Raw genomic sequence first — 40,508 nt, 5'->3', positions numbered from 1 at the left:
GGGGGGGGCGGCGGCGGGCCCCGCCCCCCCCCCCCCCCCCCCCTTCCCCCTTGTGCAGCCGCTAAGCACCGTCCGGCGGCGGCTGCGGCGCCCCCGGGAGGCTGATCACCGCCTCCGTGCCGCCACCCCGGGCGGGCGCGAGGGCGATGTCGCCGCCCGACTGCTGGACCGTACGGGCCACGATCGACAGGCCCAGGCCCGAGCCCGGGAGCTGGCGGGCGGACGGGGAGCGCCAGAAGCGTTCGAAGACGTGCGGGAGTTCGTCGGCGGGGATGCCGGGGCCGTGGTCGCGCACCGTGAGCCGGCCCCGGTGCAGCACCACGTCGACCGTGCCGCGCGACGGGCTGAACTTCACCGCGTTGTCCAGGACGTTGACGATCGCCCGCTCAAGGGCCGCCGGCTCGGCGCGTACGTACCAGGGGGCCAGGTCCTCCGTGATCGTCAGCTCGGGACCGCGCAGCCGGGCGCGGCGGAGGGCGGCGCGCGTGATGTCGTGCAGGGCCACCACCTGGAGCGGGCCCGGCTGGGCGGCGTCCGGGCGGGCCAGCTCCTGGAGGTCGCCGATGAGCGCGGCCAGCTCCGTCATCTGCGCCTTGACCGAGGACATCAGGGCCCTGCGGTCGTCCGGCGGGATGGCCCGGCCGGTCTCGTCGCTGCGGGCCAGCAGCTCCACGTTGGTCCGGAGCGAGGTGAGCGGGGTGCGCAGCTCGTGGCCCGCGTCCGCGATGAGCTGGGCCTGCCGGTCGCGGGAGGTCGCCAGGGACGCGGTCATCGAGTTGAACGACCGGGACAGGCGCGCGATCTCGTCCTCGCCCTCGACGGGGATGCGGACGGTGAGGTCCTCGGTCCGGGCCACGTGCTCGACGGCCTCGGTGAGTTCGTCGACGGGGCGCAGGCCGGAACGGGCGACCCAGAGGCCGGCGGCGCCGGCGCCCACCACGCCGATGCCGGAGACGAGGAGGAGGACCCAGGCCAGGGTGGAGAGCGGCTTGGTGATCTCGCTCAGGGGGCGGGCGATGGAGACGCCGAGATCGATCTCGGCGCGCGGCTGGCCCGGCCCGCGGGACACCGTCACGGTCACCGGGTAGGTGAAGACCCGCATGTCCACCCCGTCGGCGTCGGTCTCGGAATGAAGCGCACCGCTCTGCTCGCCACGGACGACCGCGAGGTCGGCCCCGGTCACCGGCAGCGCGGACGCGTCCGGGGCGGTGCAGGCGGTCCCCTGGGCGTCGATGAGCTGGACGGTCATGGCCGTGTAGGGCTGGGGCGGCAACTTGCTGGCGCTGGTGCAGTAGCCGTACAGCTCGGCCAGGTAGTCCTTGTCGACCTTGGCGGACCGCAACGTCTCGTCCCGCTGGTTCCCCAGCTGCTCCCGCGCCACGAACCAGCAGGCCACCGCCACCGCCGCCACCGCCACCGCCACCGCCGTGGCGACCAGCAGCGCCAGCCGGGAGCGCAGCGGCAGCGCGCGGACGCGTCGCAGCGGACCCGTCACCCCTCGCTCCCGCCCGCGCGCAGCGCGTACCCCACGCCGCGCACGGTGTGGACGAGGCGCGGTTCGCCGCCGGCCTCCGTCTTGCGGCGGAGGTACATCACGTACACGTCCAGGGAGTTGGAGCTCGGCTCGAAGTCGAAGCCCCACACCGCCTTCAGGATCTGTTCGCGGGTCAGCACCTGGCGCGGGTGGGCGAGGAACATCTCCAGGAGGGTGAATTCCGTACGGGTCAGCTCCACGCGCCGGGTGCCGCGCATGACCTCCCGGGTCGACAGGTCCATGCGCAGATCGGCGAAGGACAGCACGTCGTCGTCGGGGACGGGACCGCCCGAGGCCGTCGCGTACGAGCTGCGGCGCAGCAGGGCGCGGATGCGGGCGAACAGTTCGTCCAGCTCGAACGGTTTGACCAGGTAGTCGTCGGCGCCCGCGTCGAGTCCGGTGACGCGGTCGCCGACGGTGTCCCGGGCCGTGAGCATCAGGATGGGCGTGGTGGCGCCCGTGGAGCGGATGCGGCGGGCGGCGGTCAGGCCGTCCATGCGGGGCATCTGGATGTCCAGGACGATGAGGTCGGGGGCGTACGACTCCGCCTTGGCGAGGGCGTCGAGGCCGTCGACGGCGACCTCGGTGTCGTATCCCTCGAAGGCGAGGCTGCGTTGCAGGGCCTCGCGCACGGCGGGCTCGTCGTCGACGATCAGGATGCGCTGCGGATCGTCTTCGGCGGGGCTCATCGCTGTCTCGTCCTCTTCTCGGTCGTACGGGCCGGAGCGCGGGGCGGTCCCAGTTTCTCAGCCCCGTACGGTCAGGAGCCGTTCCCGGCCCGCAGGGTGTCGAGGTCGGCCTTCAGGGTGTTCACCGGGATGGCGAAGCCGAGCCCCACGCTGCCCGCGGCGGAGCTGCCCTGGCCGGCCGCGGAACTTGCCGAGTACATCGCCGAGTTGATGCCGATGATCTCGCCGTTCATGTTGATCAGCGCACCGCCGGAGTTGCCCGGGTTGAGCGAGGCGTCGGTCTGGATGGCCTTGTACGTGGTGGTGGACTCGCCGGTGTCGCCGTTGAACTGCTGTCCGCCGAACTCGAAGGGCCACTGCCGCCCGCCGCCCTGCTGCTCCTGGCCCTGGCTCTGGCCGTTGTCGCCCTCCTTGGCGACCGTGACGTCGCGGTCGAGGGCGGAGACGATGCCGCTGGTGACGGTGCCGGTCAGGCCCTCGGGGGAGCCGATCGCGACGACCTGGTCGCCGACGGCGACCTGGGAGGAGTCGCCGAGCGTGGCCGTCTTCAGACCGCTCGCGCCCTGCAGCTTGATCAGCGCGAGGTCCTTGTCGGGGTCGGTGCCGACGACGTCGGCGGTGTACGTCCTGCCGGTGCTGAGGGTGACCTTGATCTGCGAGGCGTCCGCGATGACGTGGTTGTTGGTGACGATCTCGCCGTCCGAGGTGATGACCACGCCCGAGCCGGTGGACTGGCCGGCCGTCGAGGTCGCGCCGATCTCCACGATGGTGGGGGAGAGCGCCTTCGCCACGCCGGCCACCGTGCCCTTGTCGCTCTGCGAGACGGTGGTGCCCGGCACGACACCGCTCCCGGCGGCCGTGGGGGCGGGGGAGTCGGTGAGCCTGCCGAGCACCGTCGCGGTGCCGCCGCCGACGATGGCCGCCGCGAGGGCCACCGCGGCGACGAGCGCGACCGGCTTGCGGACCCGGCGCCGGGCGGCGGGCGGCTCGGCGGGGGCGGGGCCGAACGGGCCCGTCGGGGCCGGGGAGGCCGGGGGGACCGGCTGGTATGACGGCGGCGGCGGGTAGGCCGCTTCGCCGTTGCCGTACGAGGGGTACATCGGGTACTCGCCGCTCGGGCGCTGGCTCTCTGTCATGCCTTTGAGAGTGTCCGGCCAAGATGAGAGGAGTGTGAGTACGCCCTGAGAAGCCCGGCAGAACCGCGTATGCCCGATATAAAGCCCAGGGCTCAGGCGGACGCCGGCGGTTCTCCGCAGCCGCACGAGCGGCGCACCACCAGCGCCGAGGGGAACTGCTTCAGCCGCTCCCGCCGCGACCCCGACACCCGCAGCGAGTCGTCGAGGACCAGGTCCACCGCCGCCCGCGCCATCGCCGGGCGGTCCGAGGAGACCGTGGTGAGCGGCGGATCGGTCAGACCGGCTTCCTTGACGTCGTCGAACCCGGCGACGGCCAGCTCGCCCGGCACGTCGATGCGCAGCTCGCGGGCGGCCCGCAGCACACCGATCGCCTGGTCGTCCGTCGCGCAGAAGATGGCCGGCGGCCTGTCCGGTCCCGAGAGCAGCTCCAGGGCCACCTGGTAGGCGTCGTAGCGGTTGTACGGGGCCTGGAAGAGCCGGCCCTCCGTCGAGCGGCCCGACTCGTGCATCGCGCGCCGCCACCCCTCGACGTGGTCGGCGACCGGGTCGCCGACCGCCGGGGTCTCCTCCGTACCGCCGAGGCAGGCCACGTACGCGTTGCCGTGTTCCAGGAGGTGGCGGGTGGCGAGCTGGGCGCCGCCGACGTCGTCCGTGACGACCGCGACGTCGTCGATGGCCTCCGGCCGCTCGTGCAGCAGCACGACCCGGGCGTCCCACGCCTCTATCTCCGCCGCCGCGCGCTCACTGGGGCCCTGGCTGACCAGGATGAGACCGGAGACCCGCATGCCGAGGAAGGCCCGCAGGTAGTGGACCTCGCGCTCGTCGCGGTAGTCGGAGTTGCCGACGAGGACCATCTTCCCGCGTTCGGCGGCGGCCTGTTCGACCGCGTGCGCCATCTCCGCGAAGAACGGCTGCCGGGCGTCCGGCACGATCATCCCTATGAGATCGGTCCGCCGCGAGGCCATCGCCTGGGCGACCCGGTCGGGCCGGTAGCCCAGCTCCTTGATCGCGGCGAGCACCCGCTCGCGCGTGGCCGGGGCGACCGGCCGGGGTCCGTTGTTGATGACGTAACTGACCACCGCGGTCGACGTCCCCGCCAGTCTCGCCACATCGTCCCGCGTCACCTTGGCCACGCGCGGCAGTCTACGCGGATGGAACTACCTCTTGGCAGGCCGGACCGGGGCTTCTTCCGTGACCTCGGCAACGCGTGACTGCTCCGAACGGGCGACACCGCGCTTGGCCGCCTTGGCCTCCTCGGCCGCCCGCTCGACCTTCTCGGGGGCGACGAAGCGGTAGCCCACGTTCCGCACGGTCCCGATCAGCGACTCGTGCTCGGGGCCGAGCTTGGCGCGCAGCCGCCGTACGTGCACGTCCACCGTCCGCGTACCGCCGAAGTAGTCGTAGCCCCAGACCTCCTGGAGCAGCTGCGCGCGGGTGAAGACCCGGCCCGGGTGCTGCGCCAGGTATTTCAGCAGTTCGAATTCCTTGAACGTGAGGTCGAGGACCCGGCCCTTGAGCTTCGCGCTGTACGTCGCCTCGTCCACCGAGAGATCACCGTTGCGGATCTCCATCGGGGAGTCGTCCGCGGTGATCTGCTGCCGTCCGGTCGCGAGCCGGAGCCGCGCCTCGACCTCGGCGGGGCCCGCGGTGTCCAGCAGCACGTCGTCGATGCCCCAGTCGGCGGTGACGGCCGCGAGGCCGCCCTCCGTGACGACGAGGATCAGCGGACAGCCGGGCCCGGTGGACCGCAGCAGCTGGCAGAGGGAGCGGACCTGGGGGAGGTCGCGGCGCCCGTCCACGAGGATGACGTCGGCCCCCGGGGTGTCCACGAGTGCGGGGCCCTCGGCGGGTGCGACGCGCACGCTGTGCAGCAGGAGGCCGAGGGCGGGAAGCACCTCCGTCGACGGCTGGAGGGCATTGGTCAGGAGCAGCAGAGAGCTCATCGCCGTCCACCTGCCCGGTTCGTCGGTCCTTGATGGTGCACGGTCGGCTCGCCCATGACGTTCGGTCCTCCTCGTTCCCTGCGAGAGGGGCACTCCCGGACGGGGGCCCGGGGGAGTATGCGGCTCTGCTTCGTACGGTTCCGCTGAGCTTGTCGAAACGTCGTCGTAACAACGTCCGGAAAGCACAAAAGGACCCGGGGGCTGCTTTGCCCGGATCCTCTTCACAGGAGAATAACCCACATGAGTTCTGTGTCCGAGGGGAGAATTCCGGATTCCGCTGTTCGTCCGGTCACGCGCGTACCGCTGCGGGCCGCGTTGCGGGCGGATGACGGGATCTGGATCGAGGCGGTGTACGACCCGTGTACGGGGGATGACGGCGGGGAAACGGCGATCGTCGTCGCGCACGGATTCACCGGTTCGGTGGACCGCCCGGCGGTGCGGCGGGCGGTGCGCACGTTCTCCCGGTACGCGCCGGTGGTGACGTTCTCCTTCCGGGGTCACGGCAGGTCCGGCGGGTTCTCCACGGTCGGCGACCGCGAGGTGCTGGACCTGGCGGCGGCGGTCGCCTGGGCGCGCTCGCTGGGCCACCGGCGGGTGGTGACCGTCGGCTTCTCGATGGGCGGCTCGGTGGTGCTGCGGCACGGGGCGCTGTACGCCTCCCCGGCGGCTGACGACGGGGTCGGCGGCGCGTACGGCAGCGTTCCGGCGCACGGGGGGCGCGCAGGAGCGCGTACGGGGGCACATACGGACGCGGTGGTGTCCGTGAGCGCCCCCGCGCGCTGGTACTACCGGGGTACGGCTCCGATGCGCCGCCTGCACTGGATGGTGACCCGGCCCGCCGGACGGCTCGTCGGGCGCTACGGCTTCCGCACGCGCATCCACCGCGAGGCGTGGGACCCGGTCCCGCTCTCCCCGGTCGGGGCCGCGGCACTGATCGCCCCGGCCCCCCTGCTGATCGTGCACGGCGACCGGGACCCGTACTTCCCGCTCGACCACCCCCGCATGCTCGCCGCCGCCGCGGGCGACGCGGCCGAGCTGTGGCTGGAGCGCGGCATGGGGCACGCGGAGAACGCGGCCGACGAGACCTTGCTCACCCGCATCGCCGACTGGGTGGTGCAACGGTGAACCATGATGGGGGGCCGGTGTCCCCCGAACCGGCACCGGAGGAACGGAACGAAAGGAGCGCCGCCATGCCTGCGGGAACGATCCGCTACTGGGCAGCCGCCAAGGCCGCGGCCGGGACCGCGGAGGAGCCGTACGCCGCCGCGACCCTCAAGGAGGCGCTCGACGCGGTGCGCGAGCGGCACCCCGGCGAGCTGAGCCGCGTACTGCGAAGGTGCTCGTTCCTCATCGACGGCGACCCCGTCGGGACCCGGAGCCATGAGACCGTACGCCTTGCCGAGGGCGGCACGGTCGAGGTGCTCCCGCCGTTCGCAGGAGGGTGAACCCCAGCACATGAGCAACGATCAGCAGCACCCGTACCATCCGGGCGGCCAGGGCCCGGAGCACCAGCAGCCGCCGTACGGGTACGGGCAGCACCAGCAGCAGGACGCGTACGGGCAGCACCAGCAGCAGGACGCGTACGGGCAGGACCCGCAGCAGTACGGGTACGGGCAGGACCCGCAGCAGGCGTACGGCTATCCGCAGCCGGGACACCCGCAGCAGGGCTATCCGCAGCAGGGCTACCCGGACGCCTCGGCCGGGCAGCCCGACCAGGGCGCCGCCCAGACCTGGCAGGGGCAGACCTGGGACACCCAGTACCAGCCGACCGTGCAGCGCACGGACGAGCCCGCGCCGCAGGGGGAGTACGCCGCGCCCGCCGCCTCCGGCTCCTACCCGCTGCCGCCCGAGGTCCACGCCGAGCCCGCGCCGCCCGCGCCGCCCGCGCCCGCGCCCTCCCCGGGCCCCGCCGTCGCCGACGGGTACAGCGCGCCCACCACCCTGGGCAACGCCCGGATCACCGACGCGCAGCGCGCCCGGGCCGAAGGGCGTTCCCCGATCATCGCGCCGGGAATCCAGCCGGCCGCGATCACCGCGGTGCTCGGGCTGCTGCTGGCGCTCGGCGCGGCCATCGGCTCGTACGCCCTTCTCGTCCCGCTGGTGCTGCTCCAGGCGGTGACGGCGGCGGGCTGGTTCCGGCTCAACGGCATGTGGCCGGCCCGGCAGGGCATCGCGCTGGCGTTCGCCGGCGGGCTGGTCGCCGACGTGGCGCTCCTCGCGGCCGGCCGGGAGCACGGTCCGGCCGCGATCATCGGCACGCTGGGCGTCTGGGTGCTGCTCACCGTGGTCCTCCAGCTCCGCAGCCGGGCCGGTGCGGACGAGCGGATGCAGGGCCTCATGGCCACCGTCGCGTCGGCCGCGCTCGCGGTGCTGGCGGCCGGCCACCTCGCGGCCGTCCCGGACGCCGTGACGGTGGGCGCGGTCGCGGTCGCCGCCGCCGTGCTCGTCCGGGCGCTGCCGTTGCCCGCGCCGGTGTCCGTCGTGGCCGCGCTGGCCGTCGCGGCGGGGGCGGGGGCGGTGGCGGGCGCCGCTACGGACCTGGGCGCGAAGGGTGCCGTGCTGGGCCTCGCCGCCGGGCTCTGCGCGCTGGTCGGGCTGCGGGTCGCGAGCTATGACTACCCGTCACGCTTCGTGCACATGACGGCGGGCGTCGCCCTGCCGCTGACCGCGGCCGCGCCGGCCGTCTACGTGCTGGGCCGCGTGCTGGCGTAGTCCCGTACCGCTCGAATCCGTACCGCTCCATCCGCATGGCGAAGCCCTCCACGGGGAACCGTTGGGGGGCTTTCGCACGTCGATCACGCCGTACGGGCGGCAGGGTGTGGGGGGAAGGACAGGCATGCGTGCACTGCGGATATGGGTCATCGCCCTGGTGATCCTGGCGGCGTTGTTCGTGGCCGTGGACCGGGTGGCGGTGAACATCGCCGAGTCGCAGGCGGAGGACCGGGTGAAGGTCCCGGGTGCGGAGATCGGCTCCACCGACGTCTCCGTCAAGGGCTTCCCGTTCCTCACCCAGGTCGCCGGCTCGGAGCTGGACGAGGTCGACGTGCGGCTCACCGGCATCGAGACCCATGCCGCAGGCCGCACACTGCGGATCTCCACCATGAACGCCGAACTGCGCGACGTGCGGCTGACCGACGGCTTCTCCGGCGCCACCGCCGCCCACGCCACCGGGACCGCCGTCATCTCGTACGAGGACCTGACCGAGGCCGCCAGCGACGGCGTCAAGGTCGAGTACGGCGGCAAGGGCAAGGTGAAGGTCACCGGGACGGTCACCGTCCCCCTCCTGGGGCGCCCGATCTCGCGCAGCGTCCTGTCCACCGTCACCCTGGTCGACGGCCACACCGTCCGCGTCCACGCGGACAAGGTGCCGGGCGAGGGCATCCCCGGCCTGGAGAAGCTGGTCCGCGAGAAGACCGACTTCGAGCGCGAGGTCGGCGGGCTGCCGAACGGCCTGAAGCTGGAGAAGATCCAGCCCACCGCCGACGGCCTGGAGATCTCGGTGACCGGCACCGAGGTGCGCCTGGCGGGATGACCGGGCCCCCGGACGGCAGGGAGGGGTGACCCGGCCACATAGTGAGACGGGCGGGTCCGGTCCGCAGATGGCCGGTCGCTCCGGCGCCGCGCGCGGCGGCGCCGGGCCCCTGCCGCAGGGGCTCTCGTCCCGTATCGCGGACGATCCCGTCTCAAAATGCGACACGGCGGTGACATGTCCGGGCGTACGTCCCTACGATCGGTCCCATGCAGTGCTCTCTTGGCGGTCTCCCTCAGGGTGGCCAGGCGGATCTCACGAAGCGGCGGGCAGTGGACCTGTGCCGCGTCGCCGCCATGCTCTGTCGCACTGTCTGAGCGGGACGCCCGGTTTCCCGCATTCCCAGGCCCTTCGACCGCACGTCGGGGCCATCCCGCATGCCGCCCGTGGACACGGGCCGGCCCGCGCCCCGCACATCCGCATCACGCACGACCCGTGCACCATCTCGCCGCAGACTGCCCCGGAGGAGAAACACAATGAGCCGCAGTGACGTCCTGGTAGACGCCGACTGGGTCGAGGCCCACATCGACGACCCGCAGGTCGCCATCGTCGAGGTCGACGAGGACACCTCCGCGTACGAGAAGAACCACATCAAGAACGCGATCCGGATCGACTGGACGAAGGACCTCCAGGACCCGGTCCGCCGCGACTTCATCGACCAGGCCGGTTTCGAGGCGCTGCTGTCCGCGAAGGGCATCGCCAACGACACCACGGTCGTCCTCTACGGCGGCAACAACAACTGGTTCGCGTCCTACGCGTTCTGGTACTTCAAGCTCTACGGCCACCAGGACGTCCGCCTGCTCGACGGCGGCCGCAAGAAGTGGGAGCTCGACTCCCGCGACCTCGTGGACGGCGACCAGGTCCCGTCCCGCCCGGCCACGCACTACAAGGCCCAGCCGCAGGACGAGTCGATCCGCGCCTACCGCGACGACGTCGTGAAGGCCATCGGCACCCAGAACCTGGTCGACGTGCGGTCGCCCGACGAGTTCAGCGGCAAGCTGCTCGCCCCGGCCCACCTCCCGCAGGAGCAGTCGCAGCGCCCCGGCCACGTGCCGAGCGCCCGCAACATCCCGTGGTCGAAGAACGCCAACGACGACGGCACCTTCAAGTCGGACGACGAGCTGCGCGCCCTCTACGAGGCCGAGCAGGTCGACCTGTCGAAGGACACCATCGCCTACTGCCGGATCGGCGAGCGCTCCGCGCTCACCTGGTTCGTGCTGCACCAGCTGCTCGGCCAGGAGAACGTCAAGAACTACGACGGTTCGTGGACCGAGTACGGCTCCCTCGTCGGCGTGCCGATCGAGCTCGGCGCCAACAAGTAACCCGTACGACCTGGACCAGCACGATCCCCGACCCGAAGGACTGAACCATGTGTGGAGCAAAGGCCGGCGGCCCCGACGCTTCGACCATCAAGCCCGGTGAGACCACCATCCAGGGCAGCGTGACCCGCGACGGCGAGCCCGTCACCGGCTACGTCCGCCTGCTGGACTCGACCGGCGAGTTCACCGCCGAGGTCCCGACCTCGGCGACCGGCCAGTTCCGCTTCTACGCGGCCGAGGGCACCTGGACCGTCCGCGCCCTCGTCCCCGGCGGCACCGCCGACCGCACGGTCGTGGCGCAGACCGGTGGCCTGGCCGAGGTGGCCATCGCCGTCTAGGACGACGACCACCGGCGCAGCCGATGACCGGCCGAAGGGCCGTACCCCAGGGGGTTTGGACGCTTGCCTGGCGCGGGTACGGCCCTTCGTGCTGCCCGCGCCGGGAGCGGGTTTCCTCCGGACCGGCCGAGCGGGCCGATCGGGCCTACGCTGGACTCATGTACCGCCGACGCCGGCGCGCCTACTTCGTACTGATGGGCGTATGCCTCGTCCTCTTCGTCTCGGCCTGGGCCTTCGTGAGGCTCTGGTCGATGCCCGCCGCCATCGCGATGTGTGTGGTCGCGATGGTGATCCCGCCCGTCGCGGCGATGGTCGGCAACCGCAAGGGGCCGGAGGACCGCTGGTGGGACGAGCCCGGCGGGCAACAGCGACAGCAGCCCCCGCCCGGTGATGCCCGGCCGGGCAAGGGCGGCGGCGCCACCGGCGATCCGGAGTCGGACGCGTGGTGGGACGAGCTGGACGGCAGGAAACGGCGCGGCTGAGGCGCCCTTCGGCGCCGGTCGGCAAGGCTGTTCAGTAGACGAGCGCCTGAACCCCGTCGGCCATGATCTCGCTGACGAAGACCTGCGCCCCGGCGATCCGCACGCCCTCCAGGACGTCCTCCTCGGTGATGTCGCGCCGGGCCGCGCACTGCGTGCACAGCGTGATGGTGCCGCCCGCCTGGATCGACTCGATCAGGTCCGGCAGCGGTGCGGCGTGCGGCAGTTCGAACTCGGCGGCGCGGCCCGGCAGGGCGAACCACGCCGATTCCCCGGTCAGCCAGAGCGAAACCTCCACTCCGCTGGCGACGGCCACCGCCGCCACCGTGAACGCCTGAGAGCACCGCTCGGCGGAGTCGGCACCTGCGGTCACCTTGATCACGAGCTTCTTCGGCATATACGGAACTGTAATCCTCGGCCGTACAACCCCACTCCGAATCTGTGGGTCAGTTGTGTGCGCGGATAACGGAATCCGCGCTTCAAGGTCTCGTGGGGGGACCCATTTTGCATCCGAATGACAACGTTTCCGACGGGCAGCCCGAGCTGCCCGTCGAGGCGGCCGAGGCAGGGGAGCATCCGGAGGCGGCGGAGCCCGCCGTAGCCGTGAAGCGGCGCCCGCGCGGGCGTACGGCCCTGATCATCGCCGCCGCGGCCGTCCTCGGCATCGCCGGCGGCATCGCGACCGGTTACGGCGTCCAGGCCGGCCGGGCCCCGACGCCCCTGGCCGCGCTCTCGCAGCCGGGGCTGGCGTACCCGGCGAAGGCCCTGCCCGCCGGCGAGGTGCCCGACCCGCTGCCGGCCTCGCAGGACCGCCGGGTCCGCACCGACGGCGACCTGCGCAAGCTGATCGTGCCCCGGCCGAAGGGCTGGCAGGAGGACAAGCGCCTGGCCGCCCTCACCCAGAACGGGTGGCTGGGGGTGGAGAACTACGCCCTGGACTTCGAGAGCGAGGACTACATGTTCAGCGACCTCCTCGACCAGGGCATCCGCCGGGTCGCGGGGGCCGCCTGGAAGAAGGGCGAGTTCCGCTCGGGCACCGTCTGCCTGGTGCAGTTCCGCTCCGGCGCAGCCGCCGCCGCGCACGCGGAGGACCAGCGTTCGTACATGCCCAAGGAGCGGAGCGCCGGCAACGACGGCACCGCGATCAAGGGCAGCACCGAGGGCCGCTACTACCTCTTCCCGGCCCGGCACGAGGCCGGGTACCTGCCCTTCTACCAGGCCAGGGCGATCTTCAGCCGGGGTGACGTCATGGTCGACATCCACATCTACGACAGCGCACCGATCAGCAAGAGGGACATCCGGACGCTGGCCGAGCGACAGCTGGAGCGCCTGTGAGCGACGAGAACACACCCCTGCCCGCCGGGCCCGCGGACGCGGCCCCCGCCCCCGCCCCGGAGCCCGCCCCCGCCCCGGAGCCCGCCGCATCCCCGGAGTCGGCCACCGCCCCGGAGCCGGCTCCCGTACGGAAGGGCCGGGCGCGCCGGGTGGTCCTCGCGGCCCTCCCCGTCGTGCTGGTGCTCGCCGCGGTCGGCGGCGCGGCCGCGTACACGAAGGCCACCGTCGACGGCGCGGACCGCACGGTCCCGACCCGGCTGTGGCAGCAGCCCGCCCATGAACCGGCCCAGGACCCCGCCGGGGACCTGGCGCGGGGCAGGGCCTCCACCGAGCTGAGCAAGCTGCTGCTGCCCGTCCCGGCCGGCTACCGGCTCGGCCCGGACTCCGGCAGGTACGGAAACGACACCGAACTCAGCGGTGCCGCGGCCACCGCCGAGATGAAGGACGGCGGGCGCGGCCTGTCGGGCCGGCAGCGTCGGGAGTTCGAGAAGCGGATCGACAAGCTCCGCATTCAGGGCCTGGCCGTCCGCACCTACGCCTCGTACGAGAACGACCTGGTCATCGACACCCAGCTGGTGCGGATGAAGGACAAGAAGGCCGTCCGGAACCTCTACACCTTCCGGTCGGAACTCTTCGACAGCATCAGCGTCCTGCGCCACGGGCCCAAGATCGCCGGCCACCGGAAGAACGCCTCCTGCTTCCTCGACCCCAAGGACGACGAGCGACGGATCGAGGGGATGTTCTGCATGGCGTACGAGGGCGAGGTGATGGTCACCTTCTCGGCGTCGGGCATCGATCCGTTCCGCAAGTCGGCCGTCGCCGAACTGGTGAAGGACCAGCTGAACCACATCACGTCCCCGGGGGAGTACGTATGACCGAGCAGACGGCCGCGCCCGCGACCGAGCCGGAGCCCGAGGCGGCGGCGCCCGCCCCGCCCCCGGTGCTGCCGCCCATGCCGCTGGTGCTGCCGGCCCCTGTGCCGCAGGCGCCCCGCCCTCCGCGCCGGGTGCTGCGGGCCGTGGCGCGGTGGACCGCCGCCGTGCTGGTGTTCGGCGCCGCCGGGGCGGGTACGGCGTACGGCATCACCTCCATGGAGCGCACCGACGTACCCGGTCTCGCCACCGAGGACGACGGGCGCTGGGACTATCCGGCGCTCGCCCTTCCCGCGCTGCCGGCGGACAGACCGCGCCCCTACAGCGACGGCAACCCGTCCGAGATCCACTACGCGGACCTGCGCGAGCTGCTGCTGCCCGCCCCGGCCGGGGCCACGGTGGACAAGAAGCTCAAGGGCGGCTGGGTCAGCACCGAGCAGTTCGCCTCCGAGTTCGCCGAGGGCGGGCGGGCCGGTATCGGCGACACCCTGCGCGAGGGCACCCTGCGGCACATCGCGGCGCGCGGCTGGACCATGCCCGACGGCACGTCGAACCGGATCTACCTGCTCCAGTTCAGCTCGGCGGACGATGCCGACGCGTACCGCGACGACCGTTTCATCGGGGCGTCGGCCGGGGACGAGATGCGCGGCGCGAGCGAGATGGAGCTCGACGAGAGCTGGAACGGCGGCCAGAAGGTGGACTCCACGGCCTCGTACGTCTTCAGCGAGCCGAAGCCCTACGGCTCCGCGCAGGTGCGGGCGGGCTACGTCATCGCGGGGGACACCCTCGCCCTGGTCGTCCAGTCCCGCAAGGGCGGCGCCGGAACGCCACGCGTACCGTTCCACCAGACGCTGATCCTCCAGAACCAGCTCCTGGGCTGACCCGCCCCGGACGCCCCGGAACGGCAGGGCCGGGCCCCACCCATTAGGCTGGGGCCCGGTCCTGTACTGCCCTGTACTGCCGCCAAACCCGCTCGTTCGAGGAGCCACCGTGCTTGAGGCATTCTTCTCCGCTCTGCTGGTCCTGGTCTGCGTCGGCGTTCTCGCCTTCGCCGCTGTGACCGTGAAGAAGCTGTACCAGGGTCAGCGCTGACCACCTCCCCGTTCCCGGCCCTCCCGCCTCCCGCCTCACAGATCGACTGAGCCGCTCATGATCGAGATCCCGTCCGACCTCCACCCGGACCTCGTCCCGCTGGCCTTCCTCCTGGGCAACTGGGTGGGCGCGGGAGTCTCCGACTTCCCGGGTGCCGAGAAGTGCAACTTCGGGCAGGAGGTCACCTTCCGCCACGACGGCCGTGACTTCCTGGAGTACACCTCGCACGCCTGGGCCCTCGACGCCGACGGCAACAAGGTCCGCCCGCTGGAGACCGAGACCGGTTACTGGCGCATCGACAAGGACCGCAAGGTCGAGGTCGTCATGGCCCGCGACCAGGGCGTCATCGAGATCTGGTACGGCGAGCTGGCCGACAAGAAGCCGCAGATCGACCTGGTCACCGACGCGGTGGCCCGCACCGCGGCCTCCGGCCCGTACAGCGGTGGCAAGCGGCTCTACGGCTATGTGAACAGCGACCTGATGTGGGTCGGCGAGAAGGCGACGCCCGAGGTCGAGCTGCGCCCGTACATGTCGGCGCACCTGAAGAAGACCGTCACGCCCGAGGAGGTCGAGGCGATGGCCAAGAGCCTCGGTGACCTGCCGGACGACGGGATCGCCTTCTTCAAGTAGCCGCCGTTTCCGCCGAGTGGCCGTCCGCCCGGACCTACACTGGGGGCTGTGGTGAGCACCGACTGGAAGACCGATCTCCGCAAGCGCGGTTACCGGCTGACCCCGCAGCGCCAGCTGGTCCTGGAGGCCGTCGGCGCGCTCGAACACGCGACGCCCGACGACATCCTGTCCGAGGTGCGCCGGACCGCCTCGGGCGTGAACATCTCGACGGTCTACCGGACGCTGGAGCTCCTGGAGGAGCTGGAGCTGGTCAGCCACGCTCATCTGGGGCACGGCGCTCCGACGTACCACCTGGCCGACCGCCACCACCACATCCACCTGGTGTGCCGGGACTGCGCGGACGTGATCGAGGCCGATGTGAGCGTCGTCGCGGAGTTCACCGAGAAACTGCGCGGCGCCTTCGGGTTCGAGACGGACATGAAGCACTTCGCGATCTTCGGCCGCTGCGCCGACTGCACGGCGAAGGCGGCGAAGAGCGGTCCGGACGCCGCGGGCCCGGCACCGGCGGCCGGGGCCTGAGGACCAGTCGTACGCTGGTCGCATGAAGAGCCCCCTGCTGTCCCTGCCCGGCGCCGTCCCCGCCGAGGGCCGCGACGAAGGCGTCGCCGCGCACTACGGTGACCTGTTCCGTGAGCAGCGCGCCCTCGCCGCCGGTTCGGGCCTGGTCGACCTCTCGCACCGCGGCGTCGTCGCCGTCACCGGCAGCGACCGGCTGGCCTGGCTGCACCTGCTGATCACGCAGCACGTCACCGAGCTGGCCCCGGGTCAGGCCACCGAAGCGCTCATCCTCAGCGCGAACGGCCACATCGAGCACGCCCTGTATCTCGTGGACGACGGCGAGACGGTGTGGATGCACGTCGAACCGGGTACGCAGGGCGACCTCATCGCGTACCTGGAGTCGATGAAGTTCTTCTACCGGGTGGAGGTCGCCGACCGCACCGACGACTTCGCGGTGGTGTACCTCCCGGCCGGCTCGATCGCCGAGGCCCCGGACGGGGCCGTCGTACGCGAGACACCGCACGGCCGTGACGTGTTCCTGCCGCGTGCCGGGCTGGAGACGTACGCCGCGGAGCACGGCCCGCTCGCCGGGGTGCTCGCGTACGAGGCGCTGCGCGTGGAGGCGCACCGGCCGAGGCTCGGTTTCGAGACCGACCACCGCACCATCCCGCACGAGCTGGGCCTGATCGGTGTCGCCGTGCACCTCCAGAAGGGCTGCTACCGGGGCCAGGAGACCGTCGCCCGGGTGCACAACCTGGGCAAGCCGCCGCGCCGCCTGGTCTTCCTGCACCTGGACGGCAGCGAGGTCCACCTGCCGGGTCCCGGCACCCCGGTCCGTCTCGCGTCGGACGGGCCCGAGGGGCGCCAGCTGGGCTTCGTCACCACGTCCGCCCGCCACCACGAGCTGGGCCCGATCGCCCTGGCCCTGGTGAAGCGGAACGTGGCGGTCGACGCGCAGCTGCTGGCCGGGGACACGGCGGCGGCACAGGAGACGGTCGTCGAGCCGTAACGGCCCTCGGGGCCCCTGGGGGTCCCTCGGGGTCAGACCTCGATGATGACGGTGAACGGGCCGTGGTTGGTGAGCGAGACGCGCATGTCCGCCCCGAACCGGCCCGTCTCCACCGTCGCCCCGAGCGCCCGCAGCCGCGCCACCACCTCGTTCACCAGGGGCTCGGCGACCTCGCCGGGCGCGGCGGCGTTCCAGGTGGGGCGGCGGCCCTTCCGGGCGTCCCCGTAGAGAGTGAACTGCGAAATCACCAGAAGCGGCGCATTCACGTCGGAGCAGGACTTCTCGCCCTCCAGGATGCGGACCGACCAGAGCTTGCGGGCGAGCTGCGCCGCCTTCTCCGGGGTGTCCTCGTGTGTCACCCCCACCAGCACACACAGGCCCTCGCCGGTTATCTCCCCGACGACGCGGGAACCGCCGTCGCCGTCCGCGGCGTCCGCCACCGTGACGCTCGCACCATCCACCCTCTGTACCACTGCACGCATACAGACCAACCTATCTTGGGCCGAACGGGTACAGAGCAACCTCAGAAGGCCCCTCGGGGTGGCACGATGCTCGGGAGGCGGTGCGCCGACGCACCGGGTCGAGGGGATGGACACAAGCATGAGCACCCATGGAACCGGGCAGTCCCCGGGCGCAGTGCCGGTCGCGCGCCCCGGTGTCAGCAGCAGCACGGGCAGCGGTACGAACATCAGCACCATGCGCCCGCCCGTACAGCGGACCGGGCAGGGCGACGACACCGGCGACGGCGCGGCCCGGGCGGAACTGGCCGCCCTGCGCCTGCCGGAGCTGCGCGCCCTGCGCCGCGACGCCCAGCGCGACGAGGCCGACCTCAGCTATGTGCGGCGGCTCGTGCAGGGGCGGATCGACATCCTGAAGGCCGAGCTGGCCAGGCGCCGGGATCCGGAGTCGCCGGTGGTGGACCGGCTGTCGGAGATCCTCGCCGACGCCCCGTCCCTGCAGCGCTCGTCCGCCCGGCACGTCACGCTGTCCACGCCGCGCAGCGACGAGTACCGCAAGCTCGCCGCCGAGACGCTGGCCGAGGTCGAGCTGTCGGACCTGGACGCCCGGACGGACGAAGAGCTGCACACCGCGATGGGGCGCCTGGTCCGCTACGAGCAGCAGGTTTCCCGCCGCCGGCACCGGCTCCAGCGCATGGCGGATGGTTGCGGCGCGGAGATCGCCCGCAGGTACCGTGACGGGGAAGCACAAGTAGACGACCTGCTCGCCTGAGGCGATCCTTCCGGGGGCGGGTCCCTCTCCGTCCCCGGAAGGCCACCATGACCTCCAGCGCAGCCCGTACCCCCGCCATATCCGACCCGGCCCCCGGCCTGCCCGTACTGGCGGAGGTCGTGCGGTCCGGCTTCACCGAGGGCCACCACCGGGGTTCGCTGGTCCTGCTGGCCGCCGACGGCAGCGTGGAGCTGTCCCTGGGTGACCCGGGGGCGCCGGTCTTCCCGCGCTCCTCGAACAAGCCGATGCAGGCGGCGGCGGTGCTGCGGGCCGGGCTCGACCTGTCGGAGGAACGGCTGGCGCTGGCCGCCGCGAGCCATTCCGGCGAGGGCTTCCACCTCGATCTCGTACGCAAGATGCTCACCGAGCACGGACTGTCGCCCGAGGACCTGCAGACCCCGCCCGACCTGCCGCTGGACGCGGTCGAGGCCGAGACGTACCTCGCCGCCGGCCACGTCCGCGAGCGCATCACGATGAACTGCTCCGGCAAGCACGCGGCGATGCTCGCCGCCTGCGCGCACAACGGCTGGGACATGGCCGGCTACCTGGACCCCGCGCACCCCCTCCAGCGGCTGGTGCACCAGGTCGTGGAGGAGGCCGCGGGCGAAGAGGTCGCGGCCGTCGGCACGGACGGCTGCGGGGCGCCGCTGATGGCGGTCTCGCTGGTCGGCCTGGCGCGCGCGTTCCGCGGTTTCGTCCTGGCGGAGCCGGGTACGGCGGAGCGCCGGGTGGCGGACGCGATGCGGGCGCACCCGGAGTACGTGGCGGGCACCCGGCGCCCCGACACCTGGCTGATGCGCGAGGTGCCCGGCGCGCTGTCGAAGATGGGCGCGGAGGCCGTGCAGGCGGTGGCCCTGGCGGACGGCAGGGCGCTGGCCTTCAAGATCGACGACGGTTCGACCCGGGCGCTGGGCCCGGTCCTGGCCCGCGCGCTGGGACTGCTGGGGATCGACGCGCCGGTGGTCGGGCGGATCGGACGGGCGCCGCTGCTGGGCGGGGGGACCGAGGTGGGGGAGGTCCGGGCGGCGTTCTGAGGCCCCGGCTCTTCCCGCGCGTGCGGCCGCCAAAACCGGGCGACATCCTGTATCGGGCTGCCTAAGGGCTGTCCCGTCATCCCTGGTGGATCAGCGCGCGGCGTCAGATGCGGTGCCTCGCAAGGCGGAGGGGCGCCCGCATACTGGGTGTATGCGGGCGTTCCGACAACGCGGCGAGGCGCCGTAGCTGTCGTCGTGCGCCCGCCAGGGATGACGGGACAGCCCTTAGCGTGGGGCGCATGAATGCCCTCGATATCCGCCCCGTCACCCCGTCCGAGTTCGCCGACTGGCTCCGCGCCCTGAACACCGGCTTCCTGAGGCCGCCCACGCCGACGGACGAGGAGGTGTCGGGGCGCCTGGCGTACATGGACCTCTCGCGTACGCGGGGGGCGTTCGACGCGGGGCGGTGCGTGGCGACGTTCCGCTCGTTCGCGCAGGAGCTCACGGTCGTCGGCGGCGCCACCGTGCCGACCGACGCGGTCACCAACGTCAGCGTCTCGCCGACCCGCCGGCGGCGCGGGCTCCTGACGCGGCTGATGGCAGACGACCTGGCGGAGGCGAAGGAGCGCGGTGACGTGGCGGCGACGCTGATCGCCGCCGAGTACCCGATCTACGGCAGGTACGGCTTCGGCCCGGCGGCCTGGACCACCGTGTGGGAGGTAGACGTCCACCGCACGGGCCTCGATCCGCACCGCCCGGTGCCGTCGCCCGGGGACGGCGGCCGGATCGATCTGGTGGACGGCGCGGACGTCCGGAAGCTGGGCCCCGCGCTGCACGACCGGCTGCGGGCCCGGCAGCACGGGGCGGTGAGCCGTGACGCCCGCTGGTGGAGTCTGGCCACGGGGCAGCAGCTCTTCCCCGCCGATGAGTGGACCGAACCCTTCTACGCCGTGTACCGGGGCGCGGACGGCACGGTCGACGGCATGCTGATCTACCGCGCCGACAGCACGTGGGGCGACGCGAAGCAGCCGCTGAACGGGGCGAAGGTGCGCGACATGATCGCGGTGACCCCGGCGGCGGAGCGGGCACTGTGGCACTTCCTGTGCTCGGTGGACTGGATCTCCACCATCCGTACCGGCCTCCGCCCGGCCGACGACCTGCTCCCGCTGCTCCTGCCGGACCCGCGCGCGGCGCGTGTGGTGACGCAGGCGGACTTCCTGTGGGTGCGTGTCCTGGACGTCGTACGCGCCCTGGAGGCCCGTACGTACGCGGTGCCCGGGTCGCTGGTCCTGGAGATCCGGGACGCGGCGGGCCACGCGGCCGGCCGCTTCCACCTGGACGCCACGCCGGACGGCGCCACCTGCGCGCCGACGACGCGCTCGGCGGACCTGGCGATGGACGTACGGGAGCTGGGGACGCTCTGGCTCGGTGACGAATCGGTCCTGCGGCTGGCGGCGCTGGGCCGGGTGGAGGAGCTGACCCCGGGCGCTGCGGCAAGGGCGGACGGGGTGTTCCGGGCGGCGCGGCGGGCGTGGTGCCCGGACGTGTTCTGAGGGGCGGGCTACGGCGTTCGGGGGGCGGTGGTGACGTGGTTCCTCAGGGTGCGCCTCGATGTCGACCACGCCGCTGCCCCGGCCGGCGCCCAGGAGGATGTTTCCGGGGCGGAAGTCGCCGTGCACCGGGACCCCGGTGGCGCCACGGGGCCGTGCGCGGCAAGCCGGTGAGCGCAGACGTCCACGAGCTCCCGCCCGCCGCCTCTCTGGGGTGTTGATCGGGGAAGTCCACCCATGTGGCCTGGAGGCGCCATGCCCCTGCGGATGAAGCTGGTTGCGATGACGCTCGACTGCCCTGATCCGCCGGCTTTCGGCACGTCGGCCGGGGGCGACCGGTGGCGAGCCGGGGTCAGCGGAGACGCCCTCGACGAGCCAGGATCTGGATTCCCTTCGACTCGTGTCCGTTCATGGTGGCGACGGTGATTCGGCGGGTGTCGCGATCTCGAAGTCTGCGAGCAGTGAGGTGAACCAGTCGCTCGGGTGATTGCGGCAGACCGCACCGTCGCCGGTCTCGAAGTCTCCGTAGGTGCGGTAGGGCTCCGCGAACCTGGCATAGCGGTCACGGTTGCGCTCGTCGTCCTGCAGCAGCAGATCGCTCAGGTAGAGCATTCCGCCCGGCTTGAGAACGCGGCTCAGCTCGCCGACCAGCCGTCGCTGTGCGTCGTTGCCGGGAATGCAGGTCAGCACCGCGAAGAGGACCACGTCGAGGCTCGCGTCCGGACGGTCCGGCATCGACGGTTCGTCGAGCACGGTCAAGTGCATCGTGGATGCAGGGTGCGCGCCCGGGAGATCATCCCCGGTGAGATGTCGGCGCCCGTGAGGTTGGTGAAGCCCTGCTGTTCGAGGGCTCGCAAGGTCCGGCCGTAGCCGCAGCCGTAGTCCAGGATCGCGGCATGCCGGTCTGCGCCGTCCAGCCACGGCATGTGCAGTGAAGTTCCGCCATCTCGAAGCGGCTGGTCAGCGGGGTGGCGTGAACTCGTTTCGGGGTGCTCGTGCTGGTCGTGGGCGGCAGCCTGAGTTGCAGATCGTCCGGCGGGCTGGTTTTGCCGATGAGTTCACCGTCCTCCAACGGTCTACCTAGCGACACGACCGTTCTCGGCAGGAGTGCAATGTCCACCATCCAGCCAGTGATCGTGACTGCCGACCAGGGCGTTCTGCTCGGCTTCTATACGAAGTTGTTCGGCGCTGAGGAGATCGTCCGGGTACCGGCGAAAGGCCCGGCTTCCCACCTCGGCTTGCGCATCGGCGACACCGACCTCGGGCTGGTGGCCAAGGCGAACCCGGGGACTGGGGCGGCGTCGCGGATCCTGCAGCATCGGTGTCGACGACGTCGACGAGATGCTCGGCCGGGTGGAGGCGCTGGGCGGCTCGGTTCGCGGCGGCCCCAACGACATGCCGTGGGGACAGCGCGTCGCCCACATTCAGGACCCTGACGGCCACCCGGTGAACCTCACTCAGCCGATCCCGGCCAGGTGACGCTGTTCCGGGGGCATGCGCTGATCGTGCGCCTGCGCCTCCGTCACATTCTCGACACTCAACCAACAGAACGGAAAGGCCAGTCATGCGCATCCAGAAGACCGACGTCATGCTCTACACCGGCGTCGCCACCGCGGAAAGCGGCCGCGAGGGCCGCGTATCGTCCGACGACGGAAGGCTCGACGTCACCGTGAGCCAGCCCAAGGAGCTCGGCGGAGCCGGCCGCGGGACCAACCCCGAGCAGCTCTTCGCCGCCACATACAGCGCCTGCTTCCACGCGTCCATCGCCATCGTGGCCGATGCGGAGAGGGTCGACATCAACGGCTCCAGCGTCACCGCCCGGGTCTCGATCGGCAAGAACGGCGACGGGTTCGGCATCCTCGCCGACCTGACCGCGCACCTGCCTGGCGTCGAGCCCGCGGTCGCGCAGAAGCTCCTGGACAAGGCGCACGAGATCTGCCCGTACTCCCGAATGACACGGAACGGCATCGAAGTCAGCCTCCAGGTCGGCTGATCCGGCGCCCGCCGCGGAGAGGGAGCGACGTGGTCAGCAGGGCGGCGAGGCTGCCCGGCCCGGCCGCCTGATTTCGGCTGGTGAACGGGGCTGGGTGTGACGTGTCGGTGGGGTACCCGGGCTAGTGCCGTATCAAGCGACGTTTGCCCTGTGACGGGCTCGTGGCAGGGGTTTGGCCTTTGCTGGTAGTGCGGACACGCTTCGCGTGCGGGCTCAGCCGAATGAGCCGTCGCTGTTCATGCTCTCGAACCTGCTGGCGGAGGTGAGGCCCTCGGCGAAGGACCGGAAGTCCGGGGCGAGGGTCAACTCCGAGGGGTCGTCCGCGTCGAACCAGGTGACGGACGGTTCCCCGTGTCGGCCACAGGCCCGGTAGTCGAGTCCGATCCAGCAAGGCCCGTCACCCGAGACCAGCACCACAGGGGTGGGGAGGTTCCATTCTTCGACCAGGTAGGGGCTGTCGAGCAGGGAGATCGTTCGCTCGCGGTGGCCGATGCCCAGCACGCTGTCGAATGGGACGTGGTCGGCACTCCATGAGTTCGGCCTGCTCGTAGGAAAAGCATTCCGGCTGCTTGCGACCTGGCCCCCGTTCTGGTGTCGCAGCAGGCCGAGCAGGGAGCTGGGGAGCGTGACGTTCAGCAGCCGCTCGGCCTCCAGAATCACCTGGCCGGTCACGGGCGGCTGTACTCCGTAGTCGCTACCTGTGTCCCACAGGGACTGCTGGAGATCGTCAAAGCGCGCCACGCCTGGCATCGTAGGAGCAACGCCCGACAGTTGACCGCCCAGCCCACTCCAGCCGAACACAATGCTCACGTGACTGGACGTGTGCGGGTGCGGGACATCGATGACGACGAGGGGCAGCGCCTACTGCGGATCGTCCGCAGGGGCACTGGGTCGGTGGTGACCTGGCGACGAGCCCAGATGGTGCTGCTGTCCGCCCAGGGCATGCAAGTGGCGAGGATCGCCGAGGTGTCGTTCACCAGCGCGGACCGGGTCCGGGATGTGATCCACAGCTTCAACGCCGACGGCTTCGACTCGCTCTACCCCAAGTACAAGGGCGGTCGGCCGAGGACGTTCCCGCTCCCGGAGCGTCGGGAGATCAAGAAGATCGCCAAGTCCAAGCCGGCCGAGCACGGCCTGCCCTTCTCGACCTGGAGCCTGGCCAAGCTGGCGGACTTCCTGGTCGCCGAGGGGGTGGTCGACGACATCAGCCACGAGTGCCTGCGCATCCTGCTCCGCGAGGAAGGCGTCTCCTTTCAACGCGTGAAGACCTGGAAGACCTCCCGCGACCCCGACTACGCCGTCAAGAAGGCCAGGGTGGAGCACCTCTACGCGATCGCCGACGGCGAGGTCATACCCGAGGAGGGCGAGCCCGAAGTCGTGTTCTGCATCGATGAGTTCGGCCCCCTCAACCTCCAGCCCCACCCCGGGAAGCAGTGGGCGGAGCGCGGCGGCCGAGACAAGGACCCCGACCGCGAGCCCCGGCCCCGCCGACGGGCGACCTACACCCGCCCGCACGGCGTCCGGCACCTGTTCGCCGCCTACGACCTGGCCAAGGATCAGCTCTACGGTCACATCAAGAAGACCAAGAACCGTTCGAAGTTCCTGGAGTTCTGCCGCTACCTGCGCTCCCTGCACCCACTGGACGTGCGCATCGCGATCGTCTGCGACAACTACTCGCCCCACCTGACCACCAAGCGGTGCCAGCGGGTCGGGATCTGGGCTGCGGCGCACAATGCCGAGATCGCCTACACCCCGACCAACAGCTCCTGGCTCAACCGGATCGAGGCCCAGCTCACCGCCCTGCGCTATTTCGCCCCCGACGGCACAGACCCCCCAGCCACAAGGCCCAGGGCAGCATGATCCGCCGTTACATCATCTGGCGGAACAAACACGCCGCCGACCAGCGCCTACGCGAAGTCATCGGCAGGGCGAACGTTGCCTGATGCGGCAAGTGCCGGTCGAATGCCGTGGGTCGGCGGGTGACTCGTACAGGGCGATGAAACGGACGGTCATCGGGCGGCCCTCCGGTAGCGGGTGAGGACGGCGGCACCGGCCTGCTCGGCGGCCAGGCACTCCAGCTCGGCGTGGCGGCCATCGGTCGGGAAGAGCCGTCGGCCGGTGCCGAGGACGGTGGGGAAGGTCAGCAGCCGGTACTCGTCGACCAGGTCCGCGGCCATCAGCTGGTCCACGACGCTCAGGCTCCCGGTGATGACCACGTCCCGCCGCTCGCGCTTGACGACGTCGACCAGATCGCTCTCAAGGAGCTGGGAGTTCGCCCACACCGACGTGTCGGCGCGGGCCAGGGTGCGGGAGGCGACCAGCTTCGGGACGGCGTTCATCCGGGCGGCGAACGGGTCGTCGCGGCGCGGCCAGAGCCGCGAGAACAGCTGCCAGGTTGCGCGCCCGAGCAGCAGCACCCCGTCGTCCAGCGTGCGGCCGAGCCGGAACTTGTCCCCGGCGACCGTCTCCGGGCCGTGCCGGAATGCCCAGCCGCCCAGCGGCGTGCCGACGGACCCGTCCGGGTCGGACACGATCCCGTCCAGGGTGATGAACTCGATGACGATGACGCTCATGATGGGAATCCCTTCGGTTCGGTGCTCACCGGTACCTACCGGCCGTACCGCCCCGACTCATCGCTCCCGGCGGAACTCGACCGTGGGAATCTCGCCCGGCAGCTCGAAGGCGTCGAAGACGCGCGGATCAGCGAACACGACATTGTGCGCGATACGGCCGTCGGTGACGGTGAAGACCTGCAGAGTGTGCAGACGGCACCCGCCGCCGGACTCCGGCGCGTACGCGGCGAGCGCGGGCTGCCCGCCTGCGGTGAGCTCCCGCATGCCCCAGCCCGCGCCACGCATCCGGAATACCCGCTCCAGGAACCGGCCGTAGTCCCGGCTGCTCCGATACCACAGCGGCACCGGCGGCATCTCCAGCACCGCGTCGTCGGCCAGCAGCCGCACCAACGCGGGTACATCCGCCGCCTCGAACGCCTGCATGTACCGCTGGACCACCGCCCGCACCTCGGGATCGTCCGGCTCGCTGACCGCACCAGCATCGCCCACGCCGGCGAGGGCGGCACGGGCGCGCTGCAACGCGCTGTTGACCGCCGCGACCGTAGTCCCCAACTGCTCGGCGACCTCGGCGGCGGTGAACGCCAGCACCTCGCGCAGTACCAGCACCGCCCGCTGTCGCGCCGGCAGGACCTGCACCGCCGCCACCCATGCGAGCCGCAGATCGGCCCTGACCTCCACATCGAACCGCGCGTCGGGGAACGGTTCCAGCCAGGGCACATCGAGTGCCGGCAGCAGTGGCGCCTCGGGATCATCGCTCGGCACCCCCAGCCCGGACGGCAGCGGGCGCCGCCCACGGCCCTTCAGCGCGGTCAGGCACACATTGGTCGCGATCCGGTACAGCCAGGTCCGCACCGACGCGCGAGCCGGATCGTACCGGTCGCGGGCCTTCCAGGCGCGCAGCAGCGTCTCCTGCACCAGATCCTCGGCCTCGTGCACCGAACCCAGCATCCGGTAGCAGAACGCCACCAACTCACCCCGGTGCAGCTCGAAGTCCACAGGCTCATCATGCACCGGTCCACGGTCCCCGAGAGGGGGCTTCAGCGGGATCCGCCAGGACTTCGGACAGCTACCACGCGGCGCCTCTCCAGGCCGATTACTCCCTGTGACCATTCGCGGCCACTTGGCTGCCCGTCACATGGCCGCGAGTGGGGAAATGAAACTGGCCACCGACAGTCGCTTGCTGCTTCGAGGCCTTGAGGGACCCTTCGATCCGGTCGGCGTTCCTCTCGGCCCGTCCGGAGCATGGGCCGGGCGGCCGGTGAGCAACTCCACCAGATGCCGCTGCCACCACTCAGCCCGCTCCACCGCCTTGCCCGGCAGGCCCTCCAGCGCCCCGGCGGCGGGAACCGTCATGCGCGGTGAGGCCGCCGTGACCACCATGAACCCGTCGGACGCCAGCAGATGCGGCAACAGCACCACGCTCGCCGACCCGTGCTCGTCGACGAGCCGGACCGTGGTCCCCTCCAAGGCTGTCACCGTGTGCAGGCGTTCATCGAACCGGACCGCATCACCCACCCGTAGCGACCGCGGGCGCACCGGCATAGCCACCCCCCATGCTCGCGTCGGATAGCCGGACCGTCACCCCCGCCGACAACAACGCCGTTTCCAGGTCAGCGGTGAGCACGTGGCGCCAGAGCAGGTGATAGAGCACTGGAAGCACCGTGATCGGGTCGCCGCCCCTGCGAATGCCCTCTCACAGCGGGGTGTCTTCGGAGAACACCGCCATCAGGCGGGCGGCGTCCTCCGGGCGGTGCACCCGCGGATGCCGGTAGCCGGCCAGCCACCGCACGTTCGCCATCAGCACCGCTTCCGGGGCTCCGACCCGCATGAAATTCCAGCCCACCAGTGAACAAGCCACAGCCGTCGCGGCGAACTTCACCGCATCATACGGCTCGATCCGATCATCGGGGCGGACATCAATCACCAGCCCCGTTCCGTCCGCGTGACGCACGAAGAAATCCGGCGTGTGCCGGATCCGCTTCCCCTCCGAGTCCGTCCGCGACAGCCGGAACGGCTGCGAAGCCGGCCCCGTCACCAGCGGATCGAAGTCCAGCAGCACCAGCCGGTCCCGCTCCAGCCACGACTCGAACCCCACATGAGCACCGCAGGTCGCCGACCAATAGCAGCCGCACCGGTTGCCCTGACCTCGAAATGCAGGGAAACGCCGCTCAGGCGGCACGCTCTCGAACTGGATCGGCCACAATTCGTCAAGCGTGCCCCGCCGCCGCCCGCCCGCCGCGGCGACGTACTCGACCTCGAGATCCTCCGCGGACTTCGGGACGTGCCAATGCTCCGCCACCCCGGCCTCCGGTACGACGCTGACCAGACGCTACGACCGTAGAAGCGCCGGACCCGCCGTACCCGGAGAAGACTGAGACACCTCACAACTTGCCCGGTCATGACCGAGACCATCTCTCACATGCCAGGAGATCTCCGAGACTGCCCGGACATCACGGAGACAGGACAGTTGTCCGTTCCCGAAATATCTGGGTCGAGGAGGTGTCTCTGACCTGGGCCTTGTCAGTTCTGCTGGGACGGGTTCGAAGCCAGGCGGCCCAGTGGATCTGCGCAGTGATGCGCCTGGTTGAGAGAGCTGGGACGGTCCCATTTGTTCTGTCGGACGGCACGGCCGTGGCCTGGTGCTTTTCAGTTCTGGTGGGACTCTTCCCGCAGGGCGTCGTAGTCGTCCGGCGTCGTCACCAGCATCAGTGATCGTCCCAGGGAGTCAGTCCAGCGAAAGAGGGCGTCGTTGTAGAAGGTGTGGGAGTGTCGATTCTCTCGGAGAGATGGGACGTTGAGCCGGTGCTCGGCTTCTGCGTAGACGGCGTCGATCGTGCGCCGGTGCTGGCTTAGGTTCACCCATTGGCGAGGTGCCCGTCGTGCTCGCCAAGCAGGGTCGGCCACCATGCCGAGCATGGTGACGAACTCCGGGTAGGTGGCGATGAACTCCCGCTCGTCGACGCGTCGCCTGATGACTTTCCGGTCATCCAAGCAGACCCTCGGATGCCTAGAAAGGCAGTTCGTCGGCTTCCAACGGCTCTGAGTACCCACGTACCCAGTGGCCGGGGAGGGCGGCGCAGAGCGACTCCAGATCGGCGAACGTACTTCCCCGAACGTGCAGCCAGCTGTGATCACTCAGTCCGTCGAGCCGCAAGAGCTTCCCCGGCGCGGAAAACCAGCACACGGGTGACTCTTCCTTCCCCGTCCACATCGGGTACTCGGGAAACTCCACCGGCGCGAACCGACTCGGCAGCTCTCGAATCAGGCTGGCGGGAAGTTCGCAGGCGTTGTAGAGCCGTCCTTCGCTGCCAAGCAGTGTCTCGCTGAGTACGAGCTCGACACAGGCCAGGGAGACCCGCTCCAGGTAGCGGACCCAACCATCCCGTGACTGGACGAACACCGGCGGATCGTCCTGACCGAGGTCCCGCAGCCGCACTCCCCAGAAAGCGCATCCCTGGTTCTCGCTGCGGAAGACGAGCACTCCACCGAACTCGTCGTGCACGAACAGCTCGGAAGGGCGCAGCAGCGGGTCCTGGTTGCCGGTGAGGTCGGGACGCGTACCGAGAAGCGAGTACGCCTCGCGCAACGCGGTCGGCAGCGTGAGCCCCAGCATCTCCTCGGCTCGCTCCAGCTCCTCCGCTCGCGTACCTGTGCCGTCGGCGAGCGGCTCCGCCCACGCTGCGGCAAAGTCCCGAACGAAGCCCCAGGCTCGCGCCCTGTCGCGTATCCCACCGCGCAGAGCTTGAGCCACATCGAACTCGTCAACCATGCGGTGGACCGTACAGGCCGGCCAGCTTCGCCGGGACTCCGCCAGGTCGTTTGCCAGAACCACTGGGACTCGCCACATCTACTGAGAACGGACAACAGTCGTTGCCGACGGCTTCGCGGCACACGTGTGGGAGGGAACACTTTTGCAAGCGCCTGCTTGCAAAAGTTAGCGAGCGGGGGCAGCATCGAGGCATGGCCTCACTCAACGTCGGCAATCTCGGCGAGTATCTGCGGGAGCAGCGCCGCAGCGCGCAGCTCTCCCTGCGGCAGCTCGCCGACGCCGCCGGGGTCTCCAACCCCTACCTCAGCCAGATCGAGCGCGGGCTGCGCAAGCCGAGCGCCGAGGTGTTGCAGCAGGTCGCGAAGGCGCTGCGCATCTCCGCCGAGACCCTGTACGTACGGGCCGGGATTCTGGACGAGCGGCAGCAGGACGAACTGGAGACGCGGGCGGTGATCCTCGCCGATCCGTCGATCAACGAGCGCCAGAAGAGCGTGCTGCTCCAGATCTACGCCTCCTTCCGCAAGGAGAACGGTGTGGACGACGAGCCCGGGGCAGACGCTCCCTTCAATGCCGACGGCAGTGCTGCCGATACAGCCTGAGAGCCCCATCACCCTCACAGTCAGTCCGATGATCCGGGAGGACCACAGTCATGGCCATCACCGATGACCTGCGCAAGACCCTCACCGACCCGACCCCCCTCTACTTCGCCGCCGGCACCGCCGACCTGGCCGTCCGCCAGGCCCGCAAGGTGCCCGCGCTGCTCGAACAGCTGCGGGCCGAGGCCCCGGAGCGGATCGAGGCCGTACGCAACACCGACCCCAAGGCCGTACAGGAGAGGGTCACCGAGCAGGCCCGGGAGGCGCAGGCCGTCCTGCAGGCCAAGGTCACCGAGGTGATCGGCGCCTTCGACACCGACCTGAAGAAGCTCGGCGAGAACGCCCAGGACCTGGCGCTGCGCGGGGTGGGCGTGGCCGCCGAGTACGCCGTACGGGCCCGTGAGACGTACGAGAAGGTCGCCGAGCGCGGCGAGCGCACCGTGCGGACGTGGCGGGGCGAGACCGCCGACGAGATCGTGGAGATCGCCGTCGTCGTCGAGCCGCGCAAGGAGTCCGAGCCGGCCGCCGCGCCGAAGCCGGCCCCCACCACGAAGGCCACTCCCGCCACGAAGCCGGCCACCGCCAAGCCCGCCACCGCCAAGCCCGCCGCAGCCAAGCCCGCCGCCGCCAAGAAGGCGCCGGCACGGAAGCCCGCGGCGAAGAAGACCACCCCGCCCTCCGGCAAGTAGCACCGGTGTCCCGGCACAGGTGTGCCGGGACGGCGGGCGGGCACATTCCGGATGGCCCGGTCGTTGTCCCGGTACCTTGGCCGCGAGGCGCTCTCCACTGACTAGGCGGTGCACATCATGTTGCTCGAAGGCTTCAACTCGTTCCTCGGGCTGCTCTACACGGCCATGCTCGTTCTTGCCGTGGTCGCTCTGGTCATGGCCCTGATGGTTCGTGAGGACGCCTACCGCGCCGCGGACAAGCAGAAGAAGTCGTTCTGGCTGATCGTCCTCGGCGTCGCGGTGGCGGTGAACCTCTGGGTTCCGTGGCTCTTCCTGCAGCTCGCCGGCCTGATCGCCACCATCGTCTTCTTCGTGGACGTACGGCCCGCCCTCAAGGCCGTCACCGGCGGTGGCCGCCGCCGCGGCGGCTCCAGCAGCGACGGCCCGTACGGCCCCTACAACGGCGGGCGCTGAGCCCGCGCCGATGAGGCCGGGCGCGGGCGCGGAATGTTCACGCTCCGCGCGCCGCCCGGAGCCCGGTGCCGGGCGGTGTCCTGGTCGCGGTCGAGCAGCAGGACCGCGACGTCGTCCGTCAGCTCGCCGCCGTTCAGCTCCCGCACCTGGGCGACCGCCGCTTCCAGCAGCTCCTCGCCGGTCAGCCCCTCGGCGAGCTGCCGGTTGACCATGGCCACCATGCCGTCCTGGCCGAGGCGCTGCGTGCCGTCGCCGACGCGGCCCTCGATCAGTCCGTCCGTGTACATCATCAGGCTCCACGCGCCGCCCAGCTCCACCTGGCGGCGCGGCCACCGCGCCCGCGGCAGCAGGCCCAGGGCAGGCCCGCCGTCCTCGTAGGGGAGCAGCTGCGCGGCCCGTCCGTGCCGGGCGATCAGCGGCGCGGGGTGCCCTGCCAGGCACAGGCCCGCGCGGCGGCCGTCCGGGGCGATGTCCACCGTGCACAGCGTCGCGAAGATCTCCTCGCTCTCCCGCTCGTGCTCCAGGACCTCCTGGAGCGTGGACAGCAGCTCGTCGCCGCACAGCCCCGCCAGCGTCAACGCGCGCCACGCTATGCGCAGTTCCACGCCGAGCGCGGCCTCGTCGGGGCCGTGGCCGCTGACGTCGCCGATCATCGCGTGCACCGTGCCGTCCGGGGTGCGGACCGTGTCGTAGAAGTCCCCGCCGAGCAGGGCGCGGCTGCGGCCCGGGCGGTAGCGCGCCGCGAAGCGCAGATCGGAGCCGTCGAGGAGCGGGGTGGGAAGCAGCCCGCGCTCCAGCCGGGCGTTCTCCTGGGCGCGCAGCCGGGACTCGGTGAGCTGGTGCTGTGCGACGTCGGCCCGTTTGCGTTCGACGGCGTACCGGATGGCCCGGCTCAGCAGCCTGCTGTCCAGCTCGCCCCGGAAGAGATAGTCCTGCGCGCCGACCCGGACCGCCTCGGCGGCCAGCTCGGCGTCGTCCTCCGCGGTGAGGGCGAGCACGGCGTGCCGGGGCGCGATCCGCAGGACGTGCTTGAGCGTGGCGAGCCCGTCCTCCTCGCCCTCCCCGTCGCCCCGGGCCTCGGCACCGGCCGGCAGGGCGAGGTCGAGCAGGATGCAGTCCACGTCGTCGGTGAGGAGCCGGCCCGCCTCGGTGAGGTTGCGGGCGGCACGGATACGGACCCGGGCACCGGCCGCGGCGGAGAGCTCCGGCGCGGTGAAGGTTCCCGCCGGGTCGTCCTCGATCACGAGGAGGGTGAGGCCGGCGCCGGAGCTGTTCTCCGCGGCGGGTGCGGAACACGGCTGCGGTACGGGTACGGGCATCGGTTCGGGTTTCCTTCCCTCCCCCCGAGGGCGCGGCGGAACGACGATCGACGTTCCGCCAGACGGGGACCATAGCGGTACGGAGCACGGGAACGGAATGCCGACCCGCCCGCCGGGCCTGGCGCATGCGCCGCCATAAGCCGCGTCCCACCACGGATCAGGCACGGTGAGCCGCACCGGGGCGGCCGATGCCGGCATGACAAAGGTCACGCCGCCCGACCCCCGTGCAGTGGCCCGCCTCACGCGGACGCGCACCCGCCGACGGACCGGCCCGCCGTCCGCCCGGGGACTACGCGTCGGGGCGGACCACGCCGAGTATCTGCATGGAGCCCGCGCCCGCCAGGGTGACGTCGCGGCCGGGGCGGGGGGCGTGGACGATCTGGCCGTTGCCCACGTACATGCCGACGTGGGTGGCGTCGGCGTGGTAGATGATCAGGTCGCCGGGGCGCATGTCCTTGATCGCGATGTGCGGCAGCAGCCGCCACTGCTCCTGCGAGGTGCGCGGGATCGGGCGGCCCGCCGCCGCCCACGCCTGGGACGTCAGCCCGGAGCAGTCGTACGACGTGGGGCCTTCCGCGCCCCAGACGTACGGCTTGCCGATCTGCGCGGTCGCGAAGGCCACCGCCTTCTTGCCGAGCGGGCTCGCGTCCCGGTTGATCTCCTTCAGCGCGCCGGAGTCGAGCCAGGCGCTCTGCGCCTGTCGCGCCGCCTCCCGTTCGAGTTCGAGGAGCCGGGCCCGTTCCTTCTTCTCGAGCTGCGACTCCAGCTTCTTCGCCGCCGCTATCTGCGCGTTGATCTTCTTCTTGGCCTTGGCCTGCTTGACCCGGTCGGCTTCCAGCTTGGTCCAGTTGATGCTGGCGTCCTTGGTGTACGTCTCCAAGTCCTGCTGGGTCCTCTTCAGTTGCGTCAGGAGCCCCTTCGTGGCCTGCTGGCCCTGGCGCGTGCGGCTGATGCCGTCGAGGAAGAGCTGAGGGTCGCCGCTGAGCATGAGCCGCGCGCCCGGCGGGAGCCCTGCGTTGCGGTACTCCTCGCGGGCCTGGGCGCCGGCCCGGTTCTTGAGGGCGGCGATCTTCGCCTGGCCCTCGACTATCGACTGCGCCAGCTCGACCAGCTCGCCCGACTGCTTCTTCGCCTTCTCCTCGGCGAGGTTGTACGCGTCCGTGGCGGCGCCCGCCTCGAGGTACAGCTCGTCGATCTCCGCGCGCACCTCTTCCAGGCTCTTCCCGCCCCCATCGGCGGACCCGGGCGGTGTCGGTGCGGCGAATGCCTGGACCGGCGAGGCGAGGACCGCCAGCGCGCAGCCCAGAGTCATCGCGGCGGCGGCACAGTGGCGTCGGTACACGAGCTCCCCCTCCGAGCAGTTCCCAACCGTTCGAGCGGTCCCGGCGGTCTGATGGGACCACTATCTGGTTAACCGTCAGTAACATGCGGCGTCGACCAGATCGTGCCATGCCGTACTGAAAAGCAACAGAGGCAGACACACTCCGGCCGTCGGGCGGCACTTCGCTGTTCCGTCACTCCCCGCCACCCCCGCGCCCCCGATGCCCCACCCACTCCGACGAACGATGCCCGCCGGCCGTTCCCGCCGCGGGGGTGAATCCCGGCGCAACGAGGGTGCGCCCCCGCACCGCCCGAGTGCGCCCCCTCACCACCCCTGGGGCTCCAGCGCCTCCCACGCCACCGTGACCTCGCCCTGGCGCCACCGGCGCACCCCGTCACTCAGCGGCCAGTCGCCCGAGAGTGCCCGCACCGCCGCGATCCAGCGCTGCCGGGCCCCCAGTGAGGCGTAGGGCGCCGCGGCCGCCCACGCCCGGTCGAAGTCGCGCAGGAAGGCGTGCACCCGCTCACCCGGGACATTGCGGTGGATCAGCGCCTTCGGCAGCCGTTCGGCGAGATCGGACGGCCGGTCCAGCGAGCCGAGCCGGGTCGCGAAGGTCACCGTGCGCGGCCCCTCCGGCCCCAGCGCCACCCACACGTGCCGGCGCCCGATCTCGTCGCAGGTGCCCTCCACCAGCAGCCCGCCCGGCGCCAGCCGCTCGCACAGCCGCTGCCAGACGGCGGCCACCCCACCCTCGTCGTACTGGCGCAGCACGTTCGCCGCCCGGATCAGGGAAGGCCGCTCCGGCAACGGGATCTCGAAGCCGCCGTGCCGGAAGGTCAGGCCCTCGCGGGCGTACGGCTGCGCGGCGGCGACCCGCTCCGGGGAGATCTCGACGCCGACCACCACCGTGCGCGGTTCGGCGGTGCGCAGGCGCTCCAGCAGCTCGACGGCGGTCCAGGGTGCGGCTCCGTAGCCGAGGTCGACGGCGACGGGGGCGTCGGCGCGGCGCAGGGCGGGGCCGTGCGTGGCGGCGATCCAGCGGTCCATGCGGCGCAGCCGGTTCGGGTGGGTGGTCCCGCGGGTCGCGGTGCCGATCGGGCGCATGACACCGAGCGTAACGATCCGGGCGGATGCGGGCGCCGACGGGCGGGAGGCCGTCGCAACGGCCCCGGGTCCCGCACCGTAATGATTTGGCAAAGCGGAAATGAAGGGAGGGATTCCGCTGTTCCCCACCTCGAAGGGACCGTGCGCCCCTTCGGTGCCATGCCGTGAACCGTGCGGGCACCGGGGCCCAGCGAGGAGGACGGACGACGTGACCCAGTACGTCTCTCGGCTCGGCAGCAGCCGTGGCGCACCGCGTCGCAGGTTCCCCGCAGGTCTCACCGGCTCCTTCGCCGCCGTTCACCGCAGGCCCCGCCGCATCGCGATGCTCTCCGTGCACACCTCCCCGCTGCACCAGCCGGGGACGGGCGACGCCGGCGGGATGAACGTGTACATCGTGGAGCTGGCCAAGCGGCTCGCCGCGATCAACATCGAGGTCGAGATCTTCACCCGCTCCACCACCGGCGGGCTGCCCTCCGCCGTGGACCTGGCGCCCGGTGTCCTCGTCCGGCACGTCGACGCGGGGCCGTACGAGGGCCTGGCCAAGGAGGAGCTGCCCGCGCAGCTCTGTGCCTTCACGCACGGGGTGATGCAGGCGTGGGCCGGTCAGCGCCCCGGCTACTACGACCTCGTCCATTCCCACTACTGGCTCTCCGGACACGTCGGCTGGCTGGCCGCGCAGCGCTGGGGCGTTCCCCTCGTGCACGCCATGCACACCATGGCGAAGGTGAAGAACGCCGCGCTCGCCGAGGGCGACACCCCCGAGCCCGCCGCCCGTGTCATCGGCGAGACCCAGATCGTGGACGCCGCCGACCGGCTGATCGCCAACACCGCCGAGGAGGCCGGCGAGCTGGTCCGGTTCTACGACGCCGACCCGCGGTCCGTGGCCGTCGTCCACCCCGGCGTCAACCTCGACCGTTTCCGCCCCGGTGACGGCCGGGCCGCCGCCCGCGCCCGCCTGGGGCTCCCGCAGGACGCCCTGATCCCTCTTTTCGCCGGCCGCATACAGCCGCTGAAGGCGCCCGACGTGCTGTTGCGGGCGGTCGCCGTGCTGCTCGACCGGGACCCCTCGCTGCGGTCCCGGATCGTCGTGCCCGTCGTCGGCGGCCCCAGCGGCAGCGGCCTCGCGAAGCCGGAGGGGCTGCAGAAGCTCGCGGCCCGGCTGGGCGTCGCGGATGTCGTGCGGTTCCATCCGCCGGTCGGGCAGGACCAGCTCGCCGACTGGTTCCGGGCCGCGTCCGTGCTGGTCATGCCCTCGTACAGCGAGTCCTTCGGGCTCGTCGCGGTCGAGGCCCAGGCGGCCGGGACGCCGGTCGTGGCGGCGGCCGTGGGCGGCCTCCCGGTGGCCGTACGCGACGGGGTCAGCGGCTTCCTGATACCCGGGCACGATCCGGCGGCGTACGCCCAGGCGCTGGAGCGGTTCGCGCGGGCGCCGGAGCTGGTCGCCCGAATGGGCGGCGCGGCGGCGGAGCACGCCCGGCAGTTCGGCTGGGACACCGCGGCGGCGGCCACCGCGGAGGTCTACACGGCGGCGGTCCAGGAACACCGCAGGCGGGCCCGCACCTTTCACGCGTGACCGGGGGCGTACCCGCCGGCCGTCGCCACGTAACCGCGGCCCCACCCGCCCCTGCCGCGCGCCTTTGCCGGCTGACGTACGCTCGAAACATGGCTGACGCACCCGTACCGGCGAAGAACGAGGCCACCCGGGCCGCCCAGATCCTCGAAGCGAGCTTCGCCGAAGCCGGGCTCGACTGGGAGAGCTCCGCACCGGGCAGTTACGTCGTCCAGCTCCCCGGCACCCGCAAGTTGGCCACCACCTGCTCACTGATCGTCGGCGCGCACAGCCTCTCCCTCAACGCGTTCGTCATCCGGCACCCCGACGAGAACGACGCGGCGGTGCACCGCTGGCTGCTGGAGCGGAACCTGCGCCTGTTCGGCGTGAGTTACGCGATCGACCGGCTCGGGGACATCTACCTCACCGGCAGGCTCCCGCTGTCCGTGGTGACGCCCGAGGAGGTGGACCGGCTGCTCGGGTCCGTGCTGGAGGCCGCGGACGGTGCCTTCAACTCCCTGCTGGAGATCGGTTTCGCGACCGCGATCCGCAAGGAGTACGCCTGGCGCGTCTCGCGCGGCGAGTCCACCCGCAATCTCGACGCCTTCGCGCACCTCACCCAGCGCCCCGCGGACTGATCCCGCGTCACCGCCGTACGCGCGTCGCCGACCCGATCTCCGTGAGCGTCTCCTCCAGCCGGGGTGCGACCTCGTTCCAGGTCCACTCGAGCTGTTCCCCGGACGTGCCGCGCGGCACGGTCTCCACCAGCATGATCAGGTACAGGTACGCCCGGTAGAGCGCGAGCCGCAGGCGCAGGGAAGCGGTGAACTCCACGGGCCCGCCCGGCGCCTCTTCCCCGTAACCGGCGAGGAAATCCTTGTCGTCCGCGATGTCACCCAGCAGGGCGAGCGACACGAAGTCGGCGACCGGGTCGCCCCAGAACATCCGCTCCCCGTCGATGACCCCGCCCACCCGCCGTGCGCCCGGCTCGCCGCTGACCAGGATGTTGCCCTGCCACAGGTCGAAGTGGACCAGGGCCGGCCGGGTCACGTCGTCCAGCACGTACGAGGCGGCGGCGACCGTGTCGCCGATCTCCGCGGCCGTACGGGGAAGCCGTGCGGCGTACGTCCGCGCGTCGGCCAGGACCGCGTCCGTCATCGTCGCGAACGCCTGGCGCCAGGTGGGTACGAGCGGGCCGAGCGCCTGCGAGGGGTAGCCGAAGCCGCCCGGCGCGGGCACGCCGTGCAGCCGGCCCACGATCCGCCCGAGTCCGGTACGCAGCCGCCCCTCCTCACCGTCGGCCAGGGCGCCGGCCAGCTCGTGCCAGGGCCGGCCGGGGCGGGCGGACATGACCACGTACGGGCCGGCGGGGGCGGCCGGACCGAGCTCGGCGCGTACGAGAAGGGGAACGGCGGGCTCGTCCTCGGCGGCCCGGTAGAACGTCACCTCGTTCACCAGCAGCCCGGCTTCGTACGACAGGTGGTCCCCGGCGGCCGGCGGCGGCACCTTCACCACCCAGTCCCGCCCGTCCGTCAGCCGGACGCGGCTGACGGCGTTGTACGTGCCCCCGGTGAGCGGTTCGCAGGAGGCGACCAGGCCGGGCGGGACGTCCAACGCGTATAGGACATCGGAGAGAACGGAATCGATCGGCACGGTGAGCTCCCCCTGAACGGTGTGCGCGAAGTGATCACGACGTCGTCACGATCACGTGCGATGCCCAAGGTAAAGGATTGCCAAACCACAGCGGCCTCATAGAGTTGGCTCACCCCACACACCCCCATCTCAGCCGCGCCGGACCCGGCGGGGCTGCTCGCGTGCGGGCGAAACACTTTGAGCAGAAGGACGGGCCATGCGACCCACTGTCATACGCCGTACCGCCGTTGCCGCCACTGTGGTGTCCCTGGCGCTGTTCACCGCCGCCTGTGGTTCGGACGGCGACGACAAGGACAGCGGCAAGGCGGCCGGCTCCTCGGCCCAGCCGTCGGAGAAGGGCGCCGACAAGGGCGCGGAGGCCCCCGCGAAGGCGCTGTCCGCCGCCGAGCTGGAGCAGGTCTCGCTGGCGCAGGGCGACGTCAAGGACCACAAGATCACCAAGGCCGGTCCGGCCGACCTGATCGACGCCAAGGACGTGACCGCGGACAAGGAGTCCTGTGACGTCTTCGGTGACGCGCTGATGGGCGCCAAGGCTGGTTCGCCCGTCGCCGCCACGCAGCGCAAGGTGGCCGGCGTGCCGAAGAAGGGCGCGGACAAGGACATCGCCGACCCGGAGGAGGCGTTCAAGGCCGCCTTCGACATCACGACCACGATGACCACGCTCGCGTCGTACGACGGCAAGGGCGCCGAGGAGGCCCTGGCCGCGCTGCGCGCCGCAGCGAAGGACTGCGCGGGCGGCTTCACCCTCACGGTCGCCGGGGACAAGCAGAAGGTCGCCAAGATCGCGGAGGAGCAGGTCAAGGGCGGCGAGGAGGCGGCGGCCTGGACGGTGACGGTGGAGTCGGACGGCGAGAAGAACTCCCTCAAGCTCACCGCCCTGCGTCAGGGCGCGACGCTCGCCACGCTCAGCTCGATGAACCTCGCGGCCGCGGGCTCCGGCGAGGACTTCGACCTGCCGACCGCGGTGATCGACGCGCAGGCTAAGAAGCTGGCCTGACCGCCCGTCAGGGAAGCGGAACGAGCCGTACGACGGTGACGGTGAGGACCGACCCGGAGACGTAGTAGAGCACGATCGCCCCGGCGACCGTCGCCTCCCGGCGATCGTGCTCCCCCTTGACGGCGGTCGACCCGTGCCCGTACGGCTCACGGCCCAGGGTCGCCGCCATCTCGTCCCGGAAGGTTTCACCGTCCGCCATCTTGGCAAGGGTGTCGTCGGCGGGCGGCGCGTAGGAGATCCGGAAGCTCAAGCGACGCTCCGCCTCTCGGCCTCGTCCTGCGCCAGCCGGTCCAGAATCCGCTCGGCCTCCGGATCGGGCACGGCCTCCAGCATCCAGTGCCGCATCACGGCCTGGATCTCGTGCACCCCGGCCTCGTTGATGGCCCGCTCGAACTCCGCCCGCCGCCCCTCCGGCAGCGCGTCCCGGATCGCCGGAATGCTGTTGGGCACCTCGACCTCGGCGCCCCCGACAAAGGTCTTCAAAGGCTCACCCATAACCGCCCTCCCGCTCTTCCCCGCATGGGACACAGGGTACGGGCCGGGGTGACGCGCGTCACTTCCTCCTCCGCCGTCACCGGGTCGGGGCGGGCGTCGCGGCCTCGGCGGCGGGTTGCTGCGGCAGGCCCCTGACGGCGATACGTATGCGATCGAAGGCGGCTACGGGGTGGCACGCAGTACCGCCCGTCCCCTCGCCGGGCAGCAGCACGCCGAGGCACACGAGCCTGAAGCTGCGGTCCGCCAGGTGGAGCCCGACGAAGACCGGCGCCCCACCGCAGCCCCGAGGTGCGTGCCCGCTCCACACGAACCCACGGCCCTCGCCGTTGCGCGCGATCTCCCCGGCGACCACGGCCTGTTCGCGTTGCGTGCGGTCGGGCCCCACGTCATGGCCCAGCGCGTACGCCGGCACGGGGCCGTCGCCCAGCAGGGCGATGTCCTGCGGCTTCGCGGCGATGCCGTCGGTGATCTCGTCGGTCGCCCAGACCCACTTCTTCCGGCGCGCGGGCGCGTGTTCTTCTTGGGGCATGAATACGGAGCACGCGAACCCTGCCGAACTGGCCGCCCTCCGCGTCGCTTTCGCGGTCACCAACAGCACATCTGCCCTGGGCTGGGAGGCCGTCCGTGCCTTCGAGTCCGAGCACGGCGTCCTCTTGCCCGAGCCGTACCGCACCTTCGTCGCGGAGATCGCCGACGGGTCGCCCCTGGGCCCTCCCAAGGAGGGGCTGCTTGCCCTCGGTGACATGTCCGAGCGTACGGAACCAGGCTTCCTGAAAAGGCCCTTTCCCCTGACCGAGGAATGGCTCGGGGAGTGGGACGACGGTATCGACTCCGACGACGAACTGTACTGGGAGCGCCTCGACGACATCACCTTCGACGGTTCCCTTTACCTGGGCACTGAGGGCTGTGGCATGGACTGGCACCTGATCGTCTCCGGCACGCGTCGCGGCGCCGTATGGATGCTCGACGGCGAGTCGGCCATACCGTTCGGAGGGGAGCGAGGCCAGATGCCCGGCCCTCCGGGCTTCGCGGGCTGGGTCACCCACTGGGCGGCGGATCGCCCCTGGTTCCCCGACCTGGAGGAGGTGGTGAGCCTGTGACGAGCGTTGACCGCCCGGCCGCCGCCCTCGACCCGTCTCGGCTCCATGGCGACCGGGGCCGAGCACTGTTCTCAGCGGCCTACGAATCACTGGTTCTGACCAAGAGCCCCTGCCGCGCTCTCAACTCCGCGCGGAGCGTTGTGACTTTTCTGTCGCGGCGGGCCGACTCATGTAGAGGAGTGTCGCACTTCTCTTCGATTTCGAGTCGGAGACCCTGCAGGTGTCCCAACAGCTCAAGCTGAGCCGCAGTAAGCCCGTCTTCGCCCCGCCCAAGGGCGGCAAGCTTCGGGACACGCCGCTCCCTGGCCCCGTCGCCGACGCTCTGCGTGCCCACATGAAGGAGTTCCCGCCGGTCGGGATCACGCTGCCCTGGAAGATCGCCGAGGGACCGCTGGTGACCAAGCGGCTGATCCTCACCGCACCACGCGGCGGGCCCATCTGGCGTACCTCGCTCAACGAAGAGGCGTCCGGCCTACGCATCGAGCTGATCCCACGTGAGCCTGGCGCCATCAGCCTCGGCGTCGGCAGCACCCTTCTGGCCTTGTCGGAGGGAGGTGCACCGATCATCGCGATCCCAGCTGGCGTCCTGCTGTCGTTCAGGGTGCAGTTCAGTCGCAACTGAGACCACGCCCCAGAGGCGGCAGGCCGACTGCGGCCCTGCCGCTAATACTCCAGCTGTAGATCGTGATCTTGATCGCGGTGAGGCCGCCGTGCGTTGAGCGGTCTCATGCTGGGATGGG

48 protein-coding genes and 3 pseudogenes are annotated in these 40,508 nt (G+C 71.4%); 28 read left to right on the top strand and 23 right to left on the bottom strand.

Annotated elements, in window-relative coordinates; genetic code table 11:
- Positions 1 to 61: 61 nt before the first annotated feature.
- The 5 genes from ACLQ2N_RS34525 to ACLQ2N_RS34505 all read right to left on the bottom strand — a co-directional run bounded on the left by ACLQ2N_RS34525 (position 62) and on the right by ACLQ2N_RS34505 (position 5,302).
- Positions 62 to 1,495, bottom strand: a complete 1,434-nt coding sequence (locus ACLQ2N_RS34525; RefSeq protein ID WP_425819482.1) for a sensor histidine kinase — start codon at positions 1,493 to 1,495, stop codon at positions 62 to 64.
- Entirely contained in the window at positions 1,492 to 2,223 is a 732-nt protein-coding gene (locus ACLQ2N_RS34520) for a response regulator transcription factor (protein ID WP_425819480.1), read from the bottom strand. The genes ACLQ2N_RS34525 and ACLQ2N_RS34520 overlap by 4 nt, the downstream gene beginning before the upstream one ends.
- 71 nt (positions 2,224 to 2,294) lie before the next feature.
- On the bottom strand, positions 2,295 to 3,359 hold the full coding sequence (locus ACLQ2N_RS34515) for a S1C family serine protease (protein WP_425819478.1): 1,065 nt from the start codon (positions 3,357 to 3,359) through the stop codon (positions 2,295 to 2,297).
- Between the two features lie 92 nt (positions 3,360 to 3,451).
- A complete protein-coding gene (locus tag ACLQ2N_RS34510; protein ID WP_425819476.1) occupies positions 3,452 to 4,492 on the bottom strand; it encodes a LacI family DNA-binding transcriptional regulator in 1,041 nt (346 codons plus the stop codon).
- A 24-nt stretch (positions 4,493 to 4,516) separates the two neighbouring features.
- Positions 4,517 to 5,302 carry a response regulator transcription factor gene (locus ACLQ2N_RS34505; RefSeq protein WP_383305671.1) on the bottom strand — a complete coding sequence of 262 codons (786 nt, stop codon included), beginning with the start codon at positions 5,300 to 5,302 and terminating at the stop codon, positions 4,517 to 4,519.
- A gap of 240 nt (positions 5,303 to 5,542) precedes the next feature.
- Here ACLQ2N_RS34505 and ACLQ2N_RS34500 point away from each other — a divergent pair, with 240 nt between their 5' ends.
- The 8 genes from ACLQ2N_RS34500 to ACLQ2N_RS34465 all read left to right on the top strand — a co-directional run bounded on the left by ACLQ2N_RS34500 (position 5,543) and on the right by ACLQ2N_RS34465 (position 10,970).
- A complete protein-coding gene (locus ACLQ2N_RS34500; RefSeq protein WP_425819474.1) occupies positions 5,543 to 6,427 on the top strand; it encodes an alpha/beta fold hydrolase in 885 nt (294 codons plus the stop codon).
- Between the two features lie 65 nt (positions 6,428 to 6,492).
- Positions 6,493 to 6,747, top strand: a complete 255-nt coding sequence (locus tag ACLQ2N_RS34495; RefSeq protein ID WP_143621062.1) for a MoaD/ThiS family protein — start codon at positions 6,493 to 6,495, stop codon at positions 6,745 to 6,747.
- A 10-nt stretch (positions 6,748 to 6,757) separates the two neighbouring features.
- Positions 6,758 to 8,014, top strand: coding sequence for a hypothetical protein (locus ACLQ2N_RS34490; protein WP_425819471.1), 1,257 nt, complete (start codon positions 6,758 to 6,760; stop codon positions 8,012 to 8,014).
- A gap of 124 nt (positions 8,015 to 8,138) precedes the next feature.
- Positions 8,139 to 8,834: a DUF2993 domain-containing protein gene (locus tag ACLQ2N_RS34485; protein ID WP_425819469.1), complete on the top strand. Its 696-nt coding sequence runs from the start codon at positions 8,139 to 8,141 to the stop codon at positions 8,832 to 8,834.
- A 206-nt stretch (positions 8,835 to 9,040) separates the two neighbouring features.
- Entirely contained in the window at positions 9,041 to 9,148 is a 108-nt protein-coding gene (locus ACLQ2N_RS34480; protein ID WP_425819467.1) for a putative leader peptide, read from the top strand.
- A 159-nt stretch (positions 9,149 to 9,307) separates the two neighbouring features.
- Complete coding sequence (locus ACLQ2N_RS34475; RefSeq protein ID WP_425819465.1) at positions 9,308 to 10,153, top strand: sulfurtransferase; 846 nt, start codon at positions 9,308 to 9,310, stop codon at positions 10,151 to 10,153.
- Between the two features lie 47 nt (positions 10,154 to 10,200).
- Complete coding sequence (locus ACLQ2N_RS34470; protein WP_018101653.1) at positions 10,201 to 10,488, top strand: DUF1416 domain-containing protein; 288 nt, start codon at positions 10,201 to 10,203, stop codon at positions 10,486 to 10,488.
- A gap of 158 nt (positions 10,489 to 10,646) precedes the next feature.
- Positions 10,647 to 10,970 (top strand): DUF3099 domain-containing protein, encoded by a 324-nt coding sequence (locus tag ACLQ2N_RS34465; RefSeq protein ID WP_425819463.1) that lies wholly within the window; start codon positions 10,647 to 10,649, stop codon positions 10,968 to 10,970.
- Positions 10,971 to 11,001: 31 nt separating this feature from the next.
- On the opposite strand, the gene ACLQ2N_RS34460 is transcribed toward ACLQ2N_RS34465, so the two are convergent.
- Entirely contained in the window at positions 11,002 to 11,364 is a 363-nt protein-coding gene (locus ACLQ2N_RS34460; protein ID WP_425819461.1) for a DsrE family protein, read from the bottom strand.
- A gap of 107 nt (positions 11,365 to 11,471) precedes the next feature.
- Between ACLQ2N_RS34460 and ACLQ2N_RS34455 the strand changes: the two genes are divergently transcribed.
- The 6 genes from ACLQ2N_RS34455 (at position 11,472) to ACLQ2N_RS34430 (ending at position 16,403) form a co-directional block, all read left to right on the top strand.
- Positions 11,472 to 12,302, top strand: coding sequence for a hypothetical protein (locus tag ACLQ2N_RS34455; protein ID WP_425819459.1), 831 nt, complete (start codon positions 11,472 to 11,474; stop codon positions 12,300 to 12,302).
- A complete protein-coding gene (locus ACLQ2N_RS34450; protein ID WP_425819457.1) occupies positions 12,299 to 13,177 on the top strand; it encodes a hypothetical protein in 879 nt (292 codons plus the stop codon). Before ACLQ2N_RS34455 ends, ACLQ2N_RS34450 begins: the two co-directional genes overlap by 4 nt.
- Positions 13,174 to 14,055, top strand: coding sequence for a hypothetical protein (locus ACLQ2N_RS34445; protein WP_425819455.1), 882 nt, complete (start codon positions 13,174 to 13,176; stop codon positions 14,053 to 14,055). The genes ACLQ2N_RS34450 and ACLQ2N_RS34445 overlap by 4 nt, the downstream gene beginning before the upstream one ends.
- Before the next feature lie 268 nt (positions 14,056 to 14,323).
- Complete coding sequence (locus ACLQ2N_RS34440) at positions 14,324 to 14,896, top strand: FABP family protein (RefSeq protein WP_425819453.1); 573 nt, start codon at positions 14,324 to 14,326, stop codon at positions 14,894 to 14,896.
- A gap of 48 nt (positions 14,897 to 14,944) precedes the next feature.
- Positions 14,945 to 15,415, top strand: a complete 471-nt coding sequence (locus ACLQ2N_RS34435) for a Fur family transcriptional regulator (RefSeq protein ID WP_425819451.1) — start codon at positions 14,945 to 14,947, stop codon at positions 15,413 to 15,415.
- Between the two features lie 22 nt (positions 15,416 to 15,437).
- Positions 15,438 to 16,403, top strand: a complete 966-nt coding sequence (locus ACLQ2N_RS34430; protein WP_425819449.1) for a YgfZ/GcvT domain-containing protein — start codon at positions 15,438 to 15,440, stop codon at positions 16,401 to 16,403.
- Between the two features lie 32 nt (positions 16,404 to 16,435).
- Here ACLQ2N_RS34430 and dtd read toward each other — a convergent pair whose 3' ends face one another.
- Positions 16,436 to 16,885 (bottom strand): D-aminoacyl-tRNA deacylase, encoded by a 450-nt coding sequence (gene dtd, locus ACLQ2N_RS34425; RefSeq protein WP_425819447.1) that lies wholly within the window; start codon positions 16,883 to 16,885, stop codon positions 16,436 to 16,438.
- Between the two features lie 118 nt (positions 16,886 to 17,003).
- Between dtd and ACLQ2N_RS34420 the strand changes: the two genes are divergently transcribed.
- From ACLQ2N_RS34420 to ACLQ2N_RS34410, 3 genes are all read left to right on the top strand, one after another.
- Positions 17,004 to 17,633, top strand: a complete 630-nt coding sequence (locus ACLQ2N_RS34420) for an ABC transporter substrate-binding protein (protein ID WP_425819445.1) — start codon at positions 17,004 to 17,006, stop codon at positions 17,631 to 17,633.
- 47 nt (positions 17,634 to 17,680) lie between these two features.
- Positions 17,681 to 18,667, top strand: a complete 987-nt coding sequence (locus ACLQ2N_RS34415) for an asparaginase (RefSeq protein ID WP_425819443.1) — start codon at positions 17,681 to 17,683, stop codon at positions 18,665 to 18,667.
- A 239-nt stretch (positions 18,668 to 18,906) separates the two neighbouring features.
- Positions 18,907 to 20,160, top strand: coding sequence for a GNAT family N-acetyltransferase (locus ACLQ2N_RS34410; RefSeq protein ID WP_425819441.1), 1,254 nt, complete (start codon positions 18,907 to 18,909; stop codon positions 20,158 to 20,160).
- A gap of 405 nt (positions 20,161 to 20,565) precedes the next feature.
- Here ACLQ2N_RS34410 and ACLQ2N_RS34405 read toward each other — a convergent pair whose 3' ends face one another.
- Together ACLQ2N_RS34405 and ACLQ2N_RS34400 are read right to left on the bottom strand one after the other, a co-directional pair.
- Positions 20,566 to 20,922, bottom strand: coding sequence for a methyltransferase domain-containing protein (locus ACLQ2N_RS34405; protein WP_425819439.1), 357 nt, complete (start codon positions 20,920 to 20,922; stop codon positions 20,566 to 20,568).
- Positions 20,913 to 21,083 carry a class I SAM-dependent methyltransferase gene (locus ACLQ2N_RS34400; protein WP_425819437.1) on the bottom strand — a complete coding sequence of 57 codons (171 nt, stop codon included), beginning with the start codon at positions 21,081 to 21,083 and terminating at the stop codon, positions 20,913 to 20,915. Before ACLQ2N_RS34400 ends, ACLQ2N_RS34405 begins: the two co-directional genes overlap by 10 nt.
- Positions 21,084 to 21,269: 186 nt before the next feature.
- On the opposite strand from ACLQ2N_RS34400, the pseudogene ACLQ2N_RS34395 reads away from it, so the two are divergent.
- Together ACLQ2N_RS34395 and ACLQ2N_RS34390 are read left to right on the top strand one after the other, a co-directional pair.
- Positions 21,270 to 21,636 (top strand): annotated as a pseudogene (locus ACLQ2N_RS34395) (VOC family protein).
- 85 nt (positions 21,637 to 21,721) lie between these two features.
- A complete protein-coding gene (locus ACLQ2N_RS34390) occupies positions 21,722 to 22,150 on the top strand; it encodes an organic hydroperoxide resistance protein (protein WP_425819435.1) in 429 nt (142 codons plus the stop codon).
- A gap of 213 nt (positions 22,151 to 22,363) precedes the next feature.
- Here ACLQ2N_RS34390 and ACLQ2N_RS34385 read toward each other — a convergent pair whose 3' ends face one another.
- Positions 22,364 to 22,891 (bottom strand): SMI1/KNR4 family protein, encoded by a 528-nt coding sequence (locus ACLQ2N_RS34385; RefSeq protein ID WP_425819433.1) that lies wholly within the window; start codon positions 22,889 to 22,891, stop codon positions 22,364 to 22,366.
- A 69-nt stretch (positions 22,892 to 22,960) separates the two neighbouring features.
- Here ACLQ2N_RS34385 and ACLQ2N_RS34380 point away from each other — a divergent pair.
- Positions 22,961 to 24,093: pseudogene (locus tag ACLQ2N_RS34380) on the top strand (IS630 family transposase).
- 66 nt (positions 24,094 to 24,159) lie between these two features.
- Here the strand turns inward: ACLQ2N_RS34380 and ACLQ2N_RS34375 are convergent.
- The 6 genes from ACLQ2N_RS34375 to ACLQ2N_RS34350 form a co-directional block, all read right to left on the bottom strand.
- Entirely contained in the window at positions 24,160 to 24,723 is a 564-nt protein-coding gene (locus tag ACLQ2N_RS34375) for a dihydrofolate reductase family protein (RefSeq protein WP_425819431.1), read from the bottom strand.
- Between the two features lie 57 nt (positions 24,724 to 24,780).
- On the bottom strand, positions 24,781 to 25,719 hold the full coding sequence (locus ACLQ2N_RS34370) for an RNA polymerase subunit sigma-70 (RefSeq protein ID WP_425819569.1): 939 nt from the start codon (positions 25,717 to 25,719) through the stop codon (positions 24,781 to 24,783).
- Between the two features lie 135 nt (positions 25,720 to 25,854).
- A complete protein-coding gene (locus ACLQ2N_RS34365) occupies positions 25,855 to 26,265 on the bottom strand; it encodes a hypothetical protein (RefSeq protein ID WP_425819429.1) in 411 nt (136 codons plus the stop codon).
- Positions 26,266 to 26,416: 151 nt separating this feature from the next.
- Positions 26,417 to 27,022 carry a TnsA-like heteromeric transposase endonuclease subunit gene (locus ACLQ2N_RS34360; protein WP_425819427.1) on the bottom strand — a complete coding sequence of 202 codons (606 nt, stop codon included), beginning with the start codon at positions 27,020 to 27,022 and terminating at the stop codon, positions 26,417 to 26,419.
- A 347-nt stretch (positions 27,023 to 27,369) separates the two neighbouring features.
- Entirely contained in the window at positions 27,370 to 27,714 is a 345-nt protein-coding gene (locus ACLQ2N_RS34355) for a hypothetical protein (RefSeq protein ID WP_425819425.1), read from the bottom strand.
- A 16-nt stretch (positions 27,715 to 27,730) separates the two neighbouring features.
- Positions 27,731 to 28,492 carry an SMI1/KNR4 family protein gene (locus ACLQ2N_RS34350; RefSeq protein WP_425819423.1) on the bottom strand — a complete coding sequence of 254 codons (762 nt, stop codon included), beginning with the start codon at positions 28,490 to 28,492 and terminating at the stop codon, positions 27,731 to 27,733.
- Between the two features lie 191 nt (positions 28,493 to 28,683).
- Between ACLQ2N_RS34350 and ACLQ2N_RS34345 the strand changes: the two genes are divergently transcribed.
- The 3 genes from ACLQ2N_RS34345 (at position 28,684) to ACLQ2N_RS34335 (ending at position 30,230) form a co-directional block, all read left to right on the top strand.
- Positions 28,684 to 29,091 (top strand): helix-turn-helix domain-containing protein, encoded by a 408-nt coding sequence (locus tag ACLQ2N_RS34345; protein WP_383305653.1) that lies wholly within the window; start codon positions 28,684 to 28,686, stop codon positions 29,089 to 29,091.
- Between the two features lie 50 nt (positions 29,092 to 29,141).
- Positions 29,142 to 29,777, top strand: a complete 636-nt coding sequence (locus ACLQ2N_RS34340; RefSeq protein ID WP_425819421.1) for a hypothetical protein — start codon at positions 29,142 to 29,144, stop codon at positions 29,775 to 29,777.
- 117 nt (positions 29,778 to 29,894) lie between these two features.
- Entirely contained in the window at positions 29,895 to 30,230 is a 336-nt protein-coding gene (locus ACLQ2N_RS34335; protein WP_425819419.1) for a DUF2516 family protein, read from the top strand.
- On the opposite strand, the gene ACLQ2N_RS34330 is transcribed toward ACLQ2N_RS34335, so the two are convergent.
- The 3 genes from ACLQ2N_RS34330 to ACLQ2N_RS34320 form a co-directional block, all read right to left on the bottom strand.
- A complete protein-coding gene (locus ACLQ2N_RS34330) occupies positions 30,212 to 31,549 on the bottom strand; it encodes a PP2C family protein-serine/threonine phosphatase (RefSeq protein WP_425819417.1) in 1,338 nt (445 codons plus the stop codon). The two genes, ACLQ2N_RS34335 and ACLQ2N_RS34330, sit on opposite strands and share 19 nt — an antisense overlap.
- Before the next feature lie 289 nt (positions 31,550 to 31,838).
- The gene (locus tag ACLQ2N_RS34325; RefSeq protein ID WP_425819415.1) at positions 31,839 to 32,891 is read right to left on the bottom strand and encodes an NlpC/P60 family protein; all 1,053 of its coding nucleotides are present in this window, start codon (positions 32,889 to 32,891) and stop codon (positions 31,839 to 31,841) included.
- Positions 32,892 to 33,194: 303 nt separating this feature from the next.
- Positions 33,195 to 33,974 (bottom strand): class I SAM-dependent methyltransferase, encoded by a 780-nt coding sequence (locus tag ACLQ2N_RS34320; RefSeq protein ID WP_425819413.1) that lies wholly within the window; start codon positions 33,972 to 33,974, stop codon positions 33,195 to 33,197.
- Between the two features lie 208 nt (positions 33,975 to 34,182).
- Between ACLQ2N_RS34320 and mshA the strand changes: the two genes are divergently transcribed.
- On the top strand, positions 34,183 to 35,547 hold the full coding sequence (mshA, locus tag ACLQ2N_RS34315) for a D-inositol-3-phosphate glycosyltransferase (protein WP_425819411.1): 1,365 nt from the start codon (positions 34,183 to 34,185) through the stop codon (positions 35,545 to 35,547).
- Positions 35,548 to 35,636: 89 nt separating this feature from the next.
- Positions 35,637 to 36,161, top strand: a complete 525-nt coding sequence (locus ACLQ2N_RS34310; protein ID WP_425819409.1) for a YbjN domain-containing protein — start codon at positions 35,637 to 35,639, stop codon at positions 36,159 to 36,161.
- A gap of 7 nt (positions 36,162 to 36,168) precedes the next feature.
- Here ACLQ2N_RS34310 and ACLQ2N_RS34305 read toward each other — a convergent pair whose 3' ends face one another.
- Complete coding sequence (locus ACLQ2N_RS34305) at positions 36,169 to 37,176, bottom strand: phosphotransferase family protein (RefSeq protein WP_425819407.1); 1,008 nt, start codon at positions 37,174 to 37,176, stop codon at positions 36,169 to 36,171.
- Between the two features lie 196 nt (positions 37,177 to 37,372).
- On the opposite strand from ACLQ2N_RS34305, the gene ACLQ2N_RS34300 reads away from it, so the two are divergent.
- Positions 37,373 to 38,173, top strand: a complete 801-nt coding sequence (locus tag ACLQ2N_RS34300; RefSeq protein WP_425819405.1) for a hypothetical protein — start codon at positions 37,373 to 37,375, stop codon at positions 38,171 to 38,173.
- Between the two features lie 7 nt (positions 38,174 to 38,180).
- Here the strand turns inward: ACLQ2N_RS34300 and ACLQ2N_RS34295 are convergent, their stop codons facing one another.
- The 3 genes from ACLQ2N_RS34295 to ACLQ2N_RS34285 all read right to left on the bottom strand — a co-directional run bounded on the left by ACLQ2N_RS34295 (position 38,181) and on the right by ACLQ2N_RS34285 (position 39,197).
- Positions 38,181 to 38,423, bottom strand: coding sequence for a hypothetical protein (locus ACLQ2N_RS34295; protein ID WP_161207978.1), 243 nt, complete (start codon positions 38,421 to 38,423; stop codon positions 38,181 to 38,183).
- Positions 38,420 to 38,668 (bottom strand): hypothetical protein, encoded by a 249-nt coding sequence (locus tag ACLQ2N_RS34290; RefSeq protein WP_143621014.1) that lies wholly within the window; start codon positions 38,666 to 38,668, stop codon positions 38,420 to 38,422. Before ACLQ2N_RS34290 ends, ACLQ2N_RS34295 begins: the two co-directional genes overlap by 4 nt.
- A gap of 76 nt (positions 38,669 to 38,744) precedes the next feature.
- Positions 38,745 to 39,197 carry a hypothetical protein gene (locus ACLQ2N_RS34285; protein ID WP_425819403.1) on the bottom strand — a complete coding sequence of 151 codons (453 nt, stop codon included), beginning with the start codon at positions 39,195 to 39,197 and terminating at the stop codon, positions 38,745 to 38,747.
- Between ACLQ2N_RS34285 and ACLQ2N_RS34280 the strand changes: the two genes are divergently transcribed.
- Together ACLQ2N_RS34280 and ACLQ2N_RS34275 are read left to right on the top strand one after the other, a co-directional pair.
- Positions 39,196 to 39,768, top strand: a complete 573-nt coding sequence (locus ACLQ2N_RS34280) for an SMI1/KNR4 family protein (RefSeq protein ID WP_425819401.1) — start codon at positions 39,196 to 39,198, stop codon at positions 39,766 to 39,768. The genes ACLQ2N_RS34285 and ACLQ2N_RS34280 overlap by 2 nt on opposite strands.
- A gap of 196 nt (positions 39,769 to 39,964) precedes the next feature.
- A pseudogene (locus tag ACLQ2N_RS34275) lies at positions 39,965 to 40,234 on the top strand (site-specific integrase); the annotation flags it as partial.
- Positions 40,235 to 40,508 lie beyond the last annotated feature (274 nt).

The organism is Streptomyces sp. DT224, assembly GCF_049844595.1.
Lineage (GTDB): Bacteria > Actinomycetota > Actinomycetes > Streptomycetales > Streptomycetaceae > Streptomyces.
The sequence above is the reverse complement of the archived record's forward strand: the minus strand, read 5'-3'. Positions and strand labels throughout refer to the sequence as shown.

Bases quoted from the DNA above. Each gene is read 5' to 3' on its own strand.
- ACLQ2N_RS34500 (WP_425819474.1), top strand. From the start codon at position 5,543: ATGAGTTCTGTGTCCGAGGGGAGAATTCCGGATTCCGCTGTTCGTCCG.
- ACLQ2N_RS34410 (WP_425819441.1), top strand. From the start codon at position 18,907: ATGAATGCCCTCGATATCCGCCCCGTCACCCCGTCCGAGTTCGCCGAC.
- ACLQ2N_RS34415 (WP_425819443.1), top strand. From the start codon at position 17,681: ATGACCTCCAGCGCAGCCCGTACCCCCGCCATATCCGACCCGGCCCCC.
- ACLQ2N_RS34515 (WP_425819478.1), bottom strand. From the start codon at position 3,359: ATGACAGAGAGCCAGCGCCCGAGCGGCGAGTACCCGATGTACCCCTCG.
- ACLQ2N_RS34285 (WP_425819403.1), bottom strand. From the start codon at position 39,197: ATGCCCCAAGAAGAACACGCGCCCGCGCGCCGGAAGAAGTGGGTCTGG.
- ACLQ2N_RS34300 (WP_425819405.1), top strand. From the start codon at position 37,373: ATGCGACCCACTGTCATACGCCGTACCGCCGTTGCCGCCACTGTGGTG.
- ACLQ2N_RS34390 (WP_425819435.1), top strand. From the start codon at position 21,722: ATGCGCATCCAGAAGACCGACGTCATGCTCTACACCGGCGTCGCCACC.
- ACLQ2N_RS34310 (WP_425819409.1), top strand. From the start codon at position 35,637: ATGGCTGACGCACCCGTACCGGCGAAGAACGAGGCCACCCGGGCCGCC.
- ACLQ2N_RS34460 (WP_425819461.1), bottom strand. From the start codon at position 11,364: ATGCCGAAGAAGCTCGTGATCAAGGTGACCGCAGGTGCCGACTCCGCC.
- ACLQ2N_RS34320 (WP_425819413.1), bottom strand. From the start codon at position 33,974: ATGCGCCCGATCGGCACCGCGACCCGCGGGACCACCCACCCGAACCGG.
- ACLQ2N_RS34290 (WP_143621014.1), bottom strand. From the start codon at position 38,668: ATGGGTGAGCCTTTGAAGACCTTTGTCGGGGGCGCCGAGGTCGAGGTG.
- ACLQ2N_RS34480 (WP_425819467.1), top strand. From the start codon at position 9,041: ATGCAGTGCTCTCTTGGCGGTCTCCCTCAGGGTGGCCAGGCGGATCTC.
- ACLQ2N_RS34440 (WP_425819453.1), top strand. From the start codon at position 14,324: ATGATCGAGATCCCGTCCGACCTCCACCCGGACCTCGTCCCGCTGGCC.
- ACLQ2N_RS34505 (WP_383305671.1), bottom strand. From the start codon at position 5,302: ATGAGCTCTCTGCTGCTCCTGACCAATGCCCTCCAGCCGTCGACGGAG.
- ACLQ2N_RS34350 (WP_425819423.1), bottom strand. From the start codon at position 28,492: ATGGTTGACGAGTTCGATGTGGCTCAAGCTCTGCGCGGTGGGATACGC.
- ACLQ2N_RS34430 (WP_425819449.1), top strand. From the start codon at position 15,438: ATGAAGAGCCCCCTGCTGTCCCTGCCCGGCGCCGTCCCCGCCGAGGGC.
- ACLQ2N_RS34485 (WP_425819469.1), top strand. From the start codon at position 8,139: ATGCGTGCACTGCGGATATGGGTCATCGCCCTGGTGATCCTGGCGGCG.
- ACLQ2N_RS34495 (WP_143621062.1), top strand. From the start codon at position 6,493: ATGCCTGCGGGAACGATCCGCTACTGGGCAGCCGCCAAGGCCGCGGCC.
- ACLQ2N_RS34520 (WP_425819480.1), bottom strand. From the start codon at position 2,223: ATGAGCCCCGCCGAAGACGATCCGCAGCGCATCCTGATCGTCGACGAC.
- ACLQ2N_RS34330 (WP_425819417.1), bottom strand. From the start codon at position 31,549: ATGCCCGTACCCGTACCGCAGCCGTGTTCCGCACCCGCCGCGGAGAAC.
- ACLQ2N_RS34345 (WP_383305653.1), top strand. From the start codon at position 28,684: ATGGCCTCACTCAACGTCGGCAATCTCGGCGAGTATCTGCGGGAGCAG.
- ACLQ2N_RS34280 (WP_425819401.1), top strand. From the start codon at position 39,196: ATGAATACGGAGCACGCGAACCCTGCCGAACTGGCCGCCCTCCGCGTC.
- ACLQ2N_RS34340 (WP_425819421.1), top strand. From the start codon at position 29,142: ATGGCCATCACCGATGACCTGCGCAAGACCCTCACCGACCCGACCCCC.
- ACLQ2N_RS34400 (WP_425819437.1), bottom strand. From the start codon at position 21,083: ATGCCGTGGCTGGACGGCGCAGACCGGCATGCCGCGATCCTGGACTAC.
- ACLQ2N_RS34405 (WP_425819439.1), bottom strand. From the start codon at position 20,922: ATGCACTTGACCGTGCTCGACGAACCGTCGATGCCGGACCGTCCGGAC.
- ACLQ2N_RS34445 (WP_425819455.1), top strand. From the start codon at position 13,174: ATGACCGAGCAGACGGCCGCGCCCGCGACCGAGCCGGAGCCCGAGGCG.
- ACLQ2N_RS34365 (WP_425819429.1), bottom strand. From the start codon at position 26,265: ATGCCGGTGCGCCCGCGGTCGCTACGGGTGGGTGATGCGGTCCGGTTC.
- ACLQ2N_RS34335 (WP_425819419.1), top strand. From the start codon at position 29,895: ATGTTGCTCGAAGGCTTCAACTCGTTCCTCGGGCTGCTCTACACGGCC.
- ACLQ2N_RS34475 (WP_425819465.1), top strand. From the start codon at position 9,308: ATGAGCCGCAGTGACGTCCTGGTAGACGCCGACTGGGTCGAGGCCCAC.
- ACLQ2N_RS34470 (WP_018101653.1), top strand. From the start codon at position 10,201: ATGTGTGGAGCAAAGGCCGGCGGCCCCGACGCTTCGACCATCAAGCCC.
- ACLQ2N_RS34465 (WP_425819463.1), top strand. From the start codon at position 10,647: ATGTACCGCCGACGCCGGCGCGCCTACTTCGTACTGATGGGCGTATGC.
- ACLQ2N_RS34490 (WP_425819471.1), top strand. From the start codon at position 6,758: ATGAGCAACGATCAGCAGCACCCGTACCATCCGGGCGGCCAGGGCCCG.
- ACLQ2N_RS34420 (WP_425819445.1), top strand. From the start codon at position 17,004: ATGAGCACCCATGGAACCGGGCAGTCCCCGGGCGCAGTGCCGGTCGCG.
- dtd (WP_425819447.1), bottom strand. From the start codon at position 16,885: ATGCGTGCAGTGGTACAGAGGGTGGATGGTGCGAGCGTCACGGTGGCG.
- ACLQ2N_RS34375 (WP_425819431.1), bottom strand. From the start codon at position 24,723: ATGAGCGTCATCGTCATCGAGTTCATCACCCTGGACGGGATCGTGTCC.